Raw genomic sequence first — 49,538 nt, forward strand, 5'->3', positions numbered from 1 at the left:
CGCCGCCCGCAGCGTCGCCGGCCCGACCCCGCGCCTGCGACCGGCCCTGCCCGACATCCCCCCCGCGGTCGTCGAGGCGGCCGCGGTCGCCAGCCGCCGCCTGGGCCACCGGGGTGGCCACCGCGCCGGCGCCCGCGGCGGCCAGGTCGCCGACCTCCGGAGAGGAGCCAGCGCGTGAGCCGCGACGCCACCGACCCCGACGCCCTGGACGAGGTGGCCGCCCGGCTGCACCGCGCCATGGTCGAGCGCACCCCCATCCCCCCGCTGACCGGAGGGGGCGCGGACCTCGACGTCGACGACGCCTACCGGATCCAGCAGGGCCTCGTCCGCCGGATCCTCGCGGCCGACGGCGGCCGCGTCGTCGGCTACAAGCTGGGGCTGACCTCCACGCCGATGCAGGAGATGCTGGGCGTCGACCAGCCGGACTACGCCCCGGTCCTGAGCTCGATGGTCCACGACGACGGCCACACGATCGCGCTCGACCGGCTGATCGCCCCGCGGGTGGAGGCCGAGATCGCCCTGGTGCTCGACCAGCCGCTCCGCGGCCCCGGCGTGACGGCCATGCAGGCGTGGCGTGCCGTCGGCGGTGCGGTCGCCGCCATCGAGGTGGTCGACAGCCGGATCGCCGACTGGCAGATCGGGCTCGTCGACACCATCGCGGACCTCGCCAGCTCGGGGGCGACGGTCCTCAGCCCGCGGGTCGTGCCGATCGACGGGTGGGACCCCCGGCTGGTCGGGATGGCCATCAGCCGCGACGGCGTGGTCGAGGGGACCGGCGCCGGTGCGGCCGCCCTCGGCAACCCCGTCGCCGCCGTCGCGTGGCTCGCGAACACCCTGGCCCCCTACGACGTCGAGCTCGAGGCCGGTTGGTTCGTCATGACCGGGTCGCTGCACCGCGCGTTCGCCGTGGCGCCGGGCGACACCGTCCGCGCCGACTTCGACCGGCTCGGCCCGGTCACCGCCCACTTCGCGTAGATCCCACACAGACAAGGAGACGCCGTGCGCTGCGCCATCGTCGGGTCCGGGAACATCGGGACCGACCTCATGTACAAGCTGCTCCGGTCACCCGACCTCGAGCTGACCGCGGTGGTCGGCATCGACCCGGACTCCGACGGCCTTGCCAAGGCCGCCGCGGCGGGGCTCGACACCAGCCACGAGGGGGCCGACTGGGTCATCGACCACGCTGACTCCCTCGACCTGGTCATCGAGGCCACCTCGGCGTGGGTGCACCGACGGAACGCGCCCCGCTACGCCGACGCGGGGCTGCGCGTCATCGACCTGACCCCCGCGAAGCTCGGCCCGCTGGTGGTGCCGCCGGTGAACGGCGACGCGCACGTCGAGGCGACGAACGTGAACCTGATCACCTGCGGCGGGCAGGCGACCGTGCCGATGGTCCACGCCGTCGCCCGCGTGGTGGACGTGCCGTACGCCGAGATCGTCTCCTCGGTCTCGTCGCGGTCCGCGGGGCCGGGCACCCGCCAGAACATCGACGAGTTCACGCAGACGACGTCGGCCGCGCTGGTCGCCGTCGGCGGGGCCGCGACGGGGAAGGCGATCATGGTCCTGAACCCGGCCGAACCGCCGATCCTGATGCGCAACACGGTGTTCTGCGCGCTGCCCGACGACCACGACGAGGCGGCCGTGACCGCGTCGATCGTGGCGATGGTCGCAGAGGTGCAGGGCTACGTGCCCGGGTACCGGCTGAAGGCCGAGCCCGTGTACGAGCGGGACCGGTACGCGACGCCGGGCGGCGAGGTGGGGGCCAGGGTGGTCATCCTCCTCGAGGTCGAGGGGGCGGGGGACTACTTCCCGCCGTACGCCGGCAACCTCGACATCATGACCGCGGCGGCGGTCCGGGTCGGCGAGGCCATGGCCCGTGCCGGGGCGGGGGTGGCGGCGTGACCGGTGCGCCGGCGTTCCGGCTGACCGACTCGACCCTGCGGGACGGCTCCCACGCCGTCAGCCACCAGTTCACCGCCGAGCAGGTCCGCGGCGTCGTCGGCGCGCTCGATGCCGCCGGGGTCCCGGTGATCGAGGTCACCCACGGCGACGGGATGGGCGGGTCGTCGTTCACCTACGGGTTCAGCCACACCCCCGAGACCGACCTGGTCCGGATCGCGGTCGAGACCGCCACGCGGGCGAAGATCGCCGTGCTGTTCGTGCCCGGCATCGGGGTGAAGGACGACCTCCGCCGCGCCGCCGAGCTCGGCGTGTCCATCGCGCGGATCGCCACGCACTGCACCGAGGCTGACATCGCGGTCCAGCACCTCGCCCTGACCAAGGAGCTCGGGATGGAGGCCGTCGGCTTCCTGATGATGGCCCACATGGTCGAGCCGGACGCGCTGGTCGAGCAGGCCAAGGTGATGGAGGCCGCCGGCGCCGACTGCGTCTACGTCGTCGACTCGGCGGGCGCGATGACCGTGGACGCGTTCAAGCGGCGGGTCGCCGCGGTCAAGGCCGGGGTCGACGTCGAGGTGGGCGTCCACGCGCACAACAACCTGTCGCTGGCGGTCGCCAACAGCCTCGGCGCGCTCGCCGAGGGCGCTGACCAGATCGACGGGTGCACCACCGGCCTCGGCGCCGGCGCCGGGAACTGCCCCACCGAGGTGCTGGTCGCCACCTGCGACAAGTCGGGCATCGCCACCGGCGTGGACACCTTCGCGATGATGGACGCCGCGCAGGCGCAGGTCCGGCCCCTCCGGCCCGAGATGGGGGTCATCGACGCCGACGGGCTGATGCTCGGCTACGCCGGGGTGTACGGCTCGTTCCTGCTGCACGCGAAGCGGGCCAGCGAGCGCTACGGCGTCCCGACCCGCGACATCCTGGCCGAGCTCGGCCGTCGCGGCATGGTCGGCGGGCAGGAGGACATGATCATCGACGTCGCCCTCGGGCTGCGCCGCGACCGCGAGACCGCGGGGGCGCCGGCATGAGCGGCGCGGATGCCCTCCCGGCCCGTCTGGCGGAGGCCATCCGGACCCGCACGGCGATCGAGCCGGATGCCGATGACCTGACCGTGGACGCGGCCTACGACCTGCAGGACGAGCTGATCGGCCTCCTCGGCCGGTCGCCCCGCGCGGCCAAGCTGGGGCTGACCAGCGTCGCCAAGCAGGAGCAGATGGGCGTCGACGAGCCTGCCCACGGCTGGCTCCTCGAGGGGTCCGAGGTCGAGGTCGGCACCGCGCTGGCCTGCGACGAGCTGATCCAGCCGCGGTGCGAGCCGGAGATCGCCCTCCGGGTCGCACAGGAGCTGGCCGGCCCCGACGTGACCGCGAGCGATGTCCTGGCCGCCACCGACGCGGTCATGCCGGCCATCGACGTGCTGGACAGCCGCTACGCGGGCTATCGCTTCACCCTGCCGGCGGTCGTGGCGGACAACATCTCGGCCGCCCGCTACGCCCTCGGGGCACCGGTCGGTGTGGCCGGCATCGACCTGCGGCTGCTTGGGTGCGTGCTCGAGGTGGACGGGCGGTTGGTCGCCACGGCGGCCGGCGCGGCGGTGCTCGACCACCCCGCGGCCGCCGTCGCCTGGTTCGTGCGGTCCCTGCACCGCCGCGGTCGCGCCCTGGCGGCCGGCACGACCGTCCTGGCCGGGGCGCTGACCGCCGCGGTCCCGATCGGGCCGGGCAGCGTCGTCCGGGCGACGTTCGACCGCATCGGCGCGGTGGAGCTCCGGTGCGCGCGGTGACCCTCGACATCGACGCGGCCGCCGCCGAGCTGCACCGCGCCCGGCTCGGGCGGACGCCGGTCCGCCCCCTCTCCGAGCGGGTGGGGGCCTGGGACCTCGACGCCGCCTACCGCGTGCAGGCCGTCGGCATGGCGTTGCGGGAAGCTGATGGCGAGCGGGTCGTCGGCGGCAAGCTCGGCTTCACGTCGGCCGCGATGCGCCGGGCCATGGGGGTCGCGTCCCCGAACTACGGGTGGCTGACCGACGCGATGTGGCTGCGCGACGGTGTCGTCGCGCTCGACCGGTTCATCCACCCGAAGGTCGAGCCGGAGATCGCGTTCCTCCTCGGCCGCGATCTCGACGGGGCGGTGGACGTCGAGGCGGTCCTCGTCGCGACCGAGGCGGTGGCGCCGTGCCTCGAGGTCGTCGACAGCCGCTACGTCGGGTTCCGCTTCGGGGCCCTCGACAACATCGCCGACGACAGCTCGGCCGGTGGGGTGGCGCTGGGCGACCCCGTCCCGCTCGACGACATCGACCTCCGCCTGGTCGGCGTCGTCGTCAGCGACGGCGACGAGGTCGTCCACACCGCCGCGGGCGCGGCGGCCCACGGCCACCCGGCCGCCGCCGTCGCCTGGATGGCCGGCGCGGCCGACCAGCCGCTCCGTGCGGGTATGTGGGTGATCTCCGGCGGGCTGACCGGGCCGGTCGACCTGACTCCCGGCGCGGTGGTGACCGCAGAGTTCGACCGGCTCGGGACCGTCCGGGTCGCTGCTGAGGAGGGCTGACATGCCGCTCGTGACGATCAACCTGATGGCCGGCCGCCCGGTGGAGCGCATCGAGGCGATGATCGCCGCGGTGTCCGAGGCGATCGCCGAGTCGCTCGACACCGACGTCGGCACCGTCCGCATCGTGGTGAACGAGATGGCGGCCCACCAGTACGGCATCGGCGGCAAGCCCTTCGGGGTCGTGCAGGCCGAGCGGGCGGCCGCCAGTGCCGCCGAGGAGCGGGGCGGCGGCCGGCCGTGAGCGTGGACGTCCGCGTCGGCCCGCTCGCCGACCTGCCCGCCGACCGGTGCATCGCCGTCGGCGACGGTCGTGCGGTCGTGGTGCGCGTGGACTCAGACGTGGTGGCGTTCGCCAACCGGTGCCTGCACAAGGACTCCCCGCTCGCCGGTGGCCGCGTGTTCGGCGGGGCGCTCACGTGCCCCCTCCACTTCTGGCGCTACGACCTGCCCGACGGCGCACACCGGGGCGGATCCGGCCGGCTGCCGCGCTACCCCACGCGCGTGGAGGACGGCGAGGTCGTCGTCGTCCTGCCCGACCCGCCGCCGGCCATCGGGCTCCGCGAGCAGCTGCTGGCCCGCGCCCGGGAGTGGTCGCGCGACCCTGGGGCCCGACCGTGAGCGCGGACGGGGGGTGGGCCGTGGTCGTGGGCGCGACCGGTTCGCTCGGCTCGGCGATCACCCACCGGCTCGTCGACGCGGGCCTGGCGGTCCTCGCGGTCGCGCGCGACCGGGACCGGCTGGAGGACCTCCGGCGCGCGGCCGCGCACCCCGACCGGGTGCGGCTCTGCGTCGCCGACATCGCCGACAACGCCGCCGTCGAGGCGATCCGCTCCGCGCTAGGGGGACGCGTGCGCATGGCCGTGCTGTGCGCCGGCCTGCCCGTGAAGGGGTCGGTCGAGACGATCGACCCGGACCTGCTGGCCGTCGGCGCGCAGGTGAAGATGGCCGGCGTGGTCCGGCTGCTGCACGCGGTTCGCGACCACATGGGACGCGGGTCACGGTTCGTGGCGGTTGCCGGCACCCTCGGCCTCGAGCCCGGCCGGGACGAGGCCGGTCCAGGCGGCATCAACGCCGGGATGATCAACCTGGTGAAGCAGATCGCGAACAACCACGGTGCGGACGGGATCACGGTCCACACCGTGGTGCCCGGGCCGATGGACACCCCGCGCCTGCGGAGGATCGCGGCCACGATCGCCGCCGAGCGGGGCCTGCCGGAGGCCGACGTGTGGGCGGAGTACGAGGCGAAGGTCCCCCTCGGCCGGCTCCCCCGCGTCGAGGAGGCCGCCTGGGCCGTCGAGGTGCTGCTCGCCCCCGAGGCAGACATCCTCCACGGCACGGTCCTGCACCTGGACGCCGGCGGTCTGCGGGCCCCGACGTAGCGGCCGTCAGCGGGGGCGGACCCCGTCGAGGAGCACGTCCACGAGCTGCTCGACGTCGACGTCGAGCCCGTAGACCATCGTGCGCCAGTGGATGGTCGAGGCGAGGGAGGAGATCGCCTGCCACCCGTCGAGGTCACGGCGGACCTCGCCGCGGGCGACCGCCCGGTCCCAGATCACCATGAGCTGGTCGATCATCGGGCGGAACGTCCGCTCGTAGACGTCACGTGAGAACGCCGGGTCCTTGATCATCTGCCCGACCTGCTCGCCGACCGCGTCGCGGTCGAGGTGGGCCATCGAGTCGTGCAGCAGCCGGACGAGCGGGAGCAGGTCCCCCCGCAGGGTGCCGGTGTCAGGCGGGTCCGGCGGCGGGGCGCCGATCGCGACGGAGATCTCGAAGTACAGCTGCGCCTTGGTGGGCCAACGGCGGTAGAGCGCGGGCTTGCCGACGCCGGCGCGGGCCGCCACGGCCTCCATCGTGACCGCGTCGTAGCCGACCTCGTCGCGGAGCTGGGCGGCGGCGGCCAGCAGTCGCGCGGAGATCTCGGGGTCCTGGGGGCGGGCCATGGGCGGGTGAGTGTAGGTGGCCTCGACGAGGCCCGATCTCCACCCCAGCGGTTACGTACGATCGTATCGTAACCTGCCGACATGATGGACCTCACCCGGCGGCGCCCCATCGCCGCGCTGCGCATGACCACCCCCTGCTGAGCGCCTGCGGCGGCAGCGACCCCGACCCCGCGGACGAGACGGCCGCGGACGATGCGGCGGCCGACGACGCGGCAGCCGGTGCGCCCGCCGACGACGCGGCCGCGGTCAGCCCGAGCTGCACGACCGACCTGACCGTGACCACGCCCGGCGGGGAGGCGACGCTGACATCCGCCGCCGCGGTCGACGTCGGGGCCGGTGCCGCCTACACCGCCTTCACGGCCGACTTCGACATCGACCCCGCCCAGGTCCCCTCGGGCGCGGTGACCCCACCCGACGACGGGACCCTCGCCACCATCTCGCTGACGACGTTCAACCCCGAGGGGACGGTCACGGTCACCGGGCTGGACGGCGCCCTCTGCGCCGACGTCGACTACGCCGACGACGAGAAGGCCGTCACCGGGACGATCGCCGCGGACCTGCCGTGACCCGGCGGGCGCCCGGCCGGGCAGCTCAGCGCGGCAGCTGCCCGTAGACCCGGGTGGGCGTCAACCGGGCGACCAGGCGGCGGTCGTCGACCATGGCCTGGAAGAACTCCTCGGGATCCGGGTGGGGCCCCTGGACCGACTCGTAGAGCTCGAGCAGCTCGCGGCCCGGCGCGTCGCCGGGCTCGGTCGACACCGCTGACAGCTCGACGTCGCACTCCGCGGCGACGTAGGACCAGAAGTCGTCCGAGACGACGTGCAGCACCGCGAGGGGTCGGCGGCGCAGGTTGTCGGTCTTCACCCGGTCGTCGGTGAGGCTGACCCGGGCCACCCGGCCGTCGAAGCCGTAGACGACGTTCGTCGCGTGCGGGACGTCCCCCGCGGACCCCTCCGACAAGGTGACGATCACGGCCTTCGAGCGCTCGGCCAGGAACGGGACGGCGTCGCTGATCTCCATGTGGCGGGTCTACCCCTCCGCCGTCACGTCCACGCGCGGCGCGGCGTGGAGCAGCCACACCGCCCCGGCGAGCAGCCAGGCCGGGACGAACAGGGCCCCGAACCCGCCGAGCACGATCGCGCCGATCCCGGCGGTGACCCCGGCCACCGCGACGGCCACCCGGGCGGGCCCGTCCGGGACGATCCGCCGTGACGACCACGCGACCACCGCCGCGGTCGGGCGACGGACGACCGCCAGGAGGCCGACCGCCGCACCGCCGACGACCGCGATCCACACCGGGCGCAGGGCCCACCAGGTGCCGGTCAGCGGATCGGCCGCGACCAGGGCCGACAGCCCGGGGACCCCGCCGACGAGCGTCGCGCCGATCAGGGCGACCATCGCGGTCATGTGCCACAGGTACAGCGGCATGGACCAGGCGGCGGCGGTGGCCAGCACGGTGCGGCGGCGGGCGGTGGCGCCGACCCACCCCTCCACCCTGGGGGCGAGGCCCAGCACGACGGCGGTGTACAGCGTGCCGTGCGCGGCGAGCAGCAGGGTGGGCGGGCTGTTGTTGCCGCGCTCCGCACCGGTCAGACCGACGACGGGGACCTCGTAGCCGGCCCACGCGAGGAGCGCAGCCGCACCGGCGGCGGCGGCCACGACCAGCACGAGCAGGTCCCACCCGCGGACCAGGCCGCGCTGCGCCGCGACGCCGAGCAGCGTCGGGACCGACCAGACCGCCACGAAGTTCACGTAGCCGACGGCGGGGAGACCGGACAGGTGCGCGAGGTCGACGACCGCCGCGGTGGCGACCAGCGCGGCCACGAGCACCCACCAGCGCCGGCCGCCGTCGAGCAGGGCGATCCAGACGGGGATGAGCGCCTGCACCACGACGTAGACCGCCAGGAACCACAGCGGCACCAGCGCGGTCGAGGTGGCGATCCGCAGCAGGTCCGCGTCGACGACGCCACGGAGGGCGACGGTCAGCGCCGCCCACACGGCGAGCAGCGGAAGGGCGGGGACGATCAGTCGCCGCAGCCGGCCGGCGGTCCACGTCGCCCACGCGCGGCGGTCGGTGATCCGGCGCTCGGCCAGGCTGGCCGCAGCGGCGTAGGCGCCGACGGCGAAGAACGCCGGCATGACCTGCAGCGGCCAGGTCAGCCAGTGGGTCCAGGCGGGGGTCTGGTCGAGCAGGGCCGACAGGGCCGGCTGACCGTCGTGGCCCACGTGGACGACGGCCTGCAACGTGTGGCCGGCCACGACGACGAGCAGGGCGGCGGCGCGGACGGCGTCGAGCCAGCGGAGCCGAGGTCGGCGCGCACCGGGTGCGGGCCGCGAGAGGACGGTGGTGGCGGAGGTCGTGGACATGACCCGACGGAGCGCCAACGGGCGCACCGCCGGATCCGGGGCGACCCCGGTGTCTGGCTGAACCGCCCTCGGGGTGCCTCAGGGTCCGATCTCGGGGGACCGGATCCCCTCAGTCGTCGAGGAGCGCCTCCATCTCGGCCATCTCGGCGTGGAAGTCGTCCATCATCCGCCACAGGTCCGGGACCATCTCGCGGTCGGCGACCAGCCCGAACTGGAGCTCGTCGCGGTAGCTGAACAGGGTGACGTTCAACCCGATCCCGTCGTAGATCGCGCTGACCGGGTAGATCGCCTCCATCCGCGCGCCGGCGAGGTACAGCGGCACCGGCGGGCCCGGCACGTTTGACACGACCAGGTTGAACGGCGTCCGCACCCGGTTGGCCCAGCTGAGCCGGGCGACCGTCCGGGCGGCGGTGGCGGCCAGCGCCGGGGTGGCGAACTGGGTGAAGTCGCGCAGCACCGAGGCGGGCACCGCGTTGCCGCTCTTGGCCACCTCCATCGCCTGGGCGGCGGCGGCCAGCCGCTCACCGGCGGTCGGGAGGTTCGTCGGCAGCACGCCGATGAGGGCGTTCACCTGGTTGCCGTGCTCGCCGCGCTGGTCGTCGGTCCGGACGCTGATCGGGACCATCGCCTGCAGCGCGTCGGCGGTCAGCTCGCCGCGGCGCATGAGGTACCGCCGGAGCGCGCCGGCGACGAGCGCCATGACCACGTCGTTCACCTTGCAGTCGTGGGCGTCCTTCAGCCGCTTGACGGTCTTCAGCGGCACCGACCCGTAGGCGAACCGGCGGTGCGGCGAGAGGACCCCGTTGAACGGCGACGGCGGGGCCTGGAGGTGCGGCTTGGCCATCAGCCCCTCCCCCAGCCGCGAGCGCAGGGGCGCGGGCGCGGCGACCTCGGCCATCCGCCCGAGCAGCGGCAGCGCCCCGGTGGCCCGCGCCACCATCCGGCCCATGCGCAGCGGCTGCTTGATCGCCCCGCGGGCGGACCGGGCCAGCATCGCCGCAGCCGACGGCTCGGCCTCGCCGACGAGGTCCTGGCGACTGGACGGGTTCGGCGGGGTGGGCTCGAGGTCCAGCAGCACGCCCAGGATGTCCGCGCCGGAGACGCCGTCGATCGTGGCGTGGTGGTTCTTCGAGTAGATCCCGATCCGGCCCTCGGGGAGGCCCTCGATGACGTAGGTCTCCCACAGCGGTCGCGAGCGGTCGAGGGGCCGCGCGTGGATCCGGGCGACGATCTCCGCGAGCGTCCGCTCGTCGCCCGGCGGCGGCACGGCGATGCGCCGGACGTGGTACTCGAGGTCGAAGTCGGGGTCGTCGATCCAGTACGGGTGGTCGAGGCCCAACGGCGTCTCGACCAGCCGCCAGCGGAACGGCGGCAGCAGGTGCAGCCGGTTCCGGTAGGTCTCGATCAGGTCGTCGTAGCCGAACCCGTCCCGGGCCTCGGACGGGTCGATGATGATCAGGCTGCCGACGTGCAGGGGCGTCGAGGGGCGCTCGAGGCTCAGGAACATCGCGTCCAGACCGGTCAGCTGTCGCATGGCGTTCGCCCTCCACGGCATCGGCTCTGCTGGCTGAGCCTAGACATCCCCCGGAGGGCACGTCGGTTCACCTGCCGGCGGCACCATCCCGCAGCTGGCGCTTCAACCGGGCGAGGATCGCGGCCATGCCGCGCATGCGGAGGGGGGAGATCAGGCGCGCCAGGCCGAGCCGGTCTCCGAAGTCGTCCTCGACGGCGAGGACCTCGTCACGGGTGGCGCCCTCCAACCCCCGGTGGAGGATCCCGGCGAACCCGCGCGTGGTCGGCGCCTGCGGCGGCGCGTCGAAGTGCAGGTGGACCGTCCCGTCGGGGTCGACCTCCGTCGCGAGGAAGAACGGGGTCTGGCACTCCGTCACCTGCTCCATCTCGCTCGAGTCCATCCCCTCGGGGAGGGGCGGCAGCTCGTCGGACATCTCGAGCAGGAGCTCGGTCCGCAGTTCGTCGGGCGCGGAGGCGAAGTCGGCGACGATGGCTTCGAGCTTCGCGGGCAGGGGCATCGTGACCTCGCACGGTTGGCACTGTGCACACGGGGGGATCCACGGCCTAGCGTCGCAGTCGACACCCATCCCCGCACCGCCGACCCCCACGCAGAGGACCCCTGATGCCCGCCCCCACCGACCGCACCGAGAAGTTCGCCGCCTACGCCAACCCCGACGTGATGGTCTCCACGGGGTGGCTCGCCGAGCACCTGGACGACCCCGACGTGGTGGTGGTCGAGAGCGACGAGGACGTCCTGCTGTACGACACCGGGCACATCCCCGGCGCGGTGAAGGTGGACTGGCACACCGAGCTGAACGACCCGGTCACCCGCGACTACGTCGACGGCGAGCGCTTCGCCGCGCTGATGCAGGAGAAGGGCATCCGCCGGGACTCGACGGTCGTGTTCTACGGGGACAAGTCGAACTGGTGGGCCGCCTACGCCCTGTGGGTGTTCACGCTGTTCGGCCACCCCGACGTGCGGCTGCTCGACGGGGGCCGCCAGAAGTGGGAGGCCGAGGGGCGCGACATGACCCGCGACCGGACCGAGGTCGCCGCCGGCGACGTCGACTACCCGGTCGTCGAGCGCGACGACGCCGCGATCCGGGCGATGCGCAGCGACGTCGAGGCCCACATCGGATCGCAGGGCAAGCTCGTCGACGTCCGGTCGCCCGAGGAGTTCAGCGGCGAGAAGCTCCACATGCCCGACTACCCCCAGGAGGGCGCCCTGCGCGGCGGGCACATCCCCGGCGCGGCGAACGTCCCGTGGAAGCGCGCGGCGGCGGACGACGGGACCTTCCTGCCCGCCGACCAGCTGCGTGCGATCTACGAGGGTGAGATCGGGCTCTCGGGCGACGACGACGTCATCGCCTACTGCCGGATCGGCGAGCGCTCGAGCCACACGTGGTTCGTCCTGCGCCACCTGCTCGGCTACGACCGGGTGCGGAACTACGACGGGTCGTGGACGGAGTGGGGGAACATGGTGGGGATGCCGATCGAACGCTCCACCTGACATCCGGCCGGGCGGCGCGCCGTCGGCGGCGCGCCGTCGGGCGCGGCGCCGAGCGCCGTTGGGCGCGATCGGGGCCTACCTCGGCTCTGGCCGAGGTAGGCCCCGATCGTGGCGCACCCCACCGCGACGGTCACGCCGGCCGCGCGGACGTGCGCCGGCTGCTCGACCACCTCGCGGCGCGGCTCGCCGACCCGACCCCCGGACCGTGGACCTCGACGCGCTGATGACCACGGTCCTCGGCCCGGCCTGACCGCCCGTCATCCGGTCCGTCCGAGGCGGGCCTTGGTCTCCTCGACGTCCATGCCGTGCAGGCGCAGGAGGTTCTCGCCCAGGATCTTCCGCTTGGCGGTGTCGGTCAGCTGCGGGTACCCGTACCCCTCGACCAGGTCCTGGGGGATCTCGAAGTCCATGAACGCCTCGATCGCCCACTGCGGGTGGAAGATCGGGGCCTCGGAGCCGTAGACGATCCGGTCCTCACCGCACCAGAACAGCAGCTTGCCGAGGATCTCGGCGAACATCCGCGGGCTGCGGACGATGAAGTCGATCGTGGCCGCCAGCGACGCGTGGAGGTTCGGGTGGCGGATCAGCTGCCAGCACACCTCGTCGAGGAACGGCAGGCCGACGTGGTAGATGATGAAGTCGATGTCGGGGAAGTTGACCGCCGCCCCGTCCATGTCCCAGGTCTGGGTGTGCTCGACGGGCTGGGGGCCGAGCGGGACGCCCTTGTGCACGCCGATCAGGGTGACGCCGAGCTCGAGGGCCTTCTCGAAGATCGGGAAGGCGACGACCGGGTCGTCCATCCGCCACGGGACGGGCGAGCCGTAGTCGTAGCGCGTGTTGTAGAACTTGAACGCCTTCGCGCCGAACTCGTTGACCTGGATCTCCATCTCGTCGAGGGCCTTGCGCCCCTCCATCGGGTTGACGGTGCCCCAGAAGACGATCCGCTCGGGGTCGCGCTGGGCGAGCTCGGCGCACTCCCGCCAGGGCGACAGGCCGTCGTGGAAGAGGTCGGTGAGCGGCAACGGCATCGACACGAGCATGTCGGTGTCGGACTGCTCGAAGACCATCTCGCGGATCTCGCCGATGTCCCACTGCTTCAGCCACTCCTCGGCGGGGAGGACCGTCTGGTCGTCGGGGGTGAGGGTGGCGTGGAAGGCGTAGAGGTGGTTGATGAACGACTCGCCGCCGGGCCCGAGCGCGTTCTTGGGGTTGGCGTTGAAGGGGTGGGCCACCCCGTCGAACACGAAGGCATCACGGATCATGGCGCAGCTCCTCTGGCGGTGGCGATGGGGAGGGGGCGGGCAGCGGGATGGCCGGACAGGTACGCGTCGCGGTCGGCCACCTCGCCGGGGTCGGGCAGCAGGCGGAGGGACCGCCGGGCGGCGGGTGCCATCCGATCCGGCGACCAGACCTGGTCCAGGGTGATCGCGACCTCGGCCGAGCCGACCCCCGCGACCTGCTCCGCGGCGGCGGTGATCTCCTCGGTCAGGTCGACCTGGAAGGGGCACCACCCGCTGGTCAGCACGATCTCGACCCGGGCGTGGCCGGTCGCGTCGACGGTGACGTCGGAGACGAGTCCCATGTCCACCACGCTGATGCCGCGGTCCTTGCAGCAGGGGTCGATGACGGCGGTCAGGGCGGTGTGGACCGCGCGGCCCACCTCGGTCGCGGGGTCGGACGGGTCGTCGCGCATGGGCCCACCCAAGGGGCCGGGGTCGCCGCCGGCAAGGGGACCGTTTTCAGATGGCGAACGCGGTCCTATCGTGAGCCGCACGCCGGCACCGGTCGGCCCCCACGAGCCGGGGGACGACGCCGGAGGAGGGCACGAGCCGTGGTGGACGCCCCATCCGATCTGATCCAGAGCGTCTCCCGGGCGCTCCGGATCCTCGAGGTGGTCGGCCAGCACCCCGAGGGCGTCGCGCCGAAGGTCATCGCCCACCGGGCCGGGCTCAAGCTGTCGACGACCTACCACCTGCTCCGCACCCTCGCCTACGAGGACTACCTGGCCCGCACCGCCGAGGGCGACTACGCGCTGGGCCTGTCGATCGCCGACCGCTTCGCGGACCTGCGGACGGCCCTGGACGCCCCGGCACCCGTCGCCCGGGTGCTCCGCCACCTCGCCGAGGGGATCGGCCACAGCGTCTACCTGGCCCGGTTCGTGGAGGGTCGGGTCGCGATCACGTCCGCGGTGGAGGGGCCCGGCTCACCCCACCTCGAGGACCTCATCCCCGGCTTCGACGAGGCCGCCCACGCGACGGCGCTCGGCAAGGCGCTGCTGTCCCGGTTGCCCCGCGCCGCGCGGGACGCCTACCTCGTCGCCCAGGGCCTGCCACGCTTCACCCGCGGGACCGTGATCGACCTCGACGAGCTCAGCCACGAGCTGGCCCTGCCCGTCGACGGCGTCTTCGTGGAGGAGGGCCAGTTCAGCGGCGACGTCTCCTGCGCCGCCGCGCTGGTCGATCCGGCCGGTCGCCCGGAGGCCGACCCCGGCGGCGAGCCCCACACCTGGTGGGCCGTCGCCGTCTCCGCGTCGTCGGACGTCTTCGCCCGGCGCCGCGGCGAGCTGACCGCCGCGCTGGTCAGCGCCGCCGGCGACCTCGCGGTCGCCTGAGCCGGCCCCGCCCCTCCCCCGGGGTCGAGGGACCTCAGCCGTCCAGGACGGCCATCGAGTCGGCGGGGTACCGGTCGCCGGCGGCGATGCCGATCGGCGCGATGCGGTCGAGGGCGGCCAGGTCGTCGTCGGTCAGCTCGACGTCGAGGGCGGCGACGTTCTCCGCGATCCGTTCGGGCCGGGTGGTGCCGGGGATCGGCACGATCGGGTGGTCGTGGACCCGGCCCTGGGCGAGCACCCAGGCGAGGGCGAGCTGGGCGGGCGTCACGCCCTTGTCGTCCGCCATCGCGGTCACGCCGTCGACGAGCTGCAGGTTCCGCTCGAGGTTCTCGCCCTGGAAGCGCGGGTTGTGGCGGCGCCAGTCGTCCTCGGCCAGGTCCTCCGGGCGGGTGATCGCACCGGTCAGGAACCCGCGGCCGAGGGGCGAGTAGGCGACCAGGCCGATGCCGAGCTCGCGGAGGGTCGGGAGGACCTCCTCCTCGATGTCGCGGGTCCACAGCGAGTACTCGGTCTGGACCGCGGTGATCGGGTGGGTGGCGTGGGCTCGCCGGATCGTCGCGGCGCTGGCCTCGGACAGGCCGATGTGGCGGACCTTGCCGGCCTGCACGAGCTCTGCCATCGCGCCCACGGTCTCCTCGATGGGGACCTGCGGGTCGACGCGGTGGAGGTAGTAGAGGTCGATGACGTCGATGCCGAGCCGGGCGAGGGACGCGTCGCAGGCCCGCTTGGCGTAGTCCGGTCGGCCGTCGGGGGCGCGGCCCTGGACCTCGAGGGAGAAGCCCCCGAACTTCGTGGCGACCTCGACGGCACCGCGGTGCTCGGCGAGCCAGCCGCCCAGCAGCTCCTCGTTGGTCCGGGGGCCGTAGATGTCGGCGGAGTCGAGCAGGGTGATGCCGGCGTCCAGCGCGGCGTCGAGGGTGGCGAGGCTCCGGTCGCGCTCGGCGCCGTCGCCCCGGAGGGACGCAGTGTCCTTGTAGGCGAACGTCATGCCCATGCAGCCGAGCCCGAGGGCCGAGGTGGTCAGGTCTCCGATGGTGGTGCGTCGCATGCGGGTCATGATCCCGGCGGTCGGGGCGCGCATCCATGCCGGTCATCGCAGATCGATTCGCGGACGGCATCGCCGGGAGTAGCGTCGTCGCCGCCGACCACCGGCTCGCGGGCCGCGACGCGGTGTCGATCGACGACCTCGCCGACGAGCCGATGCTGCGCCACGAGGGTCCCCAGGCGCGGCGGTGGGACGCCTTCTGGAACCTCGACCCGCGACCCGACGGCTCGTCGGCCAGGTGGGGACCGGTGGTGCACACCCTCGAGGAGAAGCTCGAGTACGTCGCCGCCGGCCAGGCGGTGGGGGTGATCGCCGCCTCTGGCCGAGCTGCACGCCCGCCACGACGTGCGGGCAGTACCCATCGAGGACTCGCCGCCCTCCACCACGATCGTCGCGAGGTGCGATGACGCGCGGCAGCGGGGTCGGCGCCACCCGCTCCGCGACGCGCTCGTGGACGCGCTGCGCACGACGTCGCCGGATGGGCGAGACTCCTCCCCATGGCTGCTGACATCGGGTTGATCGGGCTGGCCGTCATGGGCCAGAACCTCGTGCTGAACATGGCCGACCACGGGTTCGACGTGGCGGTGCACAACAGGAGCGCGGAGGTGACCCGGGCGTTCCTCGACGGTCCCGCCGCCGGGAAGTCGATCACCGGCCACGACGACGTGGAGGGGCTCGTCGCCGCCCTCGAGCGGCCCCGCAAGGTCATGCTGATGGTCAAGGCCGGTGACGTCGTCGACACCGTCATCGACCAGGTCGCGCCCCTCCTCGACGAGGGCGACGTGATCATCGACGGGGGCAACTCCCTCTACACCGACTCGATCCGGCGGACCGAGGCGCTCGCCGACCAGGGCATCCACTTCGTCGGCGCGGGGGTCAGCGGGGGTGAGGAGGGGGCGCGCACCGGTCCGTCGATCATGCCCGGCGGTGACGTGACGGCGTGGCCGCTCGTCCGCGACATCCTCCAGTCCATCGCCGCCGACGCACCCGACGGCCGCCCGTGCTGCGACTGGGTGGGACCCGGCGGTGCCGGCCACTTCGTGAAGATGGTCCACAACGGCATCGAGTACGGCGACATGCAGGTGATCGCCGAGGCCTACGACCTGATGCGGTGCGCCGGCATGTCCAACGCCGACATGGCGGCGACGTTCCGGACCTGGGACGACGGCGTGCTCGACAGCTTCCTGATCGAGATCACCGCCGACATCCTCGCCCACACCGACCCCGACACCGGCGAGGCGACGATCGACGTGATCCTCGACGCGGCCGGGCAGAAGGGCACCGGCAAGTGGACGGCGATCGCGGCGCTCGACGCCGGCCAACCGCTGACGCTCGTCTCCGAGGCCGTGTTCGCCCGCGTCGTGTCGGCCCTCGTGGACCGGCGGCAGGAGGCCGCGGAGGTCCTCGCCGGACCGCACCGCGACCTGGACGCCTCCGCGCTCGACCTGGACGACCTCCGCGATGCCCTGTACGCCTCGAAGATCGTCTCCTACGCCCAGGGCTTCATGCTGCTCGCGGACGCGAGCGACGCGCACGGCTGGGACCTCGACCTCGGCCGCATCGCGAGCCTGTGGCGGGAGGGCTGCATCATCCGCGCCGTGTTCCTCGACGACATCACGGCCGCCTTCGACGACGACCCGTCGCTGTCCAACCTCATGCTGGCCGACACCTTCACCCAGGCGCTCGCCGCCGCGCAGGACGGCTGGCGTCGGGTGGTCACCGCCGGCGTCGCCGCGGGGATCCCCCTGCCGGCGTACGCGTCCGCGCTCGCGTTCTACGACGGGATCCGCTCGGCCCGCACGCCGGCGAACCTGATCCAGGCCCAGCGCGACTACTTCGGGGCCCACACCTACGAGCGGGTCGACCGGCCGCGCGGGGAGTTCCTCCACACCGACTGGACCGGCCACGGCGGCGACGTGACCTCGGGGTCCTACACGACCTGACCGTCGGCGCGGCCGTGCAGTCGTGACCGGCACGCAGTCGTGACCGGCACGGTGTGTCGGTAAGCCCGTCAGGTTGACGGGCCTTCCGACACATCGACGGGGCCGCGGGGCATCGCCGGCGCCGCGGGTGCCGCGGCGCGGTCGGTCTCGCGCATCCAGGCCGCCAGCAGCGACAGGACCGCGCCGACGTGGATGGCGCTGGCCGGCACCCACATGATCACCCCGGCCAGCTTCTGGTCGGCGAGGTGGCTGAGCCCCCAGGCCGCCGTCGTCGTGGCGTACCCCTCGTACCAGGGCGCGGAGGCGAAGACCATCAGCGCCGACAAGAGGATCGTGGGGAGGGCGGCGGCGAACACGAGGAACATGCCCTGCCCCCGATCGACCCGGTGGCGGCCGCGGACGCCGACCGCGACGGACCAGAACACCAGGGCCGTGCCGAAGAAGCTGACGTGCTCGAGGACGTGGACGACCTCGTGGCGGAGGGCCGCGTCGTACAGCCACGCGGCGTGCCAGGTCCACAGCGCACCCACGTAGAGGAGCCACGCCACGGCGGGCCGCAGCACCGCCCGCACCCGCGGGGTGCCCAAGCGCAGCCGGACCCGCACCGCGGTGACCCCCCGGCGCAGCGCCGGCGGGCTGCCCCGGACCAGCACCACCCCCGGCCGGCTGAGCGCGAACGCGGGGGCGGCGACCCCGACGAGCAGCACGTGCTGGACCATGTGCGCCGACGCGAGCGCGCCGGACATGGCCTCGAGCGGGGACACCCGCGCGACGAACCCCGCCGCGAGCCCGACGGCGACCGCGGCGGAGCGCCACCGGGGCGGACGTCGGCGACGCCCGGACAGACCGCGCGCGTACGCGCCTCCCGCGGCCAGGAGGCCGACGACGACGAGCGGGTCGACGGACCACGCCGTCCAGACGGCAGAAGGGCTGGTCAGCACGGCCGCAGCCACAGCACCGGCGCGGCGGTCGCGATGATCGCCAGCGCGAACAGGCCGTCGAGGCCGATGCCGACGAGCAGGAGCACGTCGATGCTCGGCTCCACCTCCGGCCGGTACGTCCAGGTCCTCCGCGCGGCGACCCCCGTCGCGACGAGCGCCCCGGCCGTGGCGGCGACGACCGCCCACCCGAAGGCCGTGAGCCCGAGCCACGCCGGTCCGGCCGCACCGACCTCGCACACCACCTCGGCGAGCAGGTACACCGCCATGAAGTGCCCCCACCACAACGACGGCCCGGCCAGCAGCGCGATCCAGACGGGGCGGGAGGTGGGGGTCACCACCTCGGGCTCGGGCAGGGGTCCGCTCATGTCAGGTCACTCATGTCAGGTACGGCCCGAGGTAGTCGGTGCCGATCCCGATCAGCCACACGACGACCATCACGCCGTAGAACCGCGTGACGTTCACGACGTGGGCGTGGCGGCGCTCGGAGTAGTGCCCCCGCAGCGACCAGACCAGCGTCATCGCGCAGGCGATCAGCGTCCCGGCGGCGACGGTGACGACGAAGCCGCCCAGGGAGAAGACGATCGACCCGTACGCGTGGTCGCTCGGCCCGAAGGGCTGGCCGGCGAGGTCGATGCACAGCAGGGCGACGGCGGCGGCGCCGAGACCGAGTGCGACCGCCACGCCGGTGCGCAGACCGGCCTGGTCGCCGACGCGGATGCGCCGCAGGCCGCGGTGCATGGCCAGGCCGCCGGCCACGGCCAGGGCCGACGTGGCTGCGGCCACAAGCAGGTCGGGACGTGGCAGGCCGGTCGGGGGCCACGCCGGCGCGTCGAGGCGCAGGTAGAAGTAGCCGAGGAGGAAGCTGGTGAACGCGATGCCGACGAACAGCGCGGCGACGGCCGTGCCCCAGCTGGCCACGACGACGCTGCCGCCGGCGCGGACGGGCACGCCGTGCTCGGTCTCGAAGGCGATCTCCTCCTCCTCGGTCATGGGGGCGGGGACCGGGCGGTTCCAGGCGATCACCGCCACGACGATGGTGAGGACCGACGGCACCACGGCCCAGCGGATGCCGGTCAGCTCGGCGGTGAAGATCCCGAGCGTGCCGAAGGCGGCGATGAGGGGCCAGATCGACGGGTCGGCCACCCGGAAGATCTCGACGGGCCTGCCGTCCGCGGTGCCGACGATCAGGGCAGCACGCCACCGGAGGGGCCAGCGCGCCATGCCCTGGACCAGCCCCTCGGTCGCGGTGTCGCCCTCGTGCAGGTCGTCCTGGTCCCACAGCGGGTGGCGGCTGTGCACGATCGGCGCGACGGACCAGCCGTGCTCGCTCGGGGGGGAGGGGACCGCCCACTCGAGGGTGTCCGCTCCCCAGGGGTTGGGTCCGGCCTCCTCGCCGTGGCGGTAGCTGCGCCAGACGTTGAGGATGAACAGGCCGATGCCGGGGACGATGATGAACACCCCGATGGTGGAGATCAGGTTGTAGATGTCCCAGCCGGTGCCCTCGGGGTAGGTGTAGACCCGCCGCGGCATGCCGAGCAGCCCGGCCACGTGCATCGGGAAGAACGCGACGTTCACGCCGACGAAGAGCAGCCAGAAGTTCCACCGCCCGAGCCGCTCCCCCAGCACCTTGCCGGTGAACTTGGGGAACCAGTAGTAGACGCCGGCGAAGATCGGGAACGCCACGCCGCCGATCAGCACGTAGTGCAGGTGGCCGACCACGAAGTAGGTGTCGTGGGCCTGCAGGTCGAAGGGCACCGCGGCCACCATGATCCCCGTGATCCCGCCGATGACGAAGATCACGAGGAACCCGACGACGAACAGGAACGGCGTGTTCCAGCGCGGCCGGCCCTGCCAGATCGTGGCGACCCACGCGTAGATCTGCACCGCCGCCGGGATGCCGATGACCATGCTGGCGGCCGCGAAGAAGGCCAGCACGATCGGCGGCAGGCCGGTGGCGAACATGTGGTGGGCCCAGAGCCCGAAGGAGAGGACCGCGATGGCCACCATCGCGCCGACCAGCCACCCGTAGCCGACGATGCGTCGGCGGACCATCACCGGCAGGACCATCGACACGATGCCGGTCGCCGGGAGGAACTGGATGTACACCTCGGGGTGGCCGAAGATCCAGAAGAGGTGCTGCCACAGCAGCGACGAGCCGCCCTGCTCGGGGTCGAAGAAGTTGAAGTCGAACCCCCGGTCGAGCTCGAGCATCAGGCTGCCGACGATCAGCGGCGTGAAGGCGAAGAGGATCATCACCGACGTGATCAGCATCGCCCAGGCGTAGAGGGGGATCCGGGTGAGGGTCATGCCCGGTGCGCGCATCTTGAGCACGCCGATCACGATCTCCATCCCGGCGGCGATCGCCCCGACCTCGGCGACGCCGAGGCCGAGCACCCAGAAGTCGAGGGCCTTGTCGGGGGAGTACTCGAGCAAGCTGAGGGGCGTGTACGCGAACCAGCCGGCGTCGGGCACCAGCTGGAAGAGCGTGCTCGAGTAGTACAGCAGCCCGCCCATCAGGAACGTGTAGTACGCGAACGCGCCCAGGCGCGGGAACGGCATCTCCCGCGACCCGAGGATCAGGGGCAGCACCATGATGGCGAACCCCTCGAAGATCGGGAGGATGACCAGGAACATGGTCACCGACCCGTGGTTGGTGAACAGCTCGTTGTAGAGCTGGGGGCTGATCAGGTCGAGCTCGGGCCAGGCCAGCTGCACGCGCATGAGCAGCGAGTCGAAGCTGCCGCCCAGCAGCAGGAAGAAGAAGCCGGTGCCCATCAGCCGCAGGCCGATGACGTCGTTCTGGACCGACTTGATCCGCCCGATCAGCCCCGGTGGGTCGGCCCACAGCCGGTCGAGGGTCTCGTGCGTCTCCGGCTCCGCCGCCGCGGGGGAGCTGGCGGTCCGGCGCGCGTCGTCGGCGCGGTCGTCGTCTGCCACCTACTCCAACCCCTCCAGGTAGGCGACGAGCGCGTCGAGGTCGTCGTCGGACAGCGGGCTCGACGGCATGTCGACGCCCTCCTTGAACGCGTCGGGGTCGTGGATCCAGTCCCGCAGGAGCGCCGGCTCGTTCGCCAGGGTCCTCGCCGCGATCGTGTCGCGGCTCGCGAGGTGCGTCAGGTCGGGGCCGCGGTCGCCGTCGACCCCGTCGACGCCGCGGATCGTGTGGCACTCGACGCAGTTGGAGCCCCGCAGCACGTCCTGGCCGCGCTGGGCGGTCGCGCCCTGCGGCGGGGCTGCCGGCTCGGCCTGGGCCGCCAGCCAGGCGTCGAAGTCCTCCCGCGGCTCCGCACGGGCGACGAGGCCCATCCGGGCGTGCTGCAGACCGCAGAACTCCGCGCACTGGCCGGGGTACTCACCGGGCTCGTCGGCGATGACGACCAGCGAGGTCGGCCCGTCGGGCAACATGTCGATCTTGCCGGCGAGCTGCGGGATCCAGAAGCTGTGGATCACGTCGGCGGACGACAGGCGGAACTCGACGCGCTCCCCGACGGGCAGGTGGACCTCGTTCGCGGTGGTCACACCGGCCTCGGGGTAGCGCACCTCGAACCACCACTGGTGCCCGATCACCTCGATGACCAGGTCCCCCTCCTCGGCCTCGGGGAGGGCCTGCATGCCGACCAGCGTCAACGCGAAGGTGATGCCGATCAGCACCGCCGGCTGGACGACGCCGGCCCCCACCAGCCAGACCCGACCGCTGCGCCGCCCGTCGTCGAGCGGGACGCCCTCGTCATCGGCCTCGCCGCGGCGGCGGAGGGCGAGCGCCAGCGCCACGGCGAACACGACGAAGGCCGCGGTGCCGAGCCACAGCATCCACCACCACAGGTCCTCCATGCCCCGCGCGACCGGGCCGGCCGGCAACAGGGTGGCGAGGACGTGTGGGATCACCTCGGCGCGGTCCCGGGACGGGGCCGTGTCTCACATGGCGGTCGCACGCGCGCTCCTCGTCGGCGTCCGCGCGACGATAGGCAGACCGTCGGCGGGAGGTCAACGACTCCCTCGCGCGCCCGGGCCCGCCGCAAACCGGTTCTCCGTCAGGGCTCGTGCCAGCCGACCACGCCGACCTCGACCTGCTCGCGGGCCGGCGACCCGTCGAACACCAGCCCGACGGTGCCGGTGCCCCCGGCGGTGACGTAGTCGATCTCGGCGGACACCGTCGACCCGGGGTCGCCCGAGACGTGCCCCTCGACCTGCACGGCGGCCCCCGCCCTCCCGCCGGTGTTGCGCACCTCCACGAGGACGAGGTGCCCGTCACCGGCCGGCACTACCTCGACCACCGACGCGGTGAACGCGGGCGGCTCGTCCCCCCGCGTCAGGGCCGTCACGACCAGGCCGGCGAGCACCACGAGCACGATCACGAGCCCGACGCCCGCCATCGCCCACTCGAGCGGCGGGGTGCCGGCGTCGAAGCGGACCGGGTCGCGGTCGGTGCCCGACACCTCCTCGGCGTCGCCCGTGCTCACCGCCCGACCTCCTCCGGCCTATCTGCGACCACTCGCCAGCTCGTGGTCACAGGATCACCCGGGCGGCGGCCGCGCCGAGGGAGCCGGGGACGGCGAGGACGACGACCTGCAGGACGACCGTGCTGAGGGGGACGGCGTCGGTCCGCCCGAACACCCACAGCAGGTAGGCGCTGATCGCGCAGGCGACCGCGTAGCCCACCACGGTGTAGCCGACGAACGTCGACCAGCCCGGGGCGTCGGCGCGGTGCTGGCCGGCGAAGCCCAGCAGGTAGACCACGGCGTGCATGCCCGCCAACGATGCGGCCATCAGGACCAGCGCGCGCGGATCGGCCACCCGAGCGGCGATCAGGACGACCTCCTCGGTCGGCGCGATCGAGACGTTCAGGCTGAGGGCGCCGACGGCCATCAGCAGCACCTCGTAGCCGTACCCGGTGGTGCCGCCCGAGGCCCCCGGCCCGTGCACGAAGTGGCTGCGGGCGATGGCGGCGCCGACGCTGGTCGGGACGGACTGGACGGCGACGAGGGCCAGCCACTCCGCCGGCGTCCGCGCGCTGTCGGTCACCCCGAGGAGGGTCAGCACCACCACCGACGTGAGGGCGCCGACCCCGTAGGCGACCAGCGCGTCCGCGATCACGTCGCGGAGCGGCAGGCCGCGCTCGTCGCGGAAGCCGAGGTAGCGGACCAGCACCACCAGGGCGGGCAGTGCGAGGGCGACGAACACGACGAGGCGCCACGGCGACAGGGTCAGCGCCAGATCCCACATCTCGAGCGTCATCAGCAGCGGGAGCCCGAGGATCAGCGCGCCGGCGACCGCGCGCGCCACACCGAGCCCCAGCTCTCGTGCACCGGGGGGCTGGACGTGCGGCTGGTCGGCGGCGCTCACGCGGTCACCCCACCCCGGGGCGGTGGCACACCACAACCGGCCGGGCGGCCGTGCCGTGACCCGCCGACCGCACGGATCGACTCCGCGCTCCCACCGATCGACTCCGCGCCAGCGCGGCGCAGGCCGCTGAGCAGGGACGACGCCCACGGATCTGTCGACCCGGTCCCCGCGCACCCCGTCTCCGGAGTCGATCCGTGCCCTGAGGGGCGTGTGACCGGAGTCGATCCGTGCCCAGGGGGGCGTGCGTCAGGAGTCGGGTCCTGCTCACGACGCCGTGCACCGGGCGGGCGGCGCCGGTCCGCCGCGCTGCAGACCGCCGAGGTAGCCGTGGAAGCCGCCGGGTGCCCGCGCGCGCACCCGCGCGCTGGTGCGCACCGTCAACCCGGGCCGGTGCGCCCGCGGACGGCCGGTGAGGCCGAGCACGTCCCAGAGGGCCTGGTCCTCGCCGACAGCCAGGTCGGGGACGCCGCCCGCCTCGGCGAGGGCATCGGCGCGGATCGCCAGGTTCGTGCCGTAGACCTCCGGGCCGCGGGACGGTCGCTGCCGCCAGGCGTGGGCCACGGCGGGTGGGCGGAGGTGGGCGTCGATCAACTCGATCCCGCCGGCGACCACGTGCGCCCCCTCGCCGGCCACGCGCAGGTGGTCGACCAGCCAGCAGCGGGGCACCGCGCTGTCGGCGTCGCAGAACACCAGCCACGGGTGTGCTCGCGCACGCTCGAGCGCCGCGCGGGCCCCGGCCTGCCGCGCACGGCCGACCCGCCGCGCGTCGACCTCGATGACCACGTCGTCGGCGGCGGCCAGACGGGTCGCGATGTCACCGCTCGCATCACGGCAGTCGTCGAGCACGGTCACGACGCGCACGGTCGTGCCCGCCCGCCGCACCGGCGCGGCGGCGCGCGCGACGGAGCGGAGGCAGCGGTCGAGCAGGTCCTCCTCGTCGTGCACCGGGACGACGACGGCGACCTCGCGGGGGTGGGCGTTCACGGCGATGTCCGGCGGAGCACGGCGAGCTCGTACCCGGGGGCGGCGGTGCGCTCGCGCAGGTCGAGGGCCGGGTGGGCGGCCATGCGGTCGTGCACCGCCTCGGCGGTCAGCGGGTAGTCCGTCTCGCCGGTCCAGTGGCAGGCCACGAGGTCACCGCCGGGCTCGAGGGACCTCGTCGCCGCGTCGAGCAGGTCGTCCAGGCCCGCGTCGTCGAAGTAGTAGGCGATCTCGGAGATGACGACCAGGTCGAACGGACCGGCCGGCCAGCCCTCGGGCAGGGTGGCCCGCTCGATGCGGACGTGGGGCAGGTCGCGGGTGCGCTCGCGGGCCTGCGCCACGGCCGCCGGGACCGCATCGACGGCGAGGAGCGCCTCGCAGCGCGCCGCGAGGAGGGTCGTGAGCACGCCGATGGCGCACCCCGCCTCGAACGCCGAGCGGTAGCGCCGGTCGCCGAGGACGCCCACGGTGGCGGCGTACTTGTCGGCCTCGTAGTCGCTGGTGGCGAAGTCCCACGGATCGGGGTCCTCGTCGTAGCGCGCGACGAACCAGGACGGGTCGATGCGCGGCATCAGAGCACGACCTCGACGGTCCGCTGGAAGCGGGCCAGGATGGCGGCCGGCAGGATCGGCTGGTCGGCGGGATCGGGGCCGTGGGGGTGGATCTGGCTGGCGAAGGCGCTGATCGCGCGGGCCTTCGCGAGCTGCGCGGCGGGGTCCAGCCGGTGCAGGCGCGCGCTGGTCCACAGCGGGGAGCCCGGCGCGGTCCAGTGCCACAGCCAGACGGGGTACTCGACGACGTCGGCGCCCACCGCCTCGACGGCCCGCAGGCCGGCTCGCGCGGCGGCCTCGTGGTCGGGGTGGCCGTCGCGGCGGTGCGGCACGGCCACGAGGTCATCCGGCCCGAGGCGCTCGACGAGGGCGTCCGCGAGGGCGTGCTCGTGGTCGGCGACCCCGCCGTCGGGCAGCCCGAGCCGGTCGATCGCCGTGGCCGGCACCCCGATCTCGGCCAGGGCCGCGATCGACTCCTCACGCCGCGTCGCGGCGAGGGACGCGCGGTCGACCCGGGTGGAGCCGGGGTGGGAGGCCTCCCCGTCGGTGACGGCGACGACCCCGACGTCCCAGCCGTCTCGGCGGAGCATCGCCACGCTGCCGCCGAGGGCGAGGACCTCGTCGTCGGGGTGGGGTGCGACGACGACGAGTCGGCGCGGCGAGCCCCAGTCAGCCGCCGGCAGCGGCTCGACGTCCAACCACGGGGTCCACTCCGCCTCCGGCGTCCCGCTGCCGGTCAGGTCCGGGCGGGCGGGTGCGACGTCAGCCACGGCCGCCCCCGGAGACGATGCGCCCCAGCGCCGCGAGGTCGCGGGTCCCGTGGTGCTGGACGAGGTAGACGGGCAGGTCGGCGGCCCGCCGGACGTGCAGCGGGTCCCCCAGCGCCAGGCCCGCCCCCACCGAGTCGCGGGCGAGGTCGAGCACCCGGTCCGCGGCGCGGGCCGCCGCGGCCCGGATGCGGTGGGCGAGCTCGCGGTGGTCCGCACCGGGATCGGCGTCGATGTCCCGTGCGGTGGCGGCGAGGAGCGCGCCGACGACGCCGACCTCCACCTCGATGGCCCCGAGGGCCGCGAGGCGGACCGGGTCGTCGTCCGCGTCGAGCCGCTCGCGGACGGCATCGCGGGTGCCGACGGCCGCGCCGTGCCAGACCGCCGCCACGCCGACGCCGCCGTGGGCGAAGCCTGGCCGGTCCAGGTACCAGCGGGGCGGTCCGACGGGTTCGGCCGGCGCGTCCTCGAGGACGGCGTCGACGGTGTCGCTGGCCGCCATGCCCGCCGGGACCCAGCTGCCGTCGGCCCGCCACCCCCCGGCGTCGACGAGGAACAGGCGGTAGCCGTCCGGCGCGTGGGCGGTGACGAGCGCGGCGTCGACGACCGAGGCACCCGAGCAGAACCGCTTCGCGCCGCGGAGCCGCCAGGTGCCGTCCGGGGACCGTCGGGCCTCCACGCGGCCGTGCGGCGGATCGGCCGCCCAGACCCCCAGGACCGCGTCCGGCGCCTCGACATCGGCCTCGTCGAGGATCGCGCGAGCGTCGAGGTGACCCTCCAGCAGGCGGGCGACGGACAGGTCACCCGCACCGGCCTCGACCAGCACGGCCCAGCGCTCGTCGGTCCGCCCGACCCCCGGTCGGGGCAGGCCATCGGCGTGGGGGCGGAGGCGGCGGACCCGGTCGATGGCGGCTGCGGCATCGGCCACCGGGCTGCGGAGGCGCCGCAGGGCGTCGACCAGGGCCTCGGCCGGCACGCGGGCGGCCAGGTCCGTGGTGGGGGGCGCATCGGTCAGCGACATGTGTGCGCCCTATCCCGCGCAGCCGTGGCGCACGCCCACCGGCTGCGTGATCACGTGCGGTCAGCCGTCCGGTCAACGAGGCCCGTCGGTGCGCTCGTCGGCGGTTCCCTCGGGGTCCATCGCCTCGGCGTCGGGCCCACCGGGCCGGTCCTCCGCAGGTCCGGCGTGGGAGCGGTCGACGTCCCAGGACGAGCCCGTTCCCCCCGTCAGCGGGCGGTCGGCCACGACCTCGCCGGGGGCGCCACCGCTCCCCCGCGGGGTCCTGCTGGCCACCGCGGCGGTGACGATGATCGCGAGCAGCACGATCCCGCCGACGACGAGGAGGATGGACCCGTCCATCACGCCACCCCTGCCCGCTGGTCCTCGCGGGGTGGCGGGGCCGGTGCGCCCCCGAGTCGTTCACCCATCGGTCGCTCCAAGTCGTCGACCTGCTGCTGACGCCCTACCCCGACCCGACGGCGCAAACCGGGACCGCCCCGGCCGATCGGCCACCCCGCATCAGCGGACCTCGAGCGTCCGCACGCGGTGGGCGGCCCGCCGGGGCGGTGCCGGTGCGTCGGGCAGCCGCAGCTCGATGCGCGGCAGCCCGACGCGGGTGACGACGGACTCGTAGAGCCGGGCGTGGCCCACCTCGAACGCCTGCTGGACGCGCTCGCGGTCCTGCGCGCTCGACACGAGGCGGCGGTGGTCCGGCGGGTTCGCGAGCATCGCCTCCAGCGCCGCGACGTCGAGCCCGTCACCGCCGAGCGGGATCGTGGCCACCGGGTGCTGGTCGGCGAGGACGCCGACGGGCGGGGCGAGGACCGGGACGCCGACGTCCGCCGCCAGCTCGAGCAGGCTCGAGTGCGTGACCCGCCGGTAGGGCAGCACCAGCGCCCGACAGCGGACCAGCTCGTCAACCACCTCGGGGGTGCGCAACGCGTCGTACGGGCGGATGTCGAGCACCTCGGTGTCGACCGACCACTGCCTGAGCCTCGCCTGGCGGCTCTCGTGGACCAGGACCCGCAGGCGGGCGCGAGCCCGGACGGCGGCACGGATGGCCGTCCGCCAGTCGAGCTGGTCCCCCAGGCGGCCGACGTGGCACAGCAGGTGCCGGCCGCTCGGGGTCGTGGCGCGCTGCCGCCGGGCGCGGTGCAGCGCGGCGCCGCTCAGCACCGGTCCGTGGGGGATCACCAGGGGTCGGGTGCCGATCCGCTCGGCCAGCTCGTCGGCGGCTCCGCGGGTGTGGGTGACGACCTGGTGGGCGAGATCCACGACCGCACCGAGTGCGTCCGCGGCGCCGGGTTCGGCCAGGTCCACGTCGTGCACGGTCGCGACGACCGCCACCCCGTCGCGGCGGAAGCCCTCGAGCACCGCCCCCAGCGGGGTGTCGGCGGCGCTCCGGCCGCCGAGGTGCGCGTGGACCACGTCCACGCGGCCGCGCTGGCGGTCGATCCAGTCGAGGTCGAGGGAGGGCGCGTCGCCGCCCGGGTGCCGGATGACGGCGGCGACGCGGTCCAGCCGGTCGACGTGCAGGCTGCGGGGTGGCAGGCAGAGGAGCCGGGGTCGGGTCACGTCAGGGTCACCTCCCGTGAGCGCAGCCGGTGGATGCCGCGCCGGAGCAGGCGGGACACCTGCATCTGGGAGCAGCCGATCGCCTCGGCGATCTCGAGCTGCGTCTCGTCGCAGAAGAAGTAGCGGTACACCACGGTGCGGACCTCCTCGGACAGGTGGGCGAGCCCCTCGTACACGTCCATGACCTCCTCCGGCTCGGGACCGCGGTCGACGGCCGGGAGCTGCTCCGACACGAGCCGCCCGCCCGGTGACTCGCGCAGGTCGATCGAGTCGGCTCGGTAGGCACGGAGCGCGGCCAGGCCGGTGCGGACCTCGTCCTCGCCGAGACCGGCGAAGTCGGCGAGCTCGGGCACGGTCGGGGCGCGCCCGTGGTCCTTCTCGAAGAAGGCGGTGAAGCGCTGCACCCGCATCGCGAGGTCCTTCGGGCCGCGGGTGACCTTCAGGTCCCAGGTGACGTCGCGGAAGTACCGCTTGACCGCCCCGTCGACGCTGCGGGCCACGAACGTCGACACGCTGGCACCGCCGTCGGGCGTCCAGCGCTCGATGGCGCCGAGCGCGGCGATCCGCGCCTCCTGGTAGCAGTCCTCGAAGGACTCCTCGGTCGAGATCAGCTTCCGCACGCGGCTCCGCAGCAACCGGTCGAGGCGCTCGAGGAGCTCCTCGAGGTGCTCGGGCCTGCCGGTGCGCTGGTGGCGGAGGACCAGCTCCGACAGGCTGACGCGGTCGGTGTCGGTCGGTGCGAGAGTGCTCACGTTTCCCCCTAGCGGATCGGGTAGACGAACCCACGCAGGGACAAGGCGTGACTAGTCGTGACCGTAGGCCCCCGCTCCGTGGGAGTCAACGTGTCCGTCAGCGGGGATGCCGAGGCGTAGACCGCGGCGGGGTCGGGGATGGGTTGGGGGTGCCGCCGACCGACGACGCACGACCGCCCGACCCCGTGCCCGGGCCCCGCCGTCGCGGGCGCGTGGCCGCGATCGCCGCCGAGCGGGGCCTGTGGGTCTTCCCGGCCCTCAGCCTCGTGGGCGGCGCGCTGCTCGTGCTGGTCACCCTGCAGGTCGACCAGGGGCTGCTGGCCGGGTCGCGGCTGCCCGGGCTGCCCCTCGACCTGGCGGCCGTGAGGGCGCTCGTCGGGGGCATCGCCGGCGCGTCGGTCACCGCCACGGCGGTGGTGTTCTGGGTGCGGGGGATGCTGGTGTCGCTGGCGTCGAGCCGGTTCGCACCGCGACTGCTCACCGGCCTGTTGTCCGATGCGTGGCAGACGGGCGCGACGGCGGTGATGACCGGCATGTTCGGGGTGGCGGCGACCGCCCTGCTCGGCTTCCCGGGCCCGGACGATCCCGCGGGCGTCCCGGTGCTCACCCTGCTCGTCGTGCTCGCCTGGACCGCGGTCGCCCTGGTGGTGATGGCGGGCATCATCGACGCGAGCGTCCGGGCGATCCACGGCGACCGGGTCGTCGACGACGCGGTCGAGCGCACGGCCGTCGCCGTGGACCGCACCATCGCTCGGAGGAGCGCCCCCGGCCAGCTGCCCGTCCCCGAGGAGGCGGATCCCCGCGCCTCCCTCCGCGCCGACTGCCGCGGCTGGGTCGTCGGCATCGACCACGACGCGCTGGTGGGGCGGGGGTGGCGCTGCGTCGAGCTCAACTGCGCGGTCGGCAGCTACGTGGAGGTCGGCACGGTGCTGCTGCAGGCCTGCCCGGACGAGGGGGAGCTGACGGCGCTGCGGTCGGCGATCCGCGTCGAGCCGGTCCGCCGGATGGACACCGACCCGACCGTCGGGCTCCGGGCGCTGGCCGACACCGCGGTGCGGGCGTTCACCGACTCGAGCCGCGACACGCCCACCGCGCTCGCCGCCGTCGCCAGCCTGTCGGCGCTGCTCACGAGGATCCTCATGCGCGACGGCCACCCGGTCGTCGAGCGCAGGGACGGGACGGTCGTCATCAGGCGGATCCGGTTGGTCCCCGAGGACCTCGTCGCGGTCGCGCTCGACCCGCTGCTCGCCTCTGACCTGGACGGCGCGACGATCGCCCAGGTGATCCGCCTGCTCGACTCCGCCCGCGAGTCGCTCGAGTCGGCCGGCGGCCGCCTCGATCCCCTGGAGGAGCACGTCAGGGTGCTGGTCGACGAGGGGCTCCACCGCGCCTCGCCGCGGGACCGGGAGCTGATCCTGTCCGCCGCACGGCCCTGGCAGACGACGTGACCCGACCGCCCGGGCACGATGCCCGGGCGGTCGTGGGGAGGCGGCCGGAGCCGCGGTCGGTCAGCTCGCGGCGGCCTCGAGCAGGGAGTCGCAGACCGCCAGCTCACCACCGAGGGCCAGCACCTCGTCGGGGTCGAGCCGGTCGATCTCCTCGCCGACCTGGGCGGGGAGCTGCCCGCAGTTCGGGACCAGCATGATCGGGCCGTCGGTCAGCACGCCGGCGGCGAGGGCGTCGGCGGACTCGTCCTGGCGGGCGAGGTAGACCACGTCGGCGCCGTCGGGGAACGCGCGCTGGCTGACGGCGATGGCGGTGTCGATGCGGCTGTCACCGGCCACGCGGCCGATCTCGCGGGTCGGCTCGGCGGGCGGGCCGTCGACGCCGAGCGGCACGCTCTGGGTCAGCGCGGTCAGGCTGCCGTCCTCCAGGGCGTAGACGGCGTAGACGATCGTGAGGGTGTCACCCGGGACGGTCAGGTCGAGGGGCCCGATCACCGCGTCGTCCGCGCCGCCCCCGGCCGGGACGACCGCGACCTCGTAGGTCCCCTCCGCCAGCTCGGCGACGGTCTCGTCGGGGTTCGACAGCTCGGTGATGGCGGCGGCACCGTCGACCAGCACGTCGACGGCCGGGGCGGCGGCGGTGTGGCGCACGGCGACGCGGCCGATCTCGTGGTCGACCGACGAGGTGTCGTTGACGAAGACGCTCAGGGTCGGCGCCCCGTCCGCGGTCAGGTGGGCGACGACGGAGGCGTTGACGCCGGCGGGCACCTCGACGTCCTCCGCGGCGGTCACGGGGTCGTCAGCAGCCGGATCGGCGTCGGCGAGGTAGACGGCCAGGTCGTAGGTGCCGGCGGGCAGCTCGATCGGGTCGGTGACCGTCCCCGGCTCGAAGTCCTCGAGGGCGAGGCCGCCGTCGACGTACACGTCGACGACCGCCTCGGGGACGCCGTGGACGACGCTGATCTGGGCCGGGTCGGCGGGGCCGGGGTCGTCCTGGGCGGTCGCCGGCAGCGCCAGCGCGGCGGTCAGCAGGGCGATGACGGAGATCATCGCGGTCCGGGTTCGCATCGGGGGTGGTCCTCCTGGGTCGGGGTTGCACACCTCCTTCGGAGCCCGGGCGACGGCGGATGGGATGGTTGCTAAGAAATGCTAATTCGACGCGAGGTCAGCGCACGACCGTGAACGACCCGGGCCAATCGGGCCAGTCGGCCGCGGTCACCCCGTTCGCCTCGCCCCCGTCGTAGGACGTCTCGCCGTCGGCGATGCGGATCGTCACCTCGCCCCCGTCCTCGACGGTGATGGCGCCCGCGTGGACGCCCGCGGTGCAGATCGAGGAGTCGTCGGTGTACGGGTCCGTGCCCCACAGGCTGCCGACCTCCCCCTGCGCGGGGCAGTCGACGGTGACGGTGGCCCCGATCTCCCCGCGGTACTCCGCCGCAGTCGTCTGCCAGGTGAGGTCGGCGGGCGGGTCGAGGCGGGGTCCGGTGGCGGTCGCGTCGCGCTCGCGCGCGTCGTCGGCGCCACCGCACCCGGTGGCGAGGGCGGTCAGGACGAGGGTGAGCAGCACGGCGCGCACGGGCGTCTCCGGTGTGGTCGGCGAGGTGGACGGCGGCGGAGTGTGCCGTCCACCCGCGCGAGCGGCGGCGGCCGTAAGCGAATCGTCCGAGGGGCTATGATCACCGACTTCGGCTCGACCCGGAGGTTCCATGGACCAACGCCCCGCCCCACGTCGGGTCAGGCTGACGTCCCACACCGCCGCGATCGCGACCAACCCGGTGACCTGGGGGGCGCCCACCGCCCGGGAGCGCGGCCCCATCGTCGCGGGGCCGCCGGACACCCCGGGGCGCAACGCGATCGGCGCGCACCACGGCGGCCTCAGCGTGTCCGGGCCGTCGCCGTCGCCGCCGGGGGGCTGGCCGCCGGCCACGTGCCCGACCTCACCGACACCGCACCCACCGACGTGCTCGGCCCGCACCCGCGGTGGGCCGACCCCGCGGCGATCGTGGCGCTGGACCCCTGGGGGGCGACGGTCGCGGCGGACTTCGCCGAGGAGCTGGCGGACGGCGCGCGGATCCAACCCACCATCGCCGTGACCCGCAGCCGCCTGCGACTGCCGGAGACCGAGGCGGCCATCGCGCTCGGGGCGCTCGACGCCGACGGCACCATCCTCCATGAGGACGGGTCGATCGCCGTCACCAAGGCGGCCATCGAGCCGGTCTGGTACCTGCCCGGCATCGCCGAGCGGTTCGGCGTGGACGTCCACACCCTCCGCCGGGTCCTGTTCGAGCAGACCGGCGGGATGTTCCCGGAGCTGGTCACCCGCCCGGACCTCGACGTGTTCCTCCCGCCGATCGGCGGCACGACGGTGTACCTGATCGGCGGCGCGGAGCGGCTGATGGGCGACCCGGTGACCGGCGAGAAGGCCCCCGTCACCGCCCGGGTGCACGACGAGTGCAACGGCTCCGACGTCTTCGGCTCGGACATCTGCACCTGTCGGCCCTACCTGATCCAGGCGTTGCACGGCTGCGTGCGCGACGCCCAGGCCGGCAGCGTCGGCGTGGTGGCGTACTTCCGGAAGGAGGGGCGGGCGCTCGGCGAGGTGACGAAGTTCCTCGTCTACAACGCCCGCAAGCGCCAGGCCGGCGGGGACGTCGCGGCGGAGTACTTCAACCGCACCGAGTGCGTCGCCGGCGTCCAGGACGCCCGGTTCCAGCAGCTGATGCCCGACGTCCTCGTGTGGCTGGGGATCGACCGGATCGAGACGCTCATCTCCATGAGCAACGCGAAGTACGACGCGATCGTCGGCGCCGGGATCGACGTCCGCCAGCGCGTCGAGATCCCCGCCGACGCGATCCCGGCCGACGCGATGGTGGAGATCGAGGCCAAGCGCGCGGCGGGCTACTACTCCACCCGCGGGGAGGCGGACCTGAGCGTCGCGGGTCGCCAGCTCGAGCGGTGACGGCTGCGGACGTCCCCGCCGCGGTCCGCGAGCTGCGGTCGGCCGCGGCGGTCCGGCGGCGGTGCACGGCCCTGTGGACCGCCGGGCTGGCCGGGGACCTCGGGCACCTCCGCATCCACGAGCGGGCGTGGCCGGCCGTGCTCGATGCGGTGGCAGCGCAGGTCGTGGCGACCCGCCCCGCCGGTCCGGTCCCGATCCACGGGCGGTTGAACCACCTGCGGGGGGAGGGGTGGGACCTGGCCGCCGACCTGGTCGCCCGCGCGGGCACGGCGCAGGTGGACGCCGTGGTCATCAGCGTGCTGCTGGACGCCGGAGCGGGATCGCGGTGGCGCTTCGAGGACCCGGTGACCGGGACGGTCCGCCGGTCCGAGGGGCTGGCAGTGGCCGCGCACCGGGCGCTCGAGGCGGGGGTCTTCGCAGGCGACGGGCGGGCGTACGGGGTTGACGCCGTGGCGCTCGCCGACCTGGACGTCGGTCGGCTCGCCGACGCGTTCCAGGTCACGGCGGACAACCCCCTGGTGGGCGTGGAGGGCCGGGCGGGCCTGCTGCGGGCGCTGGGCCGCACCCTCGTCGAGTCGGGCGCCGGATCGGTGTGGGAGCTGCTGTCGAGGGACCTGCTGGGTGGGCGCGGGACCGGGCAGGTCGCACAGGTGAGCGGGGAGGCGCTGCTCGGCTGGATCCTCACGGCGTTCGCCGATCTGTGGCCGGGCCGCCTGGACATCGGCGGGTTCAACCTGGGCGACACCTGGCACCACCCGCTCGCGGGTGGGACCTTCCCCACATCGGGCGTGGTGCCGTTCCACAAGCTGAGCCAGTGGATGGCCTACTCCCTGGTCGAACCCCTCGCATCGCTCGGCGTGGCGGTCGTCGAGGTGGAGGGGCTCACCGGCCTCGCCGAGTACCGCAACGGCGGTCTGCTGATCGACCTCGGGTTGCTCGAGGTCCGCGGCGGCCTGCGCGCTGACCCGATCCCGCCGGACCACCCGCTGGTGGTCGAGTGGCGGGCCTGCACCGTCGCCGCCCTCGACCACATCGCGGTGCACCTCGACCGCCACCTGCCCGAGGAGCGGCGCGGGCTCGGACTGGCCCAGATCCTCGAGGTCGGGACCTGGCCCCTCGGCCGGCGCCTGGCCGCCGAGCGCCGACCCGACGCCGCACCCCCCATCGCCGTCGAGTCCGACGGCACGGTCTTCTGACCCCGACGAAGCGAGGACCCGTGGCCACCATCTCGACCCTCCGCAGCGCCGCGGTGCGGCACTACCTGGACCAGCTGAAGGACACCGGCCGGGGACGGGCGACGTTCCGCGATGCCCTGGGCAACATCACGACGCTGCTCGTGGCCCACGCCCTGGCCGAGCTCGGCGACCCCGACGACGTGGTCTTCGTCCCGATCATCCGCGGCGGCCTCGGGATGGTCGAGGGAGCCCTCGCCGCCTCCCCCGGAGCGGCGGTCGGGCACGTGGGGATCTACCGGGACCGGACGAGCCGCGACGTGATCGAGTACTACTCGCGCGTCCCGGCCGCCGAGGGGCAGGTCGCGATCGTGCTCGACCCGATGATGGCGAGCGGCGGCACCATGCTCGCGGCGGTCGAGGCGGTCGAGTCCGCCGGCTACTCCGCCGTCGCCGTGGCCACCGTCGTCGCCGCTCGCCAGGGGTGCGACCTGCTCGCCGAGGAAGCCCCGGCGCTCACCCACCTCTTCACCTGCGAGATCGACGACCACCCGCCCGAGGTGGGGGCGCTCCGCAACGGCCTCGGCGACGCCGGCGCGCGACTGTACGGCACGGCCTGACCCGGCGATGATCTGCCCATGACCGACATCGCCGCCCGCTACCGACGCCTCGCCGCCCGCTTCACCGAGATCGCCGAGGCGGTGCCCGACGACCGCTGGGACGCCGCCTCCCCCTGCGAGGGGTGGACCGTCGCCGACGTCGTCGCCCACGTCGCCGACAGCCAGGTGGACTTCCTGTCCCGCCACGACCTCCTCGACGGTGCGGTCGACCCCGACGCCCACCCCCTCGCGCGGTGGGTCGCGGTGCGGGACCGGTTCCAGGCCGCCCTCGACGACCCCGAGGTCGCCGACCGGACCTACGACGGGTACTTCGGCCCCACGACGATCGGCGAGACCGCCGAGACCTTCTACACCGGCGACCTGCTCGTCCACGGCTGGGACGTCGCCCGCGGTGCCGGGCTCGGGCACCTGGAGTCGCTGCCGGCCGACGAGGTGGACCGCGTCCTCGCGTCGATGCAGGACCTGCCGGAGGAGGCCCTCCGGTCCGAGCAGGTGTACGGCCCGGCGATCGAGGTGCCCGAGGACGCGGACCCCCAGACCCGCTTCCTCGCGTTCACCGGCCGCCGCCCCTGACCGCACGGCGGGTCCGGTTCGACGGCTCCCGCACGGGGGACGGTCGGCCCATGAGCTACGACTCCGCCGTCGCCCACATGAACGACGACCACGCCGAGCACGTCCTGGTGATCGCCCAGGCCTTCGGCTCGGTGCCCCACGCGACGCGGGCGCGGATCGTGGCGATGGACGACGCCGGCATGGACCTCGAGGCCGAGGTCGAGGACGGCGCGACCCGCCACACCCGCGTGCCCTTCGACCCGCCGATCACCGACCAGACGGTGCGGGAGCGGATGGTCGAGCTGACCCGTCAGGCATCCGAGGCGCTGGGCAAGGACCTGGGTGAGACATGACGGGTGAGACATGACGGGTCCCGGCCCGAGGGGGTCGAGGGCCTCCGCGGGACCGGGACCTCCGGCCTGAGCCCGCGGGGGGCAGGAAGCCGATCCTGTCGACGTCACACCCCGTCGACAGAAGAGGAGCGCTCGGATGAGCGCCATCGACCCGTCCCCCCACCCGCTGCAGATCGCCACCCGGGCCCCCGAACCCGTCGCACCCGCCCCGCCGCCCGGCTGGCAGATCGCCCTCCGCTGGATCGTCCCGATCGGCATCGGCGCGCTGATACGCGTGTTCCCCGTGCCGGACGGCGTCGAGCCGGCCGGCTGGTCGCTGCTGGCGGTCTTCGTCGCGACGATCGCGGCGATCATCGCCAAGCCGGCCCCGATGGGCGTCGTGTCCGTCATCGGCCTCACGTTCGCCGCGACCGCCGGCATCCTCACGATCGACGAGGCGCTGAGCGGCTTCGGCAACTCGGCCATCTGGCTGATCGTCCTGGCGTTCTTCATCGCCCGCGGGTTCATCAAGACCGGCCTCGGCGCCCGGATCGCGTTCCTGTTCGTCAAGCTGCTCGGCAAGAGGACCGTGGGGCTGGCCTACGGGCTGGCCGCCACCGACCTGGTGCTGTCACCGGCGATGCCGTCGACGACCGCCCGCGCCGGCGGGGTGATCTTCCCGATCCTGCGGTCGCTGGCGAGCGCCTTCGAGAGCGAGCCGAACGACCCGAGCGCCACGCGGATGGGGTCCTACCTGACCAACTGCGCGATGCAGGTCAACGCCGTGACCGGCGGCATGTTCGCCACGGCCATGGCCGCCAACCCGATCATCGTCGACCTCGCCACCGAGGGTGAGGTGCAGCTGTCGTGGGGCACCTGGGCGCTGGCCGCGATCGTCCCGGGCCTGGTCGCCCTCGCCGTCCTGCCCCTCGTCATCCTGAAGCTCGACCCGCCCGAGGTCCGCGAGAGCCCCGGCGCCACGGAGTACGCGAAGAGCGAGCTGGCCAGCATGGGCACGCTCCGCCGCGACGAGAAGCTGATGCTCGGCGTGTTCGGCCTGCTCCTCGGCCTGTGGATGCTCGGCGACCCGCTGTTCGGCATGGGCGCGACGGTCGCCGCGATGATCGGGCTGTCCGTCCTGCTGGTGACCGACGTCCTCACCTGGGAGGACATCAAGGCCGAGAAGGGCGCCTGGGACACCCTCGTCTGGTTCGCGGTCCTGGTGACGATGGCCAAGTTCCTGTCCGAGCTCGGCGTCATCGGCTGGTTCTCCGACGTGATGAGCGGGGCGGTCGACGGCTTCGGCTGGCCCCTCGCCCTGGCGGTCCTGATCGGCGTCTACGTCTACGGCCACTACTTCTTCGCCTCGATGACCGCGCAGGTCACCGCGATGTACGCCGCCTTCATGGGCGCGGCCGTCGTCGCCGGCGCCCCGGCCTTCCTCGCCGCGATCGGCCTGGCCGTCGCCAGCAACCTGATGGGCGGCCTGACCCACTACGCCTCCGGCCCCGCCCCGGTGCTCTTCGGCGCCGGCTACATGTCGGTGGGCAAGTGGTGGACCGTCGGCCTGGTCTCGAGCATCGTCACCCTCGGGATCTTCGGGACCGTGGGGGTCGGTTGGACCAAGCTGCTGGGGTTGTGGTGACCGCCACGCTCACCCGCAGCGAGCAGACGGGGTCGGCCACGCAGCCGGCCCCGCCCCGGCCCAGCACCGTCCTGCTCAAGGTCGCCATGGCCGTCAGCGGCGTCGTGCTGTTCGGGTTCGTGCTCATCCACATGATCGGGAACCTGAAGATCTACCTGGGCGCAGAGGCGATCGACCGCTACAGCGCGTGGCTGCTCGACCTCCTGTACCCGCTCCTGCCCCACGAGGGGCTGTTGTGGATCATGCGGATCGCCCTGCTGGCGGCCGTCGTGGTGCACATGGCGGCCGCCGTCGTCCTCACCCGCCGGAGCCGGCGGGCGGCCGGCGGCGGACGACGACCCCGCGCGCGGTCCTTCACCGCACGGACCATGCCCGTCACCGGCATCGCACTGGCGCTGTTCATCGTCTTCCACGTCCTCGACCTGACCACCGGCACGGCGAACCCGGACTTCGTGCGCGGCGACGTCTACGCCAACGTCGTCGCCAGCTTCAGCCGCTGGCCGGTCGCGCTGGTCTACCTGTCGGCGATCGGGCTGCTCGGCAGCCACCTGCTGCACGGGCTGTGGAGCGCGTTCACCACGCTCGGCGCGACCGGGCCCCGGGTCCGCACCGCGGCCAAGTACGTCGCCGTCGGCCTCGCCGGGATCGTCGTGGTCGGCAACGCCTCGATCCCCGTCGCCGTCCAGCTCGGCCTGATCGGCTGACCCCGCCGGTCGTTCGACCGCCACCGCCCAGGAGCGAACCATGACCGCCATCGACCTCCGCCGCACCATCGGCGCCCCGATCGCCGGGCACGTCCCCGCCGGGGACGTCGCCGGCCTGTGGGACGCCCGCTGCGCGGACTACCGGCTGATCAACCCCGCCAACCGGCGGCGCTTCACCGTGATCGTCGTCGGCACGGGGCTGGCCGGGGCCGGCTGCGCGGCCACCCTCGGGGAGCTCGGCTACCACGTCGAGTCCTTCACCATCCACGACGCGCCCCGTCGCGCGCACTCCGTCGCCGCCCAGGGGGGCATCAACGCGGCGCGGGCCCGCAAGGCCGACGGTGACAGCGTCACCCGGTTCGTGAAGGACACGGTGAAGGGCGGTGACTTCCGCGCCCGCGAGGCCGACGCCCAGCGCCTCGGCGAGCTGAGCGTCCGCGTGATCGACCACCTGACCGCACTCGGTGTCCCGTTCGCGCGGGAGTACGGCGGAGCGCTCGCGACCCGCTCCTTCGGCGGGGTGCAGGTCAGCCGGACCTACTACGCCCGCAGCCAGACCGGCCAGCAGCTGCAGATCGCGGGCAGCCAGGCGCTGCTCCGCCAGGTCGCGGCGGGCACGGTGCGGTTGCACACGCGCCACGAGATGCTCGACCTCATCGTCGCCGACGGTCGTGCCCAGGGCATCGTCGTCCGCGACCTGGTCACCGGCCAGGTCCGACCGGTCATGGCCCACGCCGTCGTGCTCGCCACCGGCGGGTACGGCAACGTCTACTTCAAGTCGACCCTCGCGAAGGCCTCGAACGCCACCGCGGCGTGGCGGGCGCACCGCCGCGGCGCGCTGCTCGCCCACCCCTCCTTCATCCAGTTCCACCCGACGTCGCTGCCCCTCACCAGCCGCTGGCAGTCGAAGACGACGCTGATGAGCGAGTCGCTCCGCAACGACGGCCGCGTGTGGGTGCCCCTCGACCCCGCGGACGTCGACCTGCCGCCCGGCGACATCGCCGAGGACCGCCGCGACTACTACCTCGAGCGGAAGTACCCCGCGTTCGGCAACCTCGTCCCCCGGGACGTCGCCAGCCGCAACGCGAAGGCCGTCCTGGACGAGGGGCGAGGGGTCGGGCCGCTGCGCAACGGCGTGTACCTCGACTTCCGCGACGCGATCGCGCGGGTCGGACGCGAGGTGATCGCCGAGCGGTACGGCAACCTGTTCCACCTCTACGCAGACGCCACCGGCGAGGACCCGTGGGAGGTGCCGATGCGCATCGCGCCCGGTCCCCACTTCACGATGGGCGGGTTGTGGACCGACTACGACGCGATGAGCTCCATCCCGGGCCTGTTCGTCGGCGGGGAGGCCAGCTGGGCCTACCACGGCGCCAACCGGCTGGGCGCCAACTCGCTGCTCAGCGCGTCCGTCGATGGCTGGTTCGTGCTGCCGTGGTCGATCCCGAACTACCTGGCGCCGCTGCTCGGGACCCCGGTGCTCGACGACGACCACCCCGCGGCGGTGGCAGCGGTCGCGGACGTCACCGGTCGGGTCGACCGTCTGCTCCGCATCGGCGGGTCCCGGGGCCCCGATCGGTTCCACGCCGAGCTCGGCGAGGCGCTGACCGACGCCTGCGGGGTGTCCCGCAGCGCGGAGGGGCTGACGAAGGGCATCGACGCCATCCGCGACCTGCGGTCGGAGTTCTGGCGCGACGTCCGGGTCGTGGGCGCGGGGTCGCGGCTCAACCAGGAGCTCGAGCGCGCCGGCCGGGTCGCCGACTACCTCGAGCTGGCGGAGCTGATGTGCGTCGACGCCCTCGACCGGGAGGAGTCCTGCGGCGCCCACTTCCGCGTCGAGCACGTCACGCCGGACGGCGAGGCGCAGCGCGACGACGACCGGTGGGCGTTCGCGTCCGCCTGGGAGACCCCGGCCGACGGCGGGCCGCCCATCCGCCACGACGAGGCGCTGACGTTCAGCGCCGTCCCGCTGCAGACCAGGAGCTACACGTGATCACGCTCACCATCGACGTGTGGCGCCAGGACGGACCCGACGTCCCCGGCCGCTTCGAGCGGCATCAGGTCACCGACGCCACGCCGGAGATGAGCCTGCTCGAGCTGCTCGACCGGTTGAACGACCAGCTGGTCGGCGAGGGGCGCGAGCCGGTCGCGTTCGACCACGACTGCCGCGAGGGGATCTGCGGCACCTGCGGGGTCACCGTCGACGGCCGTCCCCACGGACCGGTGCCGAACACCCCGACGTGCCACCAGCACGTCCGGTCCTTCGCCGACGGCGACCGCGTCACCCTCGAGCCGTTCCGCGCTGCCGGGTTCCGGGTCGTCCGCGACCTCGTCGTCGACCGCTCGGCGCTCGACCGGATCATCGCGGCCGGCGGGACGGTGTCGGTCGACACCGGCACCGCCCCGGACGCCGACGCCCAACCGGTGCACCACGACGTCGCCGAGCAGGCGATGGACTTCGCCGCCTGCATCGGGTGCGGGGCCTGCGTCGCCGCCTGCCCCAACGCCGCGGCCCACCTGTTCACCGGCGCGAAGCTCGCCCAGCTCGCCCTGCTGCCCCAGGGCGCGGTCGAGCGGACCGAGCGGGCGCAGTCGATGACGGCGGTGATGGAGGAGCACTTCGGCTCCTGCACCACCTACGGCGAGTGCGTCGAGGTGTGCCCCGCCGGCATCCCGCTGGTGGCGATCGCCCGGCTGAACCGCGAGGTCGTGCGCAGCCGGTTCGGACGCCGACGGTCAGGTCGGCGCTGACGGGCGCACGGGCCGCGGCGCGGTCGAGGTGTCCGCCACGCCGCGCCGGCGTGCATCCCTCACAGCCGGATGTGCTCGAGGTGCCGGCCGGCCCAGGCGGGGTCGGCGTCGGGGTGGTCCAGCCGGTAGTGGCCGCCACGTGATTCGGTGCGGAGCCGGGCGGCGGCGACGATCAGCTCCGCGGCGCTGATGGCGAGGTCGAGCTCGACGGCGTCCGGGTGCGGGGCCACCGGTCCGAGCTCCTGGCGCGCCGAGGCGCTCACCGCGGCGGCCTCGTCGAGGGAGGACGCGGTGCGGGCCGGGCCGGCGCCGCACCACATGCCCTCGCGCAGGCGGGTCCGCAGCGCGGCGGTCTGGTCGGCATCCGGTGTCGCACCGCGCAGCGGGGGAGGGGTGCCGAGGTCACCGTGCCGGTCCGGCAGCTCGCGGGCGATCGCCCGGGCGGCGCGACGGCCGAACACCAAGGCCTCGGCGAGGGAGTTGCTGGCCTTCCGGTTCGCCCCGTGCAACCCGGTCGAGGCGACCTCCCCCGCGGCGTAGAGGCCGGGGACCGACGTCCGCGCGTCGAGATCGGTGCGGACGCCGCCGACCATGTAGTGGGCGGCAGGGGTGACGGGCACCCGCTCGGCGGACAGGTCGAAGCCGAGGTCCCGGGCGCCGTGGAGGACGGTGGGGAACTCGTGGGCCAGCACGTCGTCGCCGATCCCCGTCGCGTCCAGCCACGCCCCGCCGTCAGCATCGAGGATGGCCTTCGCCACGATGTGACGGGGCGCGAGCTCCGCGTCGGGGTGCACGGCGACCATGAACCGCTCGCCGGCGGCGTCGTGCAGGGTGGCCCCGGCGCCGCGGAGGGCCTCGGTGAGCAGGAACCGCCACGACCCGGGCACGGCCAGGCCGGTGGGGTGGAACTGGACGAACTCGGTGTCGCGGACCGCCGCGCCGACCCGGTGGGCCAGCGCGACCCCATCGCCGGTCGCGCCGTCCTGGTTCGTGGTGGCGGCGAAGAGCCCACCGCAGCCGCCGGTGGCCAGCAGCACCGCACGGGCCTCGACCACGACCGGCGTGCCGTCGGCGCGGAGCACCCAGGTGCCCGTGACCCTCCCCCCGCCGTCGGACGCCAGGGAGTGGACGGAGCCGACGAGCCGGGTCACCCGCGGGGCGGCGGCGGCTCGCAGCACCCGGACCATCTCCGCGCCGGTGGCGTCGGCGCGGTGCACGGACCGGGCGACCGACATGCCACCCTCGCGGGCGAGGTGGAGGTCGCGCGGGTCCATCGACCCCTCCCGCCCCTCCACCCGGTCGAAGTCCGCGCCCATCTCGAGGACGTCGGTGACGCAGGCCGGCGCCTCGACCGCCAGCGTCCGCGCGGCGAGCGGGTCGCACAGGCGGTCGCCGGCACGGAGCGTGTCGCTCGCGTGGAGCTCCGGGGAGTCGTCCGCCCCGAAGGCGACGGCCACGCCGCCCTGGGCGTAGGGGGACGAGCCGGACTCGCCGGTCACGCCCTTGTCGACGATCAGCACGTCGAGGCCGTCGGGCAGCCGGGTCGCCGCGTACAACCCCGCGACGCCGGCGCCGACGATGACGACGTCGGCGGAGTAGCGGTCGGGGCCGGAGGGCGTGGCGTCGGGGGGGAGGGGCATGGGTCCTGGAGGTGGTCTCGGCGCGGCGGTTGCGGAGCATAGCGAGGGGCCGGTGACACCCGTCGGGCAGCCGCTCATGTCACCGTCCGTGGTGCCGATCAGTCCGGGACACCACTTCCGTCCCCTGGAGACACCTCGTGTTCCGCACCATGACCATCCAGCGCATGCTCGGCACCGCCCTCGGCGTCGCCGTCGTCGCGTACCTCGTCCTCAGCGCCTTCCTCATCAGCCGCATCGACGTCAACGAGACCGCTCTCGAGGACGTCTACACCGATCTCACGCCCGTCGTGGCCGCCGAGTCCGCCCGCGGGGACATCCTCATGGCGTACGCCGGCCTGCCGACGCTGCTCAGCACGACCGACCCGGCCGTGCTGTCCGAGGGCATCGGGAGCGCGCAGGTCAGCATCGACGCCGCCCGCGCCGACGCGGCGATCCTCGCGGCGTCACCGGATGCCGGCGCCCAGGAGATCGCAGGTGCCGTCGAGGTCGTCGTCCAGGGCATGGACGACATGCTGGCGGCGATCGCCGCCGGTGACGGCGCGACCGTCGCGGCCCAGATGGCCTCGCAGGACACCGACGGCTTCGCCGCCTTCGAGCAGCTCTCCACCTGGGTGGAGGCCCAGCGCTCGACAGTCGAGGCGAACTTCGACGACACGCTCGCCACGTCCGAGCGCAACCGGCTCGTCGGCCTGGTGGCCGCGGTCGTGACGACCCTCCTGCTCGGGCTCGGCATCGTGGTGGTCATCCGCGCGATCCGCGGGCGCGTCGCCCGGGGTGCCGCTGCGGTCGACGGCGCCGCCCACGACCTGACCTCCATCGCGGTCGGGATGCGCGAGGACGCCGACGAGTCTGCCGCCCAGACCGGCACGCTCGCGGTGTCCGCCGACCAGGTGTCGGCGAACGTCTCCACCGTGGCGGCCGCCGTCGAGCAGATGAGCGCCTCCTCCCAGGAGATCGCCGAGCAGACCTCCACCGCCACGACGATCACCGGTCAGGCCGCCACCGCGGCGGCGGAGACCTCCAACACCGTCGCCCGCCTCGCGGCGGCGTCCGAGGAGATCTCGAAGGTCGTCGAGGTCATCACCCAGATCGCCGAGCAGACCAACCTGCTGGCCCTGAACGCCACCATCGAGGCGGCGCGCGCCGGCGAGGCCGGCAAGGGCTTCGCCGTCGTGGCGAACGAGGTGCAGGAGCTCGCCCGCGAGACGGCCGAGGCCACCAAGGTCATCAGCCAGACGATCGAGTCGATCCAGGCCGAGTCCGGCGGCGCCACCGCGGCGATCGAGCAGATCACCGCGATCGTCACGCAGGTCAACGACATCCAGACCACGATCGCCGCCGCCGTCGAGGAGCAGAACGCCACGACCGACGAGATCGCCCGCAGCGTCTCCGAGGCGGCCCAGGGCGCCCGCGAGATCGCCGAGTCGGTCTCCACCGTGGCCTCCGCCGCCGCCCGCGCCTCCGAGGGCGCCCTCCGCACCGAGCAGCGCGCGGCCGCCCTGAACGGCGTCGCCGCCGAGGTCGGGTCGCTCATCGGTCGCACCAGCGGGTCCGCCCCGCAGCGCCCAGCCGGCCCTCCCGCCGGTCACCAGCCCCCGGGCGACGACTGGATCGCAGAGGAGGCGCCGGTGCTCGCCGGCACCCGCTGATCGAGCGACCACCTCTGACGGCCCCGGACCTCCTCGCAGGTCCGGGGCCGTGCCACGTCTGGGCCACACCCCGCTCCCACCACCCGGGGAACCCCACGGATCGACTCCGCAGGCGCACGGATCGACTCCGAGCACGCGTCTCGAGCGCACCGATCCGGAGGACCGGGTGACGGATCAGCACGAGGTTGCCGTCGTGGCACGACCTCGGAGTCGATCCGTGGTGGGGGTAGGGGAATGCGGGTGGGGAGGGGCCGGGGAGTGCGGGTGGGGACCGGGACGGGGCCGGGGGGCGACCGCGGGGGCCGTAGGCTCACGGACCATGACGGACGTGGTGGTGGAGGCGGAGCCGGCGCAGGCGGCGGCGATCGTGGACGCGATGGAGGCGGCCTGGGAGGAGGGGTGGTACCCGCACGTGGTGGTGCACCGGCCGTGGTCGACGCACAACCCGCGCATCAGCGGGGAGTTCGCACGGCCGGCGGCGATCCGGGCCTACCTGCTCCGCGAGCTCGCGGCGCTGCTGGCCGGCGGCGCCCGGGTCGAGATCACGGCCGCCCGACGCGCGACCGGCTTCGACGACCCCGGGTTCTTCGACGCCCTGGACGAGGGCGCGGACCTGCGCGCGAAGAAGCTGTTCCTGTTCGGGCCGGAGCGGATGGCGCTCAGCCTGGACCGGTTGACGCACTACACCGGCACGCCGGCGGAGTCCTTCCAGCGCTACGTGCTGTTCACGAACTACCGGATGCACGTCGAGGCGTTCCTCGAGCGCTTCGGCGACGCCGAGCAGCCGGACCGCGCCGGGGTCCAGATGCCGGCCTACCACCACCACCGCCCGGGCGGCACGGGGGTCAGCCTGGTGGAGATCGGCGTCGGCCCGTCGAACGCGAAGACGATCACCGACCACCTCGCGGTCCTCCGCCCCGAGGCGATGGTGATGATCGGCCACTGCGGCGGGCTGCGGAACCACCAGGACCTCGGCGACTTCGTGCTGGCGACCAGCTACCTGCGCGCCGACCACGTCCTCGACGGGGTCCTGCCGACCACCGTCCCGGTGATCCCGAACCACCGGCTGAACCAGTACCTCATCGCCGCGCTCGAGCGCCGGGAGGCGCCCTACCGGCTCGGGATCGTCTACACGACGGCGAACCGCAACTGGGAGCTCAACCAGGCCCAGGAGCTCGCGAGCATGAACCAGGCGCGCTGCGTCGCGGTGGACATGGAGTCGGCGACGATCGCCGCGAACGGGTTCCGCTACCGGATCCCCAACGCCACCCTGCTGTGCGTGTCGGACAAGCCGCTGCACGGCTCGCCGAAGCTGTCGACCGCCGCCCGCAGCTTCTACGAGCAGAGCAAGCGGACCCACCTCGAGATCGCGCTCGACTGCCTCGACCACGTGCGCGACGAGCACCCCGACGGGATCCCGAACGCGGACATCCGCAGCCCGGACGAACCCCTCCTCGGTGGACGGCTCACCCGCGCGGACGAGGGGTCGTGATCAGGCGGACAGCCGGCGGTTCCGCTTGCGGGCGTACATGTCGCCGTCGGCCTGGCGCAGCACCGAGTCGGCGTCGTCGCCCGGCCTGGCCACCGTCCAGCCGCAGCTGACCGACACCGCAGGGGAGAGCGCGCCAAGCGCGCGGTCCAGACAGGCGTCGACACCCGTCGCCGTCGGCGCCCGCCCGGGGTCGTGGCCCATGATCACGACGAACTCGTCGCCGCCGATGCGGCCGACCGCCCCCTCCCCCGCGCCGTGCGCGTGGGCGGGCGAGCCCGCGACCAGCGACTCGAGCGCGGCGGCGACCGCGACGAGGGTGGCGTCCCCCACCCCGTGGCCATCCACGTCGTTGACCCGCTTGAAGTCGTCGATGTCGACGTAGCCGACGAGGAACGGGCGGTCGCTGCGGACCAGCCGGTCACCGAGCTCGGCCAGCAGGCCGCGACGGTTCAGGACGCCGGTCAGGTGGTCGTACAGCAGGTCGTGCTCCACGGCGCTCTGGCGAGCGAGGAGCTCGGTGACGTCCCGCCCGATCGACATGAAGCCGAGCAGCGTGCCCTCGGCGTCGAAGAAGGCGCGGTCGGTCCACTCGTGCCAGTGCCCCTCACCCTCTGCCGACAGGCTCTGGTGGGTGTTGCGCCGCACGGGCTGGTCGGGGTCGGTCGCCCGCATGGCGTCCAGGGCCGCCTCGATCGCCGGCCGGACGCTGTCGTCGACGAAGTCGGTGAAGCGCCGGCCGACCATGGCCTTCGGGGTGGTGCCGTGGAAGGTGGCGTACGCCCGGTTCACGTAGCGGAGGGTGCCGTCGGGGCTGAACCGGCAGACGAGATCCGGCAGCTCGTCGATGAGCCGCCGGAGCGAGGCGTCCTCCCAGTTCTGTTCCACGTCTGCACCACGTCCCGTGAGGGTTCCGTCCCCCGTACATCGGCATGCCGCGGCCCGCTCTGAAGTGGCGCGGCCGCTGATCCGGCCAACCATCTGACTGCACCGCCATGCTAGGCGGAGTGCCGACGGGACGGGGGGTCCGGGCGGACACCCGGACCCTCAAGCGGGCGGGGGATCGGCCGATGAGGAGCGAACGCGTGCAGGTCCCGCGCGCGTCCCGGGCGTCTGCCCCCCTCCCCCAGAAGGAACCCCCGTCGTGTCGAACCTCACCATCCAGCGCCGCCTGGCGCTCGGATTCGCCATCCCCGTCATCGCGCTGGTCATCATCGGCGTCGTGTCGTTCAACGCCGTGTCCAGCCTGGACCAGACCGCAGGGTGGGTCGAGCACACCCACCAGGTGCTCGGGGGGGTCGACCGCATCACCAGCGGCCTGACGGACGCAGAGACCGGGCAGCGCGGGTTCCTGCTGGTCGGTGACGACGCGTACCTCGAGCCCTACGACGCCGGCGCCGCCGAGGCGCGCGGCGCGGTCGACGAGATCGCCGAGCTCACCGCCGACAACCCGGTGCAGCAGGACCGCATCGCCGAGCTCCGGCCGCTGGTCGAGGCGAAGCTCGCCGAGATGCAGGAGACCATCGACCTCTACCGCGCCGAGGGCGCCGACGCCGCGCTCGCCGTCGTCCTGGAGGACCGCGGTCGGGTCGTGATGGACCAGATCCGCGACCTCATCGGCCAGATCCAGGCCGACGAGGAGGCCCTCCTCGCCGAGCGCGACGCCGACGCGGCGTCGACCGCCTCGACCGCCCGCACGACCATCATCGTCGGCAGCATCCTCGCCGTCGCGGCCGCCGGGGGGATCGGCGCCCTGATCGCCGTCGGCGTCTCGCGGCGGGTCCGCCGGTCGGCCACGTCGGTCGCGGGATCCGCTGAAGACCTCGCCGCGGTGTCGTCCCAGGTGGCGGCCGCGTCCGAGGAGACCGCCGCCCAGGCGTCGGTCGTCGCCGAGGCCGGACAGCTCGTCAGCACGAACGTGACCACCGTCGCCACCGCGATGGAGGAGATGTCGTCGTCCGTCGCAGAGATCTCGTCGTCCTCCACCGAGGCGGCCCGCGTGGCCGCCGAGGCCGTGCAGACCGCGTCGCGGACGTCCGAGCAGATCGTCGAGCTCGGGCACACCTCGGCCGAGATCGGGAAGGTGATCGAGGTCATCACCACCATCGCGGAGCAGACCAACCTGCTCGCCCTCAACGCGACCATCGAGGCGGCCCGCGCCGGCGAGGCCGGCAAGGGCTTCGCCGTCGTGGCCAACGAGGTCAAGGAGCTGTCGGAGGAGACCGCCCGCGCCACCGAGGAGATCGGCGAGCGCATCCGGCTCGTGCAGAGCGAGACCTCCCAGGCCGTCGAGTCGACCGCGGCCATCCAGGAGGTCATCAACCGCATCGCGGACATGCAGAACACGATCGCCTCCGCGGTCGAGGAGCAGACCGCGACCACCAGCGAGATCACCCGCAGCATCAACGAGGCCGCGACCGGCGCCCAGGACATCTTCGCCAACATCAAGGCCGTCGCCACCGCCGCCGGTGAGACCTCGGCGGGCTCCGCGCGGACCCAGGCCGCCGCCGCCGCGCTGCGCGAGGTGTCGGGCGAGCTCGAGAGCCTCGTGGGCGGCAAGGACCAGCCCGTCCCGGCGTCGGGCACCCCGACGCGCGGCTCGCGGACCGGTCGGGCCCAGCAGGCCCGCGACCTGGCCGCACAGCAGCCCGCGGAGGTCGCCGAGGCGCCGTTCCTCGAGACCTCGCGCTAGCCCCGGGAGGGGGACCGGCCGGCGCGGCCTGCGTCAGGCGCGCCGGCGCAGGCCCACGCCGATCAGGACCGCCCCCACCGCCACGTAGGTCGGGTGGAACCACGAAAGCTCGCGGAGGAACGCGATCTGCACGGCGATCCAGCCGACCAGCAGGACGCCGACCAGCACCGACGCGCGGTCGGCGCGGGGGTCGTCGACCCAGGCCAGCCAGGCCAGCAGGGTGAGGGGCGCCGCCACGACGACCATCAGGGCGAGTCCGCCGAGCACGGGGCTGTCGAACGGCAGCCGCCGGTTCAGCTCGTCACCCAGGTCGATGACGCCGTCCATGAGGGCGATGCCGCCGATCCACGCCAGGACGGCGTTGAGGGCGGCGAAGCCCGAGAGCAGGGGGCGGGGGGTGCGCACCGACGTCGGCGCGCGAGGAGCGGTCGTCTTCATGCGCCGAGCATCCGCCGCCGGCGTCCCCGCGTGGAGGGCCGTCCGTCCCGGTGGGAGCAGCCGTTGGTCCCACGGGACCGCAGGGAGGCGGCCGGGCCGTCAGCCGGAGGGCCGGGACGGCCCGGCCGCGTCGCCGGCCTGGGCGCCGCGGCGGCGGGAG

At 74.0% G+C, this 49,538-nt stretch carries 51 protein-coding genes and 1 pseudogene; 26 read left to right on the top strand and 26 right to left on the bottom strand.

From position 1 onward, the window contains the following. Positions 1-174 precede the first annotated feature (174 nt). The 8 genes from ACEQ2X_RS22085 to ACEQ2X_RS22120 are packed head-to-tail and all read left to right on the top strand — an operon-like array spanning position 175 to position 5,828. Positions 175-975 (top strand): 2-keto-4-pentenoate hydratase, encoded by an 801-nt coding sequence (locus ACEQ2X_RS22085; RefSeq protein WP_370328045.1) that lies wholly within the window; start codon positions 175-177, stop codon positions 973-975. Positions 976-999: 24 nt separating this feature from the next. After that, entirely contained in the window at positions 1,000-1,902 is a 903-nt protein-coding gene (locus ACEQ2X_RS22090; RefSeq protein WP_370328046.1) for an acetaldehyde dehydrogenase (acetylating), read from the top strand. Continuing rightward, positions 1,899-2,930 (top strand): 4-hydroxy-2-oxovalerate aldolase, encoded by a 1,032-nt coding sequence (dmpG, locus tag ACEQ2X_RS22095; RefSeq protein WP_370328047.1) that lies wholly within the window; start codon positions 1,899-1,901, stop codon positions 2,928-2,930. Before ACEQ2X_RS22090 ends, dmpG begins: the two co-directional genes overlap by 4 nt. Next, complete coding sequence (locus tag ACEQ2X_RS22100; protein WP_370328048.1) at positions 2,927-3,685, top strand: 2-keto-4-pentenoate hydratase; 759 nt, start codon at positions 2,927-2,929, stop codon at positions 3,683-3,685. The genes dmpG and ACEQ2X_RS22100 overlap by 4 nt, the downstream gene beginning before the upstream one ends. Then, positions 3,673-4,449 carry a 2-keto-4-pentenoate hydratase gene (locus ACEQ2X_RS22105; RefSeq protein WP_370328049.1) on the top strand — a complete coding sequence of 259 codons (777 nt, stop codon included), beginning with the start codon at positions 3,673-3,675 and terminating at the stop codon, positions 4,447-4,449. Before ACEQ2X_RS22100 ends, ACEQ2X_RS22105 begins: the two co-directional genes overlap by 13 nt. Before the next feature lies 1 nt (position 4,450). Further along, the gene (locus ACEQ2X_RS22110; protein ID WP_370328050.1) at positions 4,451-4,690 is read left to right on the top strand and encodes a tautomerase family protein; all 240 of its coding nucleotides are present in this window, start codon (positions 4,451-4,453) and stop codon (positions 4,688-4,690) included. After that, positions 4,687-5,067, top strand: coding sequence for a Rieske (2Fe-2S) protein (locus ACEQ2X_RS22115; RefSeq protein WP_370328051.1), 381 nt, complete (start codon positions 4,687-4,689; stop codon positions 5,065-5,067). Before ACEQ2X_RS22110 ends, ACEQ2X_RS22115 begins: the two co-directional genes overlap by 4 nt. Beyond that, positions 5,064-5,828: an SDR family oxidoreductase gene (locus ACEQ2X_RS22120; RefSeq protein ID WP_370328052.1), complete on the top strand. Its 765-nt coding sequence runs from the start codon at positions 5,064-5,066 to the stop codon at positions 5,826-5,828. Before ACEQ2X_RS22115 ends, ACEQ2X_RS22120 begins: the two co-directional genes overlap by 4 nt. Positions 5,829-5,834: 6 nt before the next feature. On the opposite strand, the gene ACEQ2X_RS22125 is transcribed toward ACEQ2X_RS22120, so the two are convergent. Continuing rightward, complete coding sequence (locus ACEQ2X_RS22125; protein WP_370328053.1) at positions 5,835-6,392, bottom strand: TetR/AcrR family transcriptional regulator; 558 nt, start codon at positions 6,390-6,392, stop codon at positions 5,835-5,837. Between the two features lie 275 nt (positions 6,393-6,667). Between ACEQ2X_RS22125 and ACEQ2X_RS22130 the strand changes: the two genes are divergently transcribed. Further along, positions 6,668-6,958 carry a hypothetical protein gene (locus ACEQ2X_RS22130; protein WP_370328054.1) on the top strand — a complete coding sequence of 97 codons (291 nt, stop codon included), beginning with the start codon at positions 6,668-6,670 and terminating at the stop codon, positions 6,956-6,958. A 25-nt stretch (positions 6,959-6,983) separates the two neighbouring features. Here ACEQ2X_RS22130 and ACEQ2X_RS22135 read toward each other — a convergent pair whose 3' ends face one another. From ACEQ2X_RS22135 to ACEQ2X_RS22150, 4 genes are all read right to left on the bottom strand, one after another. Further along, positions 6,984-7,412, bottom strand: coding sequence for a PPOX class F420-dependent oxidoreductase (locus tag ACEQ2X_RS22135; protein WP_370328055.1), 429 nt, complete (start codon positions 7,410-7,412; stop codon positions 6,984-6,986). Between the two features lie 9 nt (positions 7,413-7,421). Further along, positions 7,422-8,759 carry an acyltransferase family protein gene (locus ACEQ2X_RS22140; protein ID WP_370328056.1) on the bottom strand — a complete coding sequence of 446 codons (1,338 nt, stop codon included), beginning with the start codon at positions 8,757-8,759 and terminating at the stop codon, positions 7,422-7,424. Positions 8,760-8,868: 109 nt separating this feature from the next. Then, complete coding sequence (locus ACEQ2X_RS22145) at positions 8,869-10,293, bottom strand: wax ester/triacylglycerol synthase family O-acyltransferase (protein WP_370328057.1); 1,425 nt, start codon at positions 10,291-10,293, stop codon at positions 8,869-8,871. A gap of 67 nt (positions 10,294-10,360) precedes the next feature. Further along, positions 10,361-10,789: a SufE family protein gene (locus ACEQ2X_RS22150; RefSeq protein WP_370328058.1), complete on the bottom strand. Its 429-nt coding sequence runs from the start codon at positions 10,787-10,789 to the stop codon at positions 10,361-10,363. Positions 10,790-10,893: 104 nt separating this feature from the next. Between ACEQ2X_RS22150 and ACEQ2X_RS22155 the strand changes: the two genes are divergently transcribed. Then, positions 10,894-11,781, top strand: coding sequence for a sulfurtransferase (locus ACEQ2X_RS22155; protein WP_370328059.1), 888 nt, complete (start codon positions 10,894-10,896; stop codon positions 11,779-11,781). Positions 11,782-12,038: 257 nt separating this feature from the next. On the opposite strand, the gene ACEQ2X_RS22160 is transcribed toward ACEQ2X_RS22155, so the two are convergent. Together ACEQ2X_RS22160 and ACEQ2X_RS22165 are read right to left on the bottom strand one after the other, a co-directional pair. Continuing rightward, positions 12,039-13,043: an amidohydrolase family protein gene (locus ACEQ2X_RS22160; protein WP_370328060.1), complete on the bottom strand. Its 1,005-nt coding sequence runs from the start codon at positions 13,041-13,043 to the stop codon at positions 12,039-12,041. Then, positions 13,040-13,474, bottom strand: coding sequence for a metal-sulfur cluster assembly factor (locus ACEQ2X_RS22165; protein ID WP_370328061.1), 435 nt, complete (start codon positions 13,472-13,474; stop codon positions 13,040-13,042). Before ACEQ2X_RS22165 ends, ACEQ2X_RS22160 begins: the two co-directional genes overlap by 4 nt. 141 nt (positions 13,475-13,615) lie before the next feature. Between ACEQ2X_RS22165 and ACEQ2X_RS22170 the strand changes: the two genes are divergently transcribed. Then, positions 13,616-14,392 carry an IclR family transcriptional regulator gene (locus ACEQ2X_RS22170; protein WP_370328062.1) on the top strand — a complete coding sequence of 259 codons (777 nt, stop codon included), beginning with the start codon at positions 13,616-13,618 and terminating at the stop codon, positions 14,390-14,392. Positions 14,393-14,426: 34 nt separating this feature from the next. Here ACEQ2X_RS22170 and ACEQ2X_RS22175 read toward each other — a convergent pair whose 3' ends face one another. After that, complete coding sequence (locus tag ACEQ2X_RS22175) at positions 14,427-15,440, bottom strand: aldo/keto reductase (RefSeq protein ID WP_370328063.1); 1,014 nt, start codon at positions 15,438-15,440, stop codon at positions 14,427-14,429. A gap of 35 nt (positions 15,441-15,475) precedes the next feature. Here ACEQ2X_RS22175 and ACEQ2X_RS22180 point away from each other — a divergent pair, with 35 nt between their 5' ends. Both ACEQ2X_RS22180 and gnd read left to right on the top strand, forming a co-directional pair. Beyond that, positions 15,476-15,844 (top strand): LysR substrate-binding domain-containing protein, encoded by a 369-nt coding sequence (locus tag ACEQ2X_RS22180; protein WP_370328064.1) that lies wholly within the window; start codon positions 15,476-15,478, stop codon positions 15,842-15,844. 90 nt (positions 15,845-15,934) lie between these two features. Continuing rightward, positions 15,935-17,380, top strand: a complete 1,446-nt coding sequence (gene gnd, locus ACEQ2X_RS22185) for a decarboxylating NADP(+)-dependent phosphogluconate dehydrogenase (RefSeq protein ID WP_370328065.1) — start codon at positions 15,935-15,937, stop codon at positions 17,378-17,380. Between the two features lie 68 nt (positions 17,381-17,448). Here the strand turns inward: gnd and ACEQ2X_RS22190 are convergent, their stop codons facing one another. The 13 genes from ACEQ2X_RS22190 to ACEQ2X_RS22250 form a co-directional block, all read right to left on the bottom strand. Then, positions 17,449-18,321 carry a cytochrome c oxidase assembly protein gene (locus ACEQ2X_RS22190; RefSeq protein ID WP_370328066.1) on the bottom strand — a complete coding sequence of 291 codons (873 nt, stop codon included), beginning with the start codon at positions 18,319-18,321 and terminating at the stop codon, positions 17,449-17,451. Next, the gene (locus tag ACEQ2X_RS22195) at positions 18,315-18,686 is read right to left on the bottom strand and encodes a hypothetical protein (RefSeq protein ID WP_370328067.1); all 372 of its coding nucleotides are present in this window, start codon (positions 18,684-18,686) and stop codon (positions 18,315-18,317) included. The genes ACEQ2X_RS22190 and ACEQ2X_RS22195 overlap by 7 nt, the downstream gene beginning before the upstream one ends. A gap of 10 nt (positions 18,687-18,696) precedes the next feature. Continuing rightward, the gene (locus ACEQ2X_RS22200; protein WP_370328068.1) at positions 18,697-21,258 is read right to left on the bottom strand and encodes a cbb3-type cytochrome c oxidase subunit I; all 2,562 of its coding nucleotides are present in this window, start codon (positions 21,256-21,258) and stop codon (positions 18,697-18,699) included. Then, positions 21,259-22,206, bottom strand: a complete 948-nt coding sequence (coxB, locus tag ACEQ2X_RS22205) for a cytochrome c oxidase subunit II (RefSeq protein WP_370328069.1) — start codon at positions 22,204-22,206, stop codon at positions 21,259-21,261. A 146-nt stretch (positions 22,207-22,352) separates the two neighbouring features. Next, positions 22,353-22,781 (bottom strand): hypothetical protein, encoded by a 429-nt coding sequence (locus ACEQ2X_RS22210; protein WP_370328070.1) that lies wholly within the window; start codon positions 22,779-22,781, stop codon positions 22,353-22,355. Between the two features lie 46 nt (positions 22,782-22,827). Further along, positions 22,828-23,664, bottom strand: a complete 837-nt coding sequence (locus tag ACEQ2X_RS22215) for a TIGR02587 family membrane protein (protein WP_370328071.1) — start codon at positions 23,662-23,664, stop codon at positions 22,828-22,830. 264 nt (positions 23,665-23,928) lie between these two features. Next, positions 23,929-24,648 carry a glycosyltransferase family 2 protein gene (locus ACEQ2X_RS22220; RefSeq protein WP_370328072.1) on the bottom strand — a complete coding sequence of 240 codons (720 nt, stop codon included), beginning with the start codon at positions 24,646-24,648 and terminating at the stop codon, positions 23,929-23,931. Beyond that, positions 24,645-25,217 carry an SAM-dependent methyltransferase gene (locus ACEQ2X_RS22225; protein ID WP_370328073.1) on the bottom strand — a complete coding sequence of 191 codons (573 nt, stop codon included), beginning with the start codon at positions 25,215-25,217 and terminating at the stop codon, positions 24,645-24,647. Before ACEQ2X_RS22225 ends, ACEQ2X_RS22220 begins: the two co-directional genes overlap by 4 nt. Further along, a complete protein-coding gene (locus tag ACEQ2X_RS22230; protein WP_370328074.1) occupies positions 25,217-25,966 on the bottom strand; it encodes a PIG-L deacetylase family protein in 750 nt (249 codons plus the stop codon). Before ACEQ2X_RS22230 ends, ACEQ2X_RS22225 begins: the two co-directional genes overlap by 1 nt. Beyond that, the gene (locus ACEQ2X_RS22235) at positions 25,959-26,984 is read right to left on the bottom strand and encodes an acyl-CoA dehydrogenase (RefSeq protein WP_370328075.1); all 1,026 of its coding nucleotides are present in this window, start codon (positions 26,982-26,984) and stop codon (positions 25,959-25,961) included. The genes ACEQ2X_RS22230 and ACEQ2X_RS22235 overlap by 8 nt, the downstream gene beginning before the upstream one ends. Positions 26,985-27,056: 72 nt before the next feature. After that, positions 27,057-27,323 carry a hypothetical protein gene (locus ACEQ2X_RS22240; RefSeq protein WP_370328076.1) on the bottom strand — a complete coding sequence of 89 codons (267 nt, stop codon included), beginning with the start codon at positions 27,321-27,323 and terminating at the stop codon, positions 27,057-27,059. Positions 27,324-27,482: 159 nt separating this feature from the next. Continuing rightward, entirely contained in the window at positions 27,483-28,538 is a 1,056-nt protein-coding gene (locus ACEQ2X_RS22245; RefSeq protein WP_370328077.1) for a hypothetical protein, read from the bottom strand. Then, complete coding sequence (locus ACEQ2X_RS22250) at positions 28,535-29,290, bottom strand: sigma-70 family RNA polymerase sigma factor (protein ID WP_370328078.1); 756 nt, start codon at positions 29,288-29,290, stop codon at positions 28,535-28,537. Before ACEQ2X_RS22250 ends, ACEQ2X_RS22245 begins: the two co-directional genes overlap by 4 nt. A gap of 212 nt (positions 29,291-29,502) precedes the next feature. On the opposite strand from ACEQ2X_RS22250, the gene ACEQ2X_RS22255 reads away from it, so the two are divergent. After that, the gene (locus tag ACEQ2X_RS22255) at positions 29,503-30,738 is read left to right on the top strand and encodes a DUF2254 family protein (RefSeq protein ID WP_372530585.1); all 1,236 of its coding nucleotides are present in this window, start codon (positions 29,503-29,505) and stop codon (positions 30,736-30,738) included. A 60-nt stretch (positions 30,739-30,798) separates the two neighbouring features. Here the strand turns inward: ACEQ2X_RS22255 and ACEQ2X_RS22260 are convergent, their stop codons facing one another. Continuing rightward, on the bottom strand, positions 30,799-31,803 hold the full coding sequence (locus ACEQ2X_RS22260) for a DUF4397 domain-containing protein (protein WP_370328080.1): 1,005 nt from the start codon (positions 31,801-31,803) through the stop codon (positions 30,799-30,801). Positions 31,804-31,900: 97 nt separating this feature from the next. After that, on the bottom strand, positions 31,901-32,311 hold the full coding sequence (locus ACEQ2X_RS22265; RefSeq protein ID WP_370328081.1) for an LCCL domain-containing protein: 411 nt from the start codon (positions 32,309-32,311) through the stop codon (positions 31,901-31,903). A gap of 130 nt (positions 32,312-32,441) precedes the next feature. Between ACEQ2X_RS22265 and ACEQ2X_RS22270 the strand changes: the two are divergent. The 9 genes and pseudogenes from ACEQ2X_RS22270 (at position 32,442) to ACEQ2X_RS22310 (ending at position 41,470) form a co-directional block, all read left to right on the top strand. Then, positions 32,442-33,694, top strand: a pseudogene (locus ACEQ2X_RS22270) (GTP cyclohydrolase II). Further along, entirely contained in the window at positions 33,691-34,890 is a 1,200-nt protein-coding gene (locus ACEQ2X_RS22275; RefSeq protein ID WP_370328082.1) for a DUF1688 family protein, read from the top strand. Before ACEQ2X_RS22270 ends, ACEQ2X_RS22275 begins: the two are co-directional and overlap by 4 nt. A 20-nt stretch (positions 34,891-34,910) precedes the next feature. Then, positions 34,911-35,486, top strand: a complete 576-nt coding sequence (gene upp / locus ACEQ2X_RS22280; protein ID WP_370328083.1) for a uracil phosphoribosyltransferase — start codon at positions 34,911-34,913, stop codon at positions 35,484-35,486. Positions 35,487-35,504: 18 nt separating this feature from the next. Continuing rightward, positions 35,505-36,059, top strand: a complete 555-nt coding sequence (locus ACEQ2X_RS22285; protein ID WP_370328084.1) for a TIGR03086 family metal-binding protein — start codon at positions 35,505-35,507, stop codon at positions 36,057-36,059. Between the two features lie 50 nt (positions 36,060-36,109). Then, entirely contained in the window at positions 36,110-36,391 is a 282-nt protein-coding gene (locus tag ACEQ2X_RS22290) for a DUF2470 domain-containing protein (protein ID WP_370328085.1), read from the top strand. A 136-nt stretch (positions 36,392-36,527) separates the two neighbouring features. Next, on the top strand, positions 36,528-38,015 hold the full coding sequence (locus ACEQ2X_RS22295) for a DASS family sodium-coupled anion symporter (RefSeq protein ID WP_370328086.1): 1,488 nt from the start codon (positions 36,528-36,530) through the stop codon (positions 38,013-38,015). Next, a complete protein-coding gene (locus tag ACEQ2X_RS22300) occupies positions 38,012-38,719 on the top strand; it encodes a succinate dehydrogenase cytochrome b subunit (RefSeq protein WP_370328087.1) in 708 nt (235 codons plus the stop codon). Before ACEQ2X_RS22295 ends, ACEQ2X_RS22300 begins: the two co-directional genes overlap by 4 nt. Positions 38,720-38,759: 40 nt before the next feature. Continuing rightward, positions 38,760-40,712: a fumarate reductase/succinate dehydrogenase flavoprotein subunit gene (locus tag ACEQ2X_RS22305; protein ID WP_370328088.1), complete on the top strand. Its 1,953-nt coding sequence runs from the start codon at positions 38,760-38,762 to the stop codon at positions 40,710-40,712. Further along, positions 40,712-41,470, top strand: a complete 759-nt coding sequence (locus ACEQ2X_RS22310; protein WP_370328095.1) for a succinate dehydrogenase/fumarate reductase iron-sulfur subunit — start codon at positions 40,712-40,714, stop codon at positions 41,468-41,470. Before ACEQ2X_RS22305 ends, ACEQ2X_RS22310 begins: the two co-directional genes overlap by 1 nt. 59 nt (positions 41,471-41,529) lie before the next feature. Here ACEQ2X_RS22310 and nadB read toward each other — a convergent pair whose 3' ends face one another. Further along, positions 41,530-43,110, bottom strand: coding sequence for an L-aspartate oxidase (gene nadB, locus ACEQ2X_RS22315; RefSeq protein WP_370328089.1), 1,581 nt, complete (start codon positions 43,108-43,110; stop codon positions 41,530-41,532). Between the two features lie 137 nt (positions 43,111-43,247). Between nadB and ACEQ2X_RS22320 the strand changes: the two genes are divergently transcribed. Beyond that, the gene (locus ACEQ2X_RS22320) at positions 43,248-44,759 is read left to right on the top strand and encodes a methyl-accepting chemotaxis protein (RefSeq protein WP_370328090.1); all 1,512 of its coding nucleotides are present in this window, start codon (positions 43,248-43,250) and stop codon (positions 44,757-44,759) included. Between the two features lie 319 nt (positions 44,760-45,078). Next, complete coding sequence (locus ACEQ2X_RS22325) at positions 45,079-46,251, top strand: AMP nucleosidase (protein ID WP_370328091.1); 1,173 nt, start codon at positions 45,079-45,081, stop codon at positions 46,249-46,251. On the opposite strand, the gene ACEQ2X_RS22330 is transcribed toward ACEQ2X_RS22325, so the two are convergent. After that, positions 46,252-47,136 carry a GGDEF domain-containing protein gene (locus ACEQ2X_RS22330; protein WP_370328092.1) on the bottom strand — a complete coding sequence of 295 codons (885 nt, stop codon included), beginning with the start codon at positions 47,134-47,136 and terminating at the stop codon, positions 46,252-46,254. Between the two features lie 256 nt (positions 47,137-47,392). Between ACEQ2X_RS22330 and ACEQ2X_RS22335 the strand changes: the two genes are divergently transcribed. Continuing rightward, positions 47,393-48,940, top strand: coding sequence for a CHASE3 domain-containing protein (locus tag ACEQ2X_RS22335; RefSeq protein WP_370328093.1), 1,548 nt, complete (start codon positions 47,393-47,395; stop codon positions 48,938-48,940). A 33-nt stretch (positions 48,941-48,973) separates the two neighbouring features. Here ACEQ2X_RS22335 and ACEQ2X_RS22340 read toward each other — a convergent pair whose 3' ends face one another. Next, the gene (locus tag ACEQ2X_RS22340; RefSeq protein ID WP_370328094.1) at positions 48,974-49,378 is read right to left on the bottom strand and encodes a hypothetical protein; all 405 of its coding nucleotides are present in this window, start codon (positions 49,376-49,378) and stop codon (positions 48,974-48,976) included. Positions 49,379-49,538: the final 160 nt, after the last annotated feature.

The sequence above is a fragment of the Euzebya sp. genome, assembly GCF_964222135.1.
Taxonomy (GTDB): domain Bacteria; phylum Actinomycetota; class Nitriliruptoria; order Euzebyales; family Euzebyaceae; genus Euzebya.

What these genes read in the sequence shown, in the direction of transcription:
- ACEQ2X_RS22100 (WP_370328048.1), top strand. Translation starts at nt 2,927, where the DNA reads ATGAGCGGCGCGGATGCCCTCCCGGCCCGTCTGGCGGAGGCCATCCGG.
- ACEQ2X_RS22110 (WP_370328050.1), top strand. Translation starts at nt 4,451, where the DNA reads ATGCCGCTCGTGACGATCAACCTGATGGCCGGCCGCCCGGTGGAGCGC.
- ACEQ2X_RS22125 (WP_370328053.1), bottom strand. Translation starts at nt 6,392, where the DNA reads ATGGCCCGCCCCCAGGACCCCGAGATCTCCGCGCGACTGCTGGCCGCC.
- ACEQ2X_RS22135 (WP_370328055.1), bottom strand. Translation starts at nt 7,412, where the DNA reads ATGGAGATCAGCGACGCCGTCCCGTTCCTGGCCGAGCGCTCGAAGGCC.
- ACEQ2X_RS22140 (WP_370328056.1), bottom strand. Translation starts at nt 8,759, where the DNA reads ATGTCCACGACCTCCGCCACCACCGTCCTCTCGCGGCCCGCACCCGGT.
- ACEQ2X_RS22145 (WP_370328057.1), bottom strand. Translation starts at nt 10,293, where the DNA reads ATGCGACAGCTGACCGGTCTGGACGCGATGTTCCTGAGCCTCGAGCGC.
- ACEQ2X_RS22150 (WP_370328058.1), bottom strand. Translation starts at nt 10,789, where the DNA reads ATGCCCCTGCCCGCGAAGCTCGAAGCCATCGTCGCCGACTTCGCCTCC.
- ACEQ2X_RS22155 (WP_370328059.1), top strand. Translation starts at nt 10,894, where the DNA reads ATGCCCGCCCCCACCGACCGCACCGAGAAGTTCGCCGCCTACGCCAAC.
- ACEQ2X_RS22160 (WP_370328060.1), bottom strand. Translation starts at nt 13,043, where the DNA reads ATGATCCGTGATGCCTTCGTGTTCGACGGGGTGGCCCACCCCTTCAAC.
- ACEQ2X_RS22165 (WP_370328061.1), bottom strand. Translation starts at nt 13,474, where the DNA reads ATGCGCGACGACCCGTCCGACCCCGCGACCGAGGTGGGCCGCGCGGTC.
- ACEQ2X_RS22175 (WP_370328063.1), bottom strand. Translation starts at nt 15,440, where the DNA reads ATGCGACGCACCACCATCGGAGACCTGACCACCTCGGCCCTCGGGCTC.
- ACEQ2X_RS22180 (WP_370328064.1), top strand. Translation starts at nt 15,476, where the DNA reads ATGCCGGTCATCGCAGATCGATTCGCGGACGGCATCGCCGGGAGTAGC.
- gnd (WP_370328065.1), top strand. Translation starts at nt 15,935, where the DNA reads ATGGCTGCTGACATCGGGTTGATCGGGCTGGCCGTCATGGGCCAGAAC.
- ACEQ2X_RS22195 (WP_370328067.1), bottom strand. Translation starts at nt 18,686, where the DNA reads ATGAGCGGACCCCTGCCCGAGCCCGAGGTGGTGACCCCCACCTCCCGC.
- ACEQ2X_RS22225 (WP_370328073.1), bottom strand. Translation starts at nt 25,217, where the DNA reads ATGCCGCGCATCGACCCGTCCTGGTTCGTCGCGCGCTACGACGAGGAC.
- ACEQ2X_RS22235 (WP_370328075.1), bottom strand. Translation starts at nt 26,984, where the DNA reads ATGTCGCTGACCGATGCGCCCCCCACCACGGACCTGGCCGCCCGCGTG.
- ACEQ2X_RS22240 (WP_370328076.1), bottom strand. Translation starts at nt 27,323, where the DNA reads ATGGACGGGTCCATCCTCCTCGTCGTCGGCGGGATCGTGCTGCTCGCG.
- ACEQ2X_RS22260 (WP_370328080.1), bottom strand. Translation starts at nt 31,803, where the DNA reads ATGCGAACCCGGACCGCGATGATCTCCGTCATCGCCCTGCTGACCGCC.
- ACEQ2X_RS22285 (WP_370328084.1), top strand. Translation starts at nt 35,505, where the DNA reads ATGACCGACATCGCCGCCCGCTACCGACGCCTCGCCGCCCGCTTCACC.
- ACEQ2X_RS22290 (WP_370328085.1), top strand. Translation starts at nt 36,110, where the DNA reads ATGAGCTACGACTCCGCCGTCGCCCACATGAACGACGACCACGCCGAG.
- ACEQ2X_RS22295 (WP_370328086.1), top strand. Translation starts at nt 36,528, where the DNA reads ATGAGCGCCATCGACCCGTCCCCCCACCCGCTGCAGATCGCCACCCGG.
- ACEQ2X_RS22305 (WP_370328088.1), top strand. Translation starts at nt 38,760, where the DNA reads ATGACCGCCATCGACCTCCGCCGCACCATCGGCGCCCCGATCGCCGGG.
- nadB (WP_370328089.1), bottom strand. Translation starts at nt 43,110, where the DNA reads ATGCCCCTCCCCCCCGACGCCACGCCCTCCGGCCCCGACCGCTACTCC.
- ACEQ2X_RS22325 (WP_370328091.1), top strand. Translation starts at nt 45,079, where the DNA reads ATGACGGACGTGGTGGTGGAGGCGGAGCCGGCGCAGGCGGCGGCGATC.
- ACEQ2X_RS22340 (WP_370328094.1), bottom strand. Translation starts at nt 49,378, where the DNA reads ATGAAGACGACCGCTCCTCGCGCGCCGACGTCGGTGCGCACCCCCCGC.